At 70.3% G+C, this 50,119-nt stretch carries 46 protein-coding genes, 4 pseudogenes and 1 riboswitch; of the genes and pseudogenes, 17 read left to right on the forward strand and 33 right to left on the reverse strand.

Annotated elements, in window-relative coordinates:
• The first annotated feature begins 210 nt into the window (after nucleotides 1-210).
• Complete coding sequence (locus ACWC24_RS18785) at nucleotides 211-705, forward strand: GNAT family N-acetyltransferase (protein ID WP_450663938.1); 495 nt, start codon at nucleotides 211-213, stop codon at nucleotides 703-705.
• Nucleotides 706-779: 74 nt separating this feature from the next.
• Here the strand turns inward: ACWC24_RS18785 and ACWC24_RS18790 are convergent, their stop codons facing one another.
• A complete protein-coding gene (locus ACWC24_RS18790; protein ID WP_450663939.1) occupies nucleotides 780-1,316 on the reverse strand; it encodes a cupin domain-containing protein in 537 nt (178 codons plus the stop codon).
• Between the two features lie 81 nt (nucleotides 1,317-1,397).
• Between ACWC24_RS18790 and ACWC24_RS18795 the strand changes: the two genes are divergently transcribed.
• Nucleotides 1,398-2,249 carry a LysR family transcriptional regulator gene (locus ACWC24_RS18795; protein WP_450663940.1) on the forward strand — a complete coding sequence of 284 codons (852 nt, stop codon included), beginning with the start codon at nucleotides 1,398-1,400 and terminating at the stop codon, nucleotides 2,247-2,249.
• A gap of 363 nt (nucleotides 2,250-2,612) precedes the next feature.
• Here the strand turns inward: ACWC24_RS18795 and ACWC24_RS18800 are convergent.
• The 4 genes and pseudogenes from ACWC24_RS18800 to ACWC24_RS18815 all read right to left on the reverse strand — a co-directional run.
• Nucleotides 2,613-3,982, reverse strand: a pseudogene (locus ACWC24_RS18800) (FAD-dependent monooxygenase); the annotation flags it as partial.
• 55 nt (nucleotides 3,983-4,037) lie between these two features.
• Nucleotides 4,038-4,736, reverse strand: coding sequence for a TetR/AcrR family transcriptional regulator (locus ACWC24_RS18805; protein ID WP_450663941.1), 699 nt, complete (start codon nucleotides 4,734-4,736; stop codon nucleotides 4,038-4,040).
• Between the two features lie 154 nt (nucleotides 4,737-4,890).
• On the reverse strand, nucleotides 4,891-5,289 hold the full coding sequence (locus tag ACWC24_RS18810) for a (2Fe-2S) ferredoxin domain-containing protein (RefSeq protein WP_450663942.1): 399 nt from the start codon (nucleotides 5,287-5,289) through the stop codon (nucleotides 4,891-4,893).
• Nucleotides 5,286-6,157, reverse strand: a pseudogene (locus ACWC24_RS18815) (HAD-IC family P-type ATPase); the annotation flags it as partial. The gene ACWC24_RS18810 and the pseudogene ACWC24_RS18815, both read right to left, overlap by 4 nt.
• Before the next feature lie 249 nt (nucleotides 6,158-6,406).
• Here ACWC24_RS18815 and ACWC24_RS18820 point away from each other — a divergent pair.
• Nucleotides 6,407-9,064 carry a heavy metal translocating P-type ATPase gene (locus tag ACWC24_RS18820; protein ID WP_450663943.1) on the forward strand — a complete coding sequence of 886 codons (2,658 nt, stop codon included), beginning with the start codon at nucleotides 6,407-6,409 and terminating at the stop codon, nucleotides 9,062-9,064.
• 103 nt (nucleotides 9,065-9,167) lie between these two features.
• Here ACWC24_RS18820 and ACWC24_RS18825 read toward each other — a convergent pair whose 3' ends face one another.
• A complete protein-coding gene (locus ACWC24_RS18825; RefSeq protein ID WP_450663944.1) occupies nucleotides 9,168-9,767 on the reverse strand; it encodes a TetR/AcrR family transcriptional regulator in 600 nt (199 codons plus the stop codon).
• 219 nt (nucleotides 9,768-9,986) lie between these two features.
• Here ACWC24_RS18825 and ACWC24_RS18830 point away from each other — a divergent pair, with 219 nt between their 5' ends.
• Nucleotides 9,987-10,637 (forward strand): DUF2218 domain-containing protein, encoded by a 651-nt coding sequence (locus tag ACWC24_RS18830; protein ID WP_450663945.1) that lies wholly within the window; start codon nucleotides 9,987-9,989, stop codon nucleotides 10,635-10,637.
• Nucleotides 10,638-10,731: 94 nt separating this feature from the next.
• Here the strand turns inward: ACWC24_RS18830 and ACWC24_RS18835 are convergent, their stop codons facing one another.
• Nucleotides 10,732-11,241, reverse strand: a complete 510-nt coding sequence (locus ACWC24_RS18835) for a DUF4396 domain-containing protein (protein WP_450663946.1) — start codon at nucleotides 11,239-11,241, stop codon at nucleotides 10,732-10,734.
• Nucleotides 11,242-11,511: 270 nt separating this feature from the next.
• Nucleotides 11,512-11,943, reverse strand: coding sequence for an IS200/IS605 family transposase (tnpA, locus tag ACWC24_RS18840; protein ID WP_450663947.1), 432 nt, complete (start codon nucleotides 11,941-11,943; stop codon nucleotides 11,512-11,514).
• 25 nt (nucleotides 11,944-11,968) lie between these two features.
• On the opposite strand from tnpA, the gene ACWC24_RS18845 reads away from it, so the two are divergent.
• A complete protein-coding gene (locus tag ACWC24_RS18845) occupies nucleotides 11,969-13,198 on the forward strand; it encodes an RNA-guided endonuclease InsQ/TnpB family protein (RefSeq protein ID WP_450663948.1) in 1,230 nt (409 codons plus the stop codon).
• Between the two features lie 51 nt (nucleotides 13,199-13,249).
• Here ACWC24_RS18845 and ACWC24_RS18850 read toward each other — a convergent pair whose 3' ends face one another.
• The 3 genes from ACWC24_RS18850 to ACWC24_RS18860 form a co-directional block, all read right to left on the reverse strand.
• Nucleotides 13,250-14,500, reverse strand: a complete 1,251-nt coding sequence (locus tag ACWC24_RS18850; RefSeq protein WP_450663949.1) for a hypothetical protein — start codon at nucleotides 14,498-14,500, stop codon at nucleotides 13,250-13,252.
• Nucleotides 14,501-15,157: 657 nt separating this feature from the next.
• Complete coding sequence (locus ACWC24_RS18855) at nucleotides 15,158-16,024, reverse strand: bifunctional 5,10-methylenetetrahydrofolate dehydrogenase/5,10-methenyltetrahydrofolate cyclohydrolase (protein WP_450663950.1); 867 nt, start codon at nucleotides 16,022-16,024, stop codon at nucleotides 15,158-15,160.
• Between the two features lie 21 nt (nucleotides 16,025-16,045).
• Nucleotides 16,046-16,132: riboswitch (ZMP/ZTP riboswitch) on the reverse strand.
• Between the two features lie 595 nt (nucleotides 16,133-16,727).
• On the reverse strand, nucleotides 16,728-17,768 hold the full coding sequence (locus ACWC24_RS18860; protein ID WP_450663951.1) for an epoxide hydrolase family protein: 1,041 nt from the start codon (nucleotides 17,766-17,768) through the stop codon (nucleotides 16,728-16,730).
• 37 nt (nucleotides 17,769-17,805) lie between these two features.
• Here ACWC24_RS18860 and ACWC24_RS18865 point away from each other — a divergent pair, with 37 nt between their 5' ends.
• From ACWC24_RS18865 to ACWC24_RS18875, 3 genes and pseudogenes are all read left to right on the forward strand, one after another.
• Complete coding sequence (locus ACWC24_RS18865) at nucleotides 17,806-18,366, forward strand: TetR/AcrR family transcriptional regulator (RefSeq protein WP_450663952.1); 561 nt, start codon at nucleotides 17,806-17,808, stop codon at nucleotides 18,364-18,366.
• Between the two features lie 188 nt (nucleotides 18,367-18,554).
• Nucleotides 18,555-19,832: a transposase gene (locus ACWC24_RS18870; protein WP_450663953.1), complete on the forward strand. Its 1,278-nt coding sequence runs from the start codon at nucleotides 18,555-18,557 to the stop codon at nucleotides 19,830-19,832.
• A gap of 172 nt (nucleotides 19,833-20,004) precedes the next feature.
• A pseudogene (locus tag ACWC24_RS18875) lies at nucleotides 20,005-20,133 on the forward strand (IS21-like element helper ATPase IstB); the annotation flags it as partial.
• A gap of 63 nt (nucleotides 20,134-20,196) precedes the next feature.
• Here the strand turns inward: ACWC24_RS18875 and ACWC24_RS18880 are convergent.
• A complete protein-coding gene (locus ACWC24_RS18880; RefSeq protein ID WP_450663954.1) occupies nucleotides 20,197-20,529 on the reverse strand; it encodes a DUF5958 family protein in 333 nt (110 codons plus the stop codon).
• Between the two features lie 466 nt (nucleotides 20,530-20,995).
• Here ACWC24_RS18880 and ACWC24_RS18885 point away from each other — a divergent pair.
• Nucleotides 20,996-22,879 (forward strand): annotated as a pseudogene (locus ACWC24_RS18885) (FAD-dependent oxidoreductase).
• A gap of 178 nt (nucleotides 22,880-23,057) precedes the next feature.
• Here ACWC24_RS18885 and melA read toward each other — a convergent pair.
• The 5 genes from melA to ACWC24_RS18910 form a co-directional block, all read right to left on the reverse strand.
• A complete protein-coding gene (gene melA, locus ACWC24_RS18890) occupies nucleotides 23,058-24,368 on the reverse strand; it encodes an alpha-galactosidase (RefSeq protein ID WP_450663955.1) in 1,311 nt (436 codons plus the stop codon).
• Between the two features lie 249 nt (nucleotides 24,369-24,617).
• Complete coding sequence (locus ACWC24_RS18895) at nucleotides 24,618-25,508, reverse strand: carbohydrate ABC transporter permease (protein ID WP_450663956.1); 891 nt, start codon at nucleotides 25,506-25,508, stop codon at nucleotides 24,618-24,620.
• Nucleotides 25,505-26,443, reverse strand: a complete 939-nt coding sequence (locus tag ACWC24_RS18900) for a carbohydrate ABC transporter permease (RefSeq protein WP_450663957.1) — start codon at nucleotides 26,441-26,443, stop codon at nucleotides 25,505-25,507. Before ACWC24_RS18900 ends, ACWC24_RS18895 begins: the two co-directional genes overlap by 4 nt.
• A gap of 11 nt (nucleotides 26,444-26,454) precedes the next feature.
• Nucleotides 26,455-27,786, reverse strand: a complete 1,332-nt coding sequence (locus ACWC24_RS18905) for an ABC transporter substrate-binding protein (RefSeq protein ID WP_450663958.1) — start codon at nucleotides 27,784-27,786, stop codon at nucleotides 26,455-26,457.
• 742 nt (nucleotides 27,787-28,528) lie between these two features.
• Entirely contained in the window at nucleotides 28,529-29,344 is an 816-nt protein-coding gene (locus tag ACWC24_RS18910) for an endo alpha-1,4 polygalactosaminidase (RefSeq protein WP_450663959.1), read from the reverse strand.
• A 547-nt stretch (nucleotides 29,345-29,891) separates the two neighbouring features.
• On the opposite strand from ACWC24_RS18910, the gene ACWC24_RS18915 reads away from it, so the two are divergent.
• Nucleotides 29,892-31,127 carry a Gfo/Idh/MocA family protein gene (locus ACWC24_RS18915; RefSeq protein WP_450663960.1) on the forward strand — a complete coding sequence of 412 codons (1,236 nt, stop codon included), beginning with the start codon at nucleotides 29,892-29,894 and terminating at the stop codon, nucleotides 31,125-31,127.
• Between the two features lie 70 nt (nucleotides 31,128-31,197).
• On the opposite strand, the gene ACWC24_RS18920 is transcribed toward ACWC24_RS18915, so the two are convergent.
• From ACWC24_RS18920 to ACWC24_RS18945, 6 genes are all read right to left on the reverse strand, one after another.
• Complete coding sequence (locus ACWC24_RS18920; protein ID WP_450663961.1) at nucleotides 31,198-31,332, reverse strand: hypothetical protein; 135 nt, start codon at nucleotides 31,330-31,332, stop codon at nucleotides 31,198-31,200.
• A gap of 35 nt (nucleotides 31,333-31,367) precedes the next feature.
• The gene (locus tag ACWC24_RS18925; protein WP_450663962.1) at nucleotides 31,368-32,216 is read right to left on the reverse strand and encodes a class II fructose-bisphosphate aldolase; all 849 of its coding nucleotides are present in this window, start codon (nucleotides 32,214-32,216) and stop codon (nucleotides 31,368-31,370) included.
• 114 nt (nucleotides 32,217-32,330) lie between these two features.
• Nucleotides 32,331-33,254: a DMT family transporter gene (locus tag ACWC24_RS18930; RefSeq protein ID WP_450663963.1), complete on the reverse strand. Its 924-nt coding sequence runs from the start codon at nucleotides 33,252-33,254 to the stop codon at nucleotides 32,331-32,333.
• Nucleotides 33,247-34,251 carry an N-acetylglucosamine kinase gene (locus ACWC24_RS18935; RefSeq protein WP_450663964.1) on the reverse strand — a complete coding sequence of 335 codons (1,005 nt, stop codon included), beginning with the start codon at nucleotides 34,249-34,251 and terminating at the stop codon, nucleotides 33,247-33,249. The genes ACWC24_RS18930 and ACWC24_RS18935 overlap by 8 nt, the downstream gene beginning before the upstream one ends.
• Before the next feature lie 34 nt (nucleotides 34,252-34,285).
• Complete coding sequence (locus ACWC24_RS18940) at nucleotides 34,286-35,458, reverse strand: SIS domain-containing protein (RefSeq protein WP_450663965.1); 1,173 nt, start codon at nucleotides 35,456-35,458, stop codon at nucleotides 34,286-34,288.
• A complete protein-coding gene (locus tag ACWC24_RS18945) occupies nucleotides 35,455-36,753 on the reverse strand; it encodes a D-tagatose-bisphosphate aldolase, class II, non-catalytic subunit (protein ID WP_450663966.1) in 1,299 nt (432 codons plus the stop codon). The genes ACWC24_RS18940 and ACWC24_RS18945 overlap by 4 nt, the downstream gene beginning before the upstream one ends.
• A 149-nt stretch (nucleotides 36,754-36,902) precedes the next feature.
• On the opposite strand from ACWC24_RS18945, the gene ACWC24_RS18950 reads away from it, so the two are divergent.
• A complete protein-coding gene (locus tag ACWC24_RS18950) occupies nucleotides 36,903-37,697 on the forward strand; it encodes a GntR family transcriptional regulator (RefSeq protein ID WP_450663967.1) in 795 nt (264 codons plus the stop codon).
• Nucleotides 37,698-38,097: 400 nt separating this feature from the next.
• On the opposite strand, the gene tatC is transcribed toward ACWC24_RS18950, so the two are convergent.
• The 8 genes from tatC to ACWC24_RS18990 all read right to left on the reverse strand — a co-directional run bounded on the left by tatC (nucleotide 38,098) and on the right by ACWC24_RS18990 (nucleotide 44,061).
• The gene (tatC, locus tag ACWC24_RS18955) at nucleotides 38,098-39,003 is read right to left on the reverse strand and encodes a twin-arginine translocase subunit TatC (RefSeq protein WP_450663986.1); all 906 of its coding nucleotides are present in this window, start codon (nucleotides 39,001-39,003) and stop codon (nucleotides 38,098-38,100) included.
• Between the two features lie 174 nt (nucleotides 39,004-39,177).
• A complete protein-coding gene (gene tatA, locus ACWC24_RS18960; RefSeq protein ID WP_450663968.1) occupies nucleotides 39,178-39,441 on the reverse strand; it encodes a Sec-independent protein translocase subunit TatA in 264 nt (87 codons plus the stop codon).
• A gap of 327 nt (nucleotides 39,442-39,768) precedes the next feature.
• Entirely contained in the window at nucleotides 39,769-40,179 is a 411-nt protein-coding gene (locus ACWC24_RS18965; RefSeq protein WP_450663969.1) for a hypothetical protein, read from the reverse strand.
• Between the two features lie 272 nt (nucleotides 40,180-40,451).
• Nucleotides 40,452-40,847 (reverse strand): ATP-binding protein, encoded by a 396-nt coding sequence (locus tag ACWC24_RS18970; protein WP_450663970.1) that lies wholly within the window; start codon nucleotides 40,845-40,847, stop codon nucleotides 40,452-40,454.
• A 135-nt stretch (nucleotides 40,848-40,982) separates the two neighbouring features.
• Nucleotides 40,983-41,153, reverse strand: coding sequence for a hypothetical protein (locus tag ACWC24_RS18975; RefSeq protein ID WP_450663971.1), 171 nt, complete (start codon nucleotides 41,151-41,153; stop codon nucleotides 40,983-40,985).
• 473 nt (nucleotides 41,154-41,626) lie between these two features.
• On the reverse strand, nucleotides 41,627-42,406 hold the full coding sequence (locus ACWC24_RS18980) for an anti-sigma factor family protein (protein WP_450663972.1): 780 nt from the start codon (nucleotides 42,404-42,406) through the stop codon (nucleotides 41,627-41,629).
• 25 nt (nucleotides 42,407-42,431) lie between these two features.
• Complete coding sequence (locus ACWC24_RS18985) at nucleotides 42,432-43,034, reverse strand: sigma-70 family RNA polymerase sigma factor (protein WP_450663987.1); 603 nt, start codon at nucleotides 43,032-43,034, stop codon at nucleotides 42,432-42,434.
• 868 nt (nucleotides 43,035-43,902) lie between these two features.
• On the reverse strand, nucleotides 43,903-44,061 hold the full coding sequence (locus tag ACWC24_RS18990) for a hypothetical protein (protein WP_450663973.1): 159 nt from the start codon (nucleotides 44,059-44,061) through the stop codon (nucleotides 43,903-43,905).
• On the opposite strand from ACWC24_RS18990, the gene ACWC24_RS18995 reads away from it, so the two are divergent.
• From ACWC24_RS18995 to ACWC24_RS19020, 6 genes are all read left to right on the forward strand, one after another.
• A complete protein-coding gene (locus ACWC24_RS18995; protein WP_450663974.1) occupies nucleotides 44,051-44,296 on the forward strand; it encodes a plastocyanin/azurin family copper-binding protein in 246 nt (81 codons plus the stop codon). The genes ACWC24_RS18990 and ACWC24_RS18995 overlap by 11 nt on opposite strands.
• A gap of 68 nt (nucleotides 44,297-44,364) precedes the next feature.
• Entirely contained in the window at nucleotides 44,365-45,282 is a 918-nt protein-coding gene (locus ACWC24_RS19000; RefSeq protein WP_450663975.1) for a metallophosphoesterase family protein, read from the forward strand.
• Nucleotides 45,279-45,734 (forward strand): hypothetical protein, encoded by a 456-nt coding sequence (locus ACWC24_RS19005; protein ID WP_450663976.1) that lies wholly within the window; start codon nucleotides 45,279-45,281, stop codon nucleotides 45,732-45,734. The genes ACWC24_RS19000 and ACWC24_RS19005 overlap by 4 nt, the downstream gene beginning before the upstream one ends.
• A gap of 175 nt (nucleotides 45,735-45,909) precedes the next feature.
• A complete protein-coding gene (locus ACWC24_RS19010) occupies nucleotides 45,910-46,431 on the forward strand; it encodes a hypothetical protein (RefSeq protein ID WP_450663977.1) in 522 nt (173 codons plus the stop codon).
• A 4-nt stretch (nucleotides 46,432-46,435) separates the two neighbouring features.
• Nucleotides 46,436-47,299: a DMT family transporter gene (locus tag ACWC24_RS19015; RefSeq protein WP_450663978.1), complete on the forward strand. Its 864-nt coding sequence runs from the start codon at nucleotides 46,436-46,438 to the stop codon at nucleotides 47,297-47,299.
• A 113-nt stretch (nucleotides 47,300-47,412) separates the two neighbouring features.
• Nucleotides 47,413-47,682, forward strand: a complete 270-nt coding sequence (locus tag ACWC24_RS19020; protein ID WP_450663979.1) for a hypothetical protein — start codon at nucleotides 47,413-47,415, stop codon at nucleotides 47,680-47,682.
• Nucleotides 47,683-47,709: 27 nt separating this feature from the next.
• Here the strand turns inward: ACWC24_RS19020 and ACWC24_RS19025 are convergent, their stop codons facing one another.
• On the reverse strand, nucleotides 47,710-48,396 hold the full coding sequence (locus ACWC24_RS19025) for a siderophore-interacting protein (protein WP_450663980.1): 687 nt from the start codon (nucleotides 48,394-48,396) through the stop codon (nucleotides 47,710-47,712).
• 85 nt (nucleotides 48,397-48,481) lie between these two features.
• Complete coding sequence (locus ACWC24_RS19030) at nucleotides 48,482-49,879, reverse strand: MFS transporter (RefSeq protein ID WP_450663981.1); 1,398 nt, start codon at nucleotides 49,877-49,879, stop codon at nucleotides 48,482-48,484.
• Nucleotides 49,880-50,119 lie beyond the last annotated feature (240 nt).

Below are 50,119 nucleotides of genomic sequence, written 5' to 3' on the forward strand. Positions count from 1 at the left end.
ACGGGAGTTCGGCGGCGAGGCAGGCGTCGACCAAGTCGGGAGGCGCTATGGGATCTGCTCGACTCCGCGCTTCACGGCCCGGGTGATCCGCCCGAGGTCGGCGGCGGCGAGATACTCCAGCCGTAGATCGTCGTGTGCCCTGGTCCTGGCCCGTCCGCCACTGAGGGAAACCCAGGTGGCCGCAGCGCACGATCCGGGTAGGGTCGGGCGATGCCCGAGCTGAAGCGGCTGCGCGCCGACCACGCCTCGGCGGTCCTCGCCTTCGAGCTGGCGAACCGCACCTACTTCGCCGCCTCGATCTCCGACCGCGGCGACGAGTTCTTCGACCAGTTCCCCGACCGGTACGACGCCTCGCTGGCCGAGCAGGAGGCCGACATCTGCGCCTTCTACGTGCTCGTCGCCGATGACGGCTCGGTTCTGGGCCGGTTCAACCTGTACGACTTGGAGAACGGCACCGCCAGACTCGGCTATCGGGTCGCCGAGCGGGCCGCCGGCCGCGGTGTGGCGACCGCGACCGTCCGGGAGCTGTGCCGGATCGCGGCGGCGCGGCACGGGCTGCGCACGCTGCGGGCGGCCACCTCCGACGACAACGCCGCGTCCCGGAAAGTCCTGACCAAGGCGGGGTTCACCCCGGTTGGCCCGGCCGACCCGGCCGCTCTCGGCGGCAAGTCAGGCACTTGGTACCAGCTCGGCCTCCAGCCATAGGCCTTGACCTTGGTCCCGCTCGTGGGTCGGCCGCGGGAAGGCCGCGGCCACCGCTGATCACCGGTGTGGGAAGACTAACGATCATGCGCCGGCCGCAGGTCATGGCGTGGACCCTGCTCGCCGGCAGGAGGCGCGGGCTCGGTCGCGTAGCGGCTCATCGCGTCGATGTTGGCCTGGGGCGTCAGCGGTCGGCCGTCGGTGAGGACCTCCTGGAGGTCTCGGAAGTACTGGACGTACAGGTCGGGCGTGAAGGTGCTGAGCATGACGGCGGGCTGGTCGGTGGCGTTGGCGAAGGTGTGCGGCGTGCCGGGCGGAACCGTCACGAGTGTGCCCGTGGCGGCGTCGTAGTCCTTGTCCCCGACGGTGAACCGTACGGTGCCGGAGAGGATGTAGAAGCCCTCGTCATGTCGGGCGTGGCGATGCTGCGGCGGCCCCTGGGTGTGCGGGGCGAGGACGGACTCGGCGATCGCGAGACGGTGCCCGGTGTGGCTGCCGTCCTCCAGAACGCGCATGCGCGTGGTGCCCAGAACGATCGTCTCGCCGTCGCCGGGACCCACCACCGATGCGGCGGGGAGGGTCTGCGGCTCGCTGGACCTCGCTTCTTCGGTCATGCTCACAAGTGCACCGCCGGCGACCTGCCGGTGTCCAAGACCTGTCCTGCGGCGCCGATACCTCGTGGGTATCGTTGCAGCGTGGAGCTGCGGACCTTGCGCTACTTCGTGGCGGTCGCCGAGGAACTCCACTTCGGCCGGGCCGCCACCCGACTGCACATGAGTCAGCCGCCGCTGAGCCGGGCGATCAAGCGGTTGGAGGCCGACGTCGGGGCCCTGCTGTTCACCCGCTCGCCCACGGGGGTCACGCTCACCGCGGTGGGCTCGGTGCTGCTCGAGGAGGCGCGGGGCCTGCTCGACCACGCCGACCGCGTCCGGGCACGCGTCGGCGCGGCGGCCGGCGTCGCGACCCTCACCATCGGCATCCTGGGCGACGGCACCGACCCGGGAGTGTCCAGGCTCGCCGCCGCCTACCGCCGTAGCCGCCCCGGCATCGACATCCGTATCCGCGACGCCGATCTGACCGACCCGACCTGCGGGCTGCGCGCCGGGCTGGTCGACGTCGCGCTGACCCGGGCGCCGTTCGACGAGACCGCCCTGACGGTGCGTGAACTGCGGGCCGATCCGGTCGGCGTGGTCCTGCGTGCCGACGATCCGCTGGCCCGCCGCGACGGGCTGCGGCCGGCCGAGTTGGACGACCGCCGCTGGTTCCGGTTCCCGCAGGACACCGATCCCATCTGGCAGTCGTACTGGAACGGTGGCAGGCCGCGCGAGGGACCGGTGGTGCGCGCCGTCCAGGAATGCCTGCAGGCCGTGCTGTGGAACGGCACGGTCGGCCTGGCCCCGCTCGGACACGACCTGCCCGCGGAACTGGCCGTGGTGCCGCTGATCGGCATGCCGCCGAGCCGGGTGGTGGCGGTGTGGAACGAGGGGGACACCAACCCGTTGATCCGATCTTTCGTCGAGATCGCGACAACCGCCTACCGGCCCTGAGGGAAGCCGATCGAGGATCAGTCGAAGAGGGAGAGGCCGATGGATTCCGCGAGGGCGGCGTAGCCTGCGTCGTTGCCGTGGAGGTGGTCACCCATGTGCAGGTCGGCGCGGATGTGGGTGGGGTCGGCGGGGTCGCGCCAGACGGCGTCGAAGTCGAGTATGCCGTCGAAGGCGTTGCTTGTGCGGATCCACGCGTTGACCTGCTCGCGTGCCTGGTCGCCTTCGGGCGAGTACATTTCCGAGCTGCCGTAGGGGGCGATGGTCGCGGCGTGGACCTTCACGCCGTGTGCGCGGGCGCGTGCCGCCAGTTGGAGGTGCGCGGCGATGATGTCGTCCACCCCGACGGGCCGGCCGGGGAACGTGGATCCGGCCTGCCCACCCCTTGGCCGCGGCCCGCAGCGCCCTGTCGGTGCTGAAGTCGAGCACCACCGCCTGTCCTTGGCGCAGCAGTTCGCCGAGCCGGGTGCCGTCCTCGAAGCGGAAGTCCGGGGGCTGCAGCCGATGAAGGGCCGTTCGCTGCCCAGGTCGTAGCGGTGGAACAGCCCCGACGTCTGCCGGTACACGTGGGTCGTTCCGTCGGTGGTGCGCATTAGGTCGTGGACGAGCCGGCGCAGTGCGGGGGCGTTGGGGCCCGGCTTCATCGTGGCGACCTGGGCGCGGGACCGGTCGAGCACGGCGGCCCCGACGGGGTGGCGTTCGGTGGTGTAGGTGTCGAGCAGGCCCTCGGGTGCCCAGCCACGTACGGTGGCGGCGAGTTTCCAGCCGAGGTTGACGGCGTCGCCGATGCCGAGGTTGAGGCCCTGGCCGCCCAGGGGCGAGTGGATGTGTGCCGCGTCGCCGGCGAGGAGCACCCGACGCTTTCGGTACGTCGTCGTCTGCATCGCGCGGTCGGTGAAGCTGGAGGCGAGATGGACCTCGGTGAGCGTCACGTCGGTGTCGCTGATGCGGCGCAGGACCGTCTGGAGGTGTTCGCGGGTCAACGGCCGGGAGCGGTCGAAGGCGGCGCCGTCGAAGTCCATCATGCCCAGGTGGCCCGCGAAGGGCGTACGCAGATACATGCCGTTCGGGGTCAGGTTGAACCCGAGCGGCAGCCGATCGGGTTCGGCGAAGGCGACCTCGGCGACGTAGCCGGTGAACAGCGGCTCGGTGCCCACGAATTCGAAGCCGGCGAGTCGGCGTACGGCGCTGCGCCCGCCGTCGCAGCCCACCAGCCAGCGCCCCCGGTACTCCTGGCCGCCCGCCGTGACGAGGACCGATCCGGCATCCTGCGCGACGGCTGTGACCGGGGCATTGCGGATGATCTCGACTCCGAGCTCGGTGGCCCGCTCGCACAGGACCGATCCGGCCGCTTCCAGGCTCGTCATGAACCCCTCCATCGCCGGGCCGGGCAGCCGGGGCGGGAGGGCGGCTGTGTCGATGTCGGCCGCGGCGAGCGTCATGCCCGCGAAATGGCTCAGCTCACGAGGGGCGGGCGCCGCGACCGCTTCCGGGTCCGCGCCCACCCTCTGCGGGTCGACTCCGGAAGCCCGCGTCATCGCCTCCAAGAGGCCGCGGCGGTACAACGTCTCGGCCGATCCGGCGTTCAGACCCCGCAGCCCGAGCGGGAGCGCCTTCAGCAGCGAGTCGGGTTCCGGGTCCCGTTCGAGGACCACGACCGAGCAGCCGGACAGGGCCAGCTCGCCGGCCAGGAACAGACCGACCGGGCCGCCGCCCGCGATCACGACGTCATGCATGAGAGGTGTCCCTCCGGGAAGCGAACGACAAGGTCAGCCGGCCGGACCGGCCAGGTCAGCGCAGACGGGCGAGGCCGTCGAGGATGACGGCGATGCCGGTGAGGAACTGCTCGCGGTCGTCGTGCTCTCTCATCCGGCCGACGACGGCGTGCATGAACGGGTAGGCCTGCGGGTCGAGCTCCCGCCATGCCGCCGACGCCGCGTCGAAGAACTCCTCGCGATCCTCGGCGGGGTCGATGCCGGAGGTGTCCCCCTCGATGCGGGCGTGCTGGCTGACGGCTCCGAGGATGTAGTGCACGAGCGTCGAGGCCGCGTCGAACCACGAGGCCCGCGGCACGCCCAGGGCGTCCATCTGCCCGCCGATCCGCTCGAAGATCCCGACCGTCACCGGGCCGACCGGATTCCGGACGATCTGCAGGGTCAGCCGCGTGGCGAGCCACCGGTGTGCGGCGATCGCGTCGAACAGTGCCAGCGCGACCGCACGGATCTCGTCCCCGGGCGTGGCCGCGGCCCCGGCGGGGTGGGTCGCCAGCGCCGCGCCGATCACGGTTTCCGTCGCCGTGTCCAGCAGTTCGTCACGGGTGCCGACGTGGTAGTAGATCGCCCCGGAACCGGTGGACAGCCGCTCGGTCAGCGCCCGGACGGTCAGCGCGCTCTCGCCGCCCGCATCGAGCATCCCGACCGCGGTGTCGATGATCTGCTCCCGGGAGAGCACCTGGTTGCGCCGCTGTGGCCGGCCCGCTCGCGTCGTCATACCTCGAGGGTGCCATATTTGGTACGGCGATCCAAATTGGTGCGCCGTACCAAAATGCTGTGCGGTCCCGCTCCGGAGCACTTCGAGATGCGGCTCGCATTGCGCGGCGCGGCCCCGACACCGCGCCCGGCGCCGGTTCCCGTGATCGGTACCGTCAGTCCTCCAGGCCCTGCCGTATACGGCGCGAGGGGCTGAACTCGTACAGGTCGAGGATTTCCGGCGCGGGGGCCGACCCCGGTCCTCCGGCGCGTACCCGGGCCACGATGTCGTCCGTGGCGTCGCGGTCGTCGACCAGGCCGAGCCAGACGGGGCGCCCGCCTGCTGCCCGGCCGGCCGGGGACGGCTGGACGACGATGACGTTGGCCTGTTCGCAGGCGTCGAGGCAGTTCACCGTACGGATCCGGGCGACTGGGCCCAGTTCGTCCTTCAGCGCGGCGAGCTGGGCCTTGTGGTCGACGCCCGGCGCCTTGGCCGTGCCGCAGCAGCAGCCTCGGCACACGGTCACCGTGCACCGGGGTGCCACCGGGGCGGCCGGGGTCTTGCGGCGGCTCATCGGGCGACCCGCTGCCAGGCCGCCGCGCGCAGCAGCCGCAGGCCGTTGAGGCCGACGATGACGGTCGAGCCTTCGTGGCCCGCGACGCCCAGCGGCAGCGGCAGGTGGCCGACGAGGTCCCAGAGCACCAGGCCCGTGATGAAGGCGCCGGCGACGACCAGGTTCTGGACCACGAGCCGGCGGGCCCGGCGGGACAAGGAGATCACCGCGGGGACGGTGGCGAGTTCGTCGCGGACGACGACCGCGTCGGCGGTCTCCAGGGCGAGGTCCGAGCCCGCCCGGCCCATGGCGATGCCGGTGTGGGCGGCCGCGAGGGCCGGGGCGTCGTTGACGCCGTCCCCGACCACGAGGACCCTGCGGCCGGCTTCTTCCAGTTCCCGCACGGCGGCCACCTTGTGCTGGGGCAGCAATCCGGCGCGCACGTCGTCGATGCCGACGTCGGCGCGAGACGGGCCGCGGCGCGTGGATTGTCACCGGTCAGCAGCACGGGCGCCGCACCGGTGAGGAACGTCAGCGCGGTGACGGTGCCGGCGGCGTCGGGGCGCAGCCGGTCGGCGATGCCGAGCACGCCCACCGGCACGCCGTCCACGGTGACCAGGACGGCGGTCCCGCCGTCCGCTTCCAGTTCGGCGGCAAGCACGCCCGCACGGGCGGAGTGTGCGTCGGTCGTGCCGTCCAGCAGCCGGGCCGGGGCGCCGACGGCGACGGCCTGCTCGTCCACGGTGGCGCTCACGCCGACGCCGGGCGTGGAGTCGAAGTGCTCTGCCACCGGCAGCGTGAGCCCGCGTTCGCGTGCCGCGTCCACGACGGCGCGGGCCAGCGGGTGCTCGCTCGGGTGTTCCGCGGCTGCCGCGAGGACCAGGCCCTCTACCACGTCGAGCACCTGCGCCTCGGCCTGCGTGACACCCCCGCAGGGGCCGCGGCCGGGGTGTCCGCAACCCTCTGAGGACGGCCCCGGCGGCCGCCTCGGTCCATGGGTCGTGGAGCGCGGTTCGGAACCCTGCCACCGCCGTGCGCTGCGGGTCCCGGTCTGCGCCGCAGTGGATCGGTCGACACTCACCCGGGGCGGATCGGGCGCAGGCTGGAGAGGGGACCCGGCAAGGGAGGCGAGCTGCCCATGGGCACTCTCGACATCACCGTCGTCCTGGTCGCGGCCGTGCTGATCGGCGCGATGGGCCGGTACTTCTTCGGTCCGCGCCGTGCCGGTGCCGCCCGCCTGGAAGGCGGGGTGCAGCGAGTGGACGTGACGGTTCGGGGCGGCTACAGCCCCGACCTGATCAAGGTCCGGCAGGGCCTGCCCGTGGAACTGGTCTTCGACCGGCAGGAAGCCGGCGAATGCACCTCCCGCGTGGTCTTCCCCGACTTGCAGGTCGGTGCGGGTCTGCCCGCCCACACCCGTACCACCGTGCGGCTGAACCCGGACCGGCCGGGCTCCTTCGGTTTCGCCTGCGGGATGAACATGATCCACGGCACGCTGCTGGTCGAACCCGCGGACGGCCCGACAGCGCCCGCACCGGACGTGCATGCCGCCACTTCCGCACCCCCACCGGCTCCTCCCGCTGCCACGGGCGGCCCGTCGGCAGGTGAGGAGCGCACGGCGGTCCGGACGGAGGCGGCGGACGCCGCCGAGCGGCAGGCGGAGATCACAGACCTCACCCGAAGGGTGGCGGTGGGCGCCGTGCTCACCGCTCCGGTGCTGTTCGCGATGATGGCGTACGAACTGTTCGGCGCCACATGGGTGCCCGGCCGGCTGCTCGACCACGGGGTGCAACTGGCGCTGATCACGCCGGTGATGTTCTACACCGGGTGGCCGATCCACGTGACGGGCTGGCTGACCCTGCGCCACCGGGCCGCCGACATGAACTCTCTGATCACCCTCGGCACGTCGGCGGCCTACGCCTACAGCCTCCTGGTCACCCTCGCTCCGGGGCTGCTGCCCCAGGAAGTGCGGGAGGTCTATTTCGAGGCCGTCGGTGTCGTCCTGACCCTGATCCTGCTCGGGCGGCTGCTGGAGGCCAGGGCGAAGGCCGGCACGGGTGAGGCCATCCGCGCCCTGCTGGGCCTGCAGGCCCGCACCGCACGCGTCGTGCGGGACGGATCCGAGAGCGAGGTGCCCGTCGAGGACGTCGTGGTCGGAGACGAGCTGGTCATCCGGCCGGGCGAGAAGATCCCGGTGGACGCCGCGGTCCTGTCCGGCTCGTCCGCGGTCGACGAGTCCATGGTCACCGGCGAGCCGATGCCTGTCACCAAGCGCACCGGGGACACGGTCATCGGCGCCACCGTCAACGGCACCGGGTCCCTGCGGGTGCGCGCCGCCAAGGTCGGCGCCGACACCGTGCTCGCCCAGATCATCGGCCTGGTGCAGCAGGCCCAGGCCTCCAAGGCCCCCGTCCAGCGGCTCGCCGACGCGGTGTCCGCGTACTTCGTACCCGCAGTGATCGCGGTCGCGATCGGCACCTTCGCCGTCTGGTTCACCCTGGGCCCCTCACCCGCGCTGACCCTGGCACTCGTCTCCGCGGTCGCCGTGCTGATCATCGCCTGCCCGTGCGCCCTGGGCCTGGCCACCCCGCTGTCGGTGATGGTCGGCACCGGCAAGGGCGCCCAGGCCGGCATCCTGATCCGCTCGGCCGAAGCCCTGGAGACGGCGCACGAGCTGGACACCGTCGTGCTGGACAAGACCGGCACCGTGACCGCGGGCAGGCCCGTCCTGACCGACGTCCACCCGGTCGGCGGATTCGACGAGACGGCACTGCTGGAGCTGGTCGCCGGAGCCGAGGCCGACAGCGAACACCCGCTCGCGCAGGCCATCGTCACCGGCGTCCGCGACCGCGGTCTCAGCCCCTCCGTGACGACCGGCTTCGACTCGGTCACCGGCAAGGGCGTCCAGGCCACCGTTGCCGGGCACGCCGTCCTGGTCGGCACACCCCGGCTGCTCGCCGACGTCGGCATCGCCACCACCGCCCTGGCCCCCGTCGCCGCCGGCCTCTCGGCCCAGGGCAAGACTCCCGTCCTCGCCGCCGTGGACCGACAGCCCGCCGGTGTGCTCGCCGTGGCCGACACGGTCAAAGGGGACTCCGCGGCCGCCGTCGCAGCCCTGCGGCAGATGGATGTCGACGTCGTCATGCTCACCGGTGACAACGCCCGCACCGCCGCCGCGATCGCCGCCCAGGTCGGCATCGGACGGGTCCTGGCCGAGGTGCTGCCCGAGCACAAGGCCGACGAGATCCGCCGGTTGCAGAGCGAAGGCCGGACCGTCGGCATGGTCGGCGACGGCATCAACGACGCCCCCGCCCTGGCCGCCGCCGACGTCGGCCTGGCCATCGGCACCGGCACCGACGTCGCCATCGAAGCCGCCGACATCACCCTGATCTCCGGCTCGCTCGGCGGGGTCGTCACCGCGATCCGGCTCTCGAGGGCCACGATGCGCAACATCCGGCAGAACCTGTTCTTCGCCCTGATCTACAACGCCGTCGGCATCCCCCTCGCCGCCGGCGCCCTGTATCCGCTGTGGGGCATCCGGCTCAGCCCGATCATCGCCGCGGTCGCCATGGCGCTCAGCTCACTGTCGGTCGTCACCAACTCCTCCCGGCTGCGCCGCTGGCGCACCCAGCCGCTGCCCGACATCCGGCCCGCCCGCGTCCAGCCCCGTGTCGAGTCCGCCGCCGACCGAGCCCCGGCTGCCGGCGGCACGACCGCCCCGGCAGGCCCCGAGCGCCGCGCGGCTTCTCGGAGCGACGACGACGTGGTCACGGACGAGGGAGGCGATCATCGATGACGCTCGCCACAAGGCCGATCACCCGGCCCGCCTGTACGAGATCGAAGGCCGGACACGCGGCACAGTCCAGGTCCGGGAGTGCCGTCCAAAGGTCGGCCGGCCGTCAGTGATGGCTTGTGGTCCGGCCTTCTCCGTGCGACGACCGGAGCCCGGAGAGGGTCACGTCGACGAGACGGTGCACGGCTGCCTCCGATGACAGCCCACCGGCGGCGGACAGCGCGTGCAGGCAGTAGTCGGCCAGCTCGCCCGGGGAGACGTCGTCGCGGACCGCGCCCGCCTTGCCGGCTCCGGCGATGACCTCGCGCACCAGATCGTGCAGCTGCCGCTGGGCTTCGATGACGTGCTGGTCCCGGTGGACGAAAGCGGCGACCTCTCCCTCCTGGCGCCGCATGTACGTGATGTGGGCGTACCCGCGCAGCACCGCTTCGAGCCGGGCCACGGGCCCGCCCGCATGGTCCCGGGCCTCGGAGAGCCGGCCCAGGTGGTCCGCGACGTGACGCTTGTGCCAGGCGATCAGGATCGACTGGACGTCCGGGAAGTACTTGTACAGCGTCGCCCGCCCGATCCCGGCCTCCTTCGCGATCTGCGACATCGTCACCGACGCCAGACCGTGCTCACCCACGAGCGCGACGGTCGTCTCCATGACGGCGTCCTGCACGGCGCGGCGATGCGCGTCCATCGTCTCGTCCCACAGCTTCGGCATAGCTCGAGGATACACAGCGACGAGGCCGTGACACTCTGCCTTGACAGAGACAAAGTGTATCGATAAATCTGAAGGAGTCGATCTGGGGGAGGGCGATCCATGTCATCGCCCCCGTGACGGTCGACAGTTCCCTGCCTGCTCCGGCCGACAGGCTCCGAGGCCGGCGCGCCGGCCCGACCCGCCTGTGACACGGGGCCCGTGCCTGAGAAAGGAGCGGTCATGCCGACCGCGGAAGCCCGCCTCGTGACCGACCGCGCGAGCCGCTACCTCGTCCAGCTCTGCCGTCATCTGCGCCGGATGCCCCGCACGGGCCACCGTCCGCCCGGCGCTCACGGTGAGGGCGGGGCGCAGCCCGAGGTGCGGCACGTCGAGTTCACCGACACCCACGGCACCGTCCGCTTCGCCGAGGGCCTGTGGCGCCTGGACGCCGCCGCGGACTCGCTCACGCTGCGCGTCGCCGCCGACGACGAGGGGGTGCTGCGGCGCCTCCAGGACGCGATCGCCGCGCGGATCGAGAAGATCGGCCGGCGCGACGGACTGCAGGTGCGCTGGCGGCGAGACGTGCCCGATACCCGTTCGCAGGCGGAGAGCGACACTGACCGCGCGGGCGCGGGCCGCCGCAGGCGAGGAGCCGTCCTCGGCCTGGCGGCAGGCGGGGCAGTGGTCGTCGCGGTGCACCTGGGGATCGGCGGCGCGGTGCCGGCCGACGCGAAGTGGACGGACCGGGCTGTCGACGCCGTGCTGGTCCTCGTCCTGGTGAAGCTGGTGTTCCTGGGCGGCCACCTGCTGCTCGGGCGGTCCGCGCTGCGCCGCGGCATCGTGTTCCGGCACCGCGGGAAACATCGGGAGCAGGCCGGCGCCACGGGTTGAACGCTGTGCGTGACGGCGATGGACCGCGCTGCCTGCGCAGCCGTCGGCGCCCGACCCGGAACGCGAGGTCCGGGTCGGGCGGGAGACCGCCTCGTCAGTGGAAGGCGTGCACCACGGCATGCCCCTTTCCACGGCCGATCATCCACCGGTTGACCGGCGTGGTGAGCGCGAAGGCCAGAGCCAGGGAGAGTGCGAGCGCGGCCCAGAAGAGGAACTGGTCCAGGCCTGCGTCCATCGCGCCGGGCACGGTCACGACGACCGTGTTGTCGATGACTTCCATGACGGCGATGGACACGGTGTCCGCGGCCAGCGCGACCTTCAGCGCCTGGCGGACCGGCAGCCCGGCACGCAGCACACCACGCATCGTCAGCGCGTAACCGAAGACGAAGGCGAGAGCGATGGACAGGACGACCGTGGTCGCGTTGTGCAGGCTGGCGGCGGTACCGATGACCATGCCGAGGACTTCACCGATGGCACAGCCCGTCAGGCAGTGCAGCGTCGCCTGAGCGGCGGTGCGCCAGGACGTGCCGGAACCATGGTGGTCGTGGTCGTGGTCGTTGTGGTGGTCATGGTCATGGTGCTGATGGTGTGCGGTGTGGTCCATCGTCGGCCTCCCCTTTGCCGGATCGTGTCACCGTCCTCAACTGCATACCCCCCTGGGGTATTTCCGTGCGGGCGAGACAGATTCAGAGGAATGCCTTGGGCCTGGGGATCAGCTTGCGGGCTCGGGGCGGCTGGGTGGCAGCCGCCCCGGGCCCGGCAGGACCGAATGTGCTGCTACCGGGTTTATTCGCAGTGCAACGGGCTTCGGCCCGGTGGTGAAGCGAATCTGAGACCTGCTCTGACCTTGGCTGTGTGCATGGATCCGCACTGTTCACTTCAGCCCGGGTCGGAGCGGCCGGTTCTGCTGCTCGATGTACTGCTTCACAATGCTGAGAGGCGCGCCGCCGACTGAGCCGGCGAAGTACGAGCCGGACCAGAGGCGCTGTGCCCGCCAGTAGTGGCGGACGAGGTCGGGGAACTCCTGGCGGAGTCTGCGCGAGGACACGCCTTTGAGGGAGTTCACCAGTCTGGACACGGCGACCTTCGGCGGGAAGTTCACGAGCAGGTGGACATGGTTGGCCTCGCCGTTGAACTCGACCAGCTCCGTCTCGAAGTCCTTGCACACGGCCCGCATGATCTCCTCGCAGCGCGTCAGGTGCCGGGCGGCGAAGACAGAGTGCCGGTATTTCGTCACGAAAACCAAGTGGACATGCATGCGAAAGACGCAGTGGCGGCCAGTGCGAACGTTCTCATCGATACCCATAAACCAACTGTGTAGCATGATCCGTGTGCAGCTTCGGTACAGCTTCCGCCTGTACCCGAGTGCCAGTCAGCGCATGGCGTTGGCCAGGGCGTTCGGGTGCGCGCGGGTGGTCTACAACGACGCGCTCCGCGCTCGGGAGACCGCCCGCATCGAGGGGCTGCCGTTCCCGAAGACCGGGGACCTGTCGAAGCAGCTCATCACCGAGGCGAAGAACACCCCGCAACGGGCGTGGCTCGGCGAGGTCTCCGCCGTCGTCCTGCAGCAGTCCCTGCGCGACCTGGACACCGCCTACCGGAACTACTTTGACGGCCTGAAAGGCAAGCGCCTCCGCATGGGCGCACCCCAGTACAAATCGAAGCGGGACACCCGGCAGGCCGTCCGCTTCACCGCGAATGCCCGCTGGTCCATCACGCCGGGCGGGAAGCTGCGCCTGCCGAAGACCGGCGACCTGAAGGTCAAGTGGTCGAGGGCGCTGCCGTCGACACCGTCCACGGTGACGGTGGTCAAGGACAGTGCGGGCCGGTACTTCGCGAGCTTCGTCGTGGAGACGGACGCCTCCGAGGTGCTGCCGCACACGACGCCCGAGGTGGGCATCGACCTCGGGCTCGGACACTTCGCGGTCCTCTCCGACGGCCGGAAGATCGACAGCCCGCGCTTCCTGCGCCGGGCCGAGAAACGCCTGAAGAAGGCGCAGCGGGACCTGTCCCGCAAGCAGAAGGGCTCCAGCAACCGGGCCCAGTCCAGGGTGAAGGTTGCCCGCGCGCACGCGCGGGTCGCCGACGCGCGACGCGAGTTCCACCACCAGCTCTCGACGAGGGTCATCCGCGAGAACCAAGCGGTTGCCGTCGAGGACCTGGCGGTGAAGGGCCTCGCCCGCACGCGCCTGGCCAAGTCCGTCCACGACGCCGGATGGTCCGCGTTCGTGAGCATGCTGGAGTACAAGGCCGCCCGGTACGGGCGCACCTTCGTGAAGATCGGCCGGTTCGAGCCGACCTCACAGGTGTGCTCCGCATGCGGCGTCAAGGACGGACCCAAGCCGCTGAACGTCCGCGTATGGACGTGCTCGGCATGCGGGACCGTCCTCGACCGGGACGCCAACGCGGCGGTCAACGTCGCCAAGGCCGCCGGACTGGCGGTGACAGCCTGTGGAGCGCAGGTAAGACGGGCACCCGTGTCCGCACAGCGCGGCGAAGCAGGAACCCGCCCGAAGCCCTCGCCCGTCGGGTGGGAGCAGGCGGGAATCCTCGGTCTTTAGGCCGGGGAGGATGTCAAATGTCCGTCCGCCGTAGCTGTACGAGAACAGGGCCTACTTCTCGGGGAGGAAGGGCAGGGCCTTGCCGAGGGTGTCGAGGATCGAGGCCTTCGCGGAGGACTCACGGGGCAGGACAAGGCCGAGCACGGCCGTGATGACGAGGGTGACCCGCACCCCGTCCGCCACGGCGGGCGCCTGTGCGACCGCCGGGATCCACGGCAGCGCGACGGCCGCGGCGAGAAGGACGGCCGGAGACCACACCGCGGCCGCGACCCTGCGCAGCCGAGAGAGGACGGTCACCGCCGGAGCGGCGGCGGTCAGGGCCTCCCAGTCGTCGTCGATCAGAGCGAGCGCCCCGGACCAGAGGGACTGGGTGACACGGTCGAAGGAAGCTGGACCGCTGGCCCGGGCTATGGGGGTCCGGTGCCGCCGGATGACGGCGGCCAGTCGCAGCGCGTCGGCCCGCGCGGGCCCGCGCCCGCCGGGAAACGGCCGGGCGGACACGGCGGACTCCGCCTTGCGGGCGGCGTTCTGCAAGGCGCGCTCCACCACCGTCCGTGAGCGCCGTAGGAACCAGGTGCCGCGGTGGGCGTGCGTCACGGCGCAGGCGTCGACCAGGGCGAGGAGCAGGAGGTCATAGGGGCGCAGGACGGGGCGGAGCACCCAGTTGAGCAGGGCCGAGGCCACCGCCATGACGGACACCAAGAACAGGGCAATCACCAGCATGAGTAGCGCAATGTAGGCGAGTTCCGCAGCCGTTCTCACCAGAGCCTCGCGGGCGGTGGGCCACTGCCCACCGTGGACACCTCCCGAGACGGCGAAGAGGAGCAGCGAGGCGGTGACGATGCCGAGGGCGAGGGCGTGGACCAAGGCCAGCCGCCCGGCGCGCAGCGCGCCGGGCGGCCGTTCGTACAGCATTCCGGTGAGCACCAGCATGGCCGCCACCACGAGAACGAGGGCGCAGCCGGTCCAGAACAGCGCGGTGTGGGATATGGGGGCGTCGTGCGAGTCGATGACGTGGGTGAGCCAGGAGAAGGGAAAGGGCATCCAGACCGTCGCGGAGGGCGTCGCCCAGCGGATGAACCAGGGGAGCACGGCGGTCAGAAGGAGCGGCCCCAGCAGGGTGATCGGCTCCCATGTGGCGGTGACCGCATGATGGATGGCCCGGCGGGCTGCGGCCCGGGCCGCCTCCTTGCCTACGCGGGCCGTCTCCTCCCCGTTCAGCGCGGTGGCGCAGGAGTCCGCGACGCGTTCGCGGTACTGCGCGGCCTGCGCGCGGACGAGCTCGACGGACGGGCGACTCACAGCTGCTCCTCCCTGGGCGTATGGGCAGGAGAACCTCAGCGCCATGCCCGCCCGGGCCTTGGCCCGTCAGCCCCCTTCTCCGGGACAGACCACGCTAACGCGCTTTCTTGTATCGAGTGGGCTTTCGAGCAGCCTGGCCGATACCTGGATGCCTCCGTGTGCTGCTCGCCCGGGATCGACGATGCCCGTGACGGCCTGAAGTGGGCGATGCGGCGCCTTCCTCTGGGAGCCAAGCGGGACCTGGGCCGACTGATCACGCGCATCGAATGAGGAATTCGAGCGCCGCGCTTCGCCTGAACCCAACTACATCGAGTTGGCGACGTTCGGCTGGTGGTGGACCAGAATGCGTGAACGCTGACGTGGCTGGAGCTCGTGTACCTTCCCTCCCATCGAACACACCGCCACTCTCCGCGACGACTCGCCAAGATCTGTGCCGGAACCGGGAGCTGACACCACTTGTTGCTCAGAGCGGGGAACGCCCGGTTTCGCCGGAGCGCGATGTCTCTTTTCAGCCGTCGCCGACAGTCTCTGAGTTCTCCCCCGTACAAAACCACCCGGCGGTTCACCCGCAAAGGCCCCCGCGCCGGCTGGACCACAAAGGGTCGGGCCAGCAGGTTGGTGGTTTGTCGTCCACGCCGAACTCGACGGCGTCCTCACTCAGTGGCCGGCCGGCCCGAGCTGGATGGATGCCGCGTCGACCGTCTGAGCCAGCAGAACGGCGATGGTCATGGGCCCGACCCCACCGGGAACCGGCGTGATCAAGCGAGCACGAGTGCGGGCGGAGTCGAAGTCGACGTCGCCGACGTTGCCGGGGTTGTATCCGGCGTCGATCACGACGGCCCCCGGCTTGACGTCCTCGCCGCGAATGAGCCGAGGTCGTCCCACGGCTGCCACCACAACGTCCGCTTCCCGCACGGCCGCGGCCAGATCGGCCGTTCGGGAGTGGCAGTAGGTGACCGTGGCGTCCCGGGCGAGCAAGAGCATTCCGACGGGCTTGCCGAGAATCGCGCTTCGGCCCACGACAACGGCATGCTGACCTGCAAGATCGACGTGATACTCGTCCAGGAGCCGCATGATCCCGCCCGGGGTGCACGATGCGAAACCAGGCAGTCCGAAGCTCATCGCCCCGAAGGAGCTCATCGTGACCCCGTCGACGTCCTTCTCCGGCGCGATGGCCTCGAATGCCGCCCGCTCATCGATGTGAGGGCCTACGGGGTGCTGAAGCAAGATGCCGTGTACTGCGGCGTCCCTCGAGAGCGACTGAAGGGTCTCCACCAGCTCAGCGGTTGTAGTGGTGGCCGGCAGGCTGACAAGCCGGGACTCGATGCCTGCCTTCGCGCAACGGGCCCGCTTCATCCGGACGTACGTCACCGAAGCCGGGTCCTCACCCACCAGCACCGTGGCCAGGCACGGCGTCACACCGGCACGACGCGCAAGCTCTGCCGCCTTGCCTGACGTCTCCTCGACGATGCGTCGGGCGAGGCCGACACCGTCCATAAGCAGGGCTGTCTGTGTCTGGGACATGGTCGCCTCCAGGCGTCGCTGACCACTCGCCCAGGCGCACGGCATCGACCGATTCGTCAGACCGCTCCCCGGTGGTGCTCCACCTCAGCGCCAGTCACGGCCCACGCACCACTCTAGTGGATGGCGCTTGCGCTGATCACGAACGGGAAGTTCAAAAGCCCTGCTCAGTGATTGCGCAGCCGACTGCGTAGCTGCGGAAGGGTGTTGCGCCGTCGGGCTGCGCAACGGTCGAGGATCCTGCGCAGTCGAGATTGTGCTGGGGCCGCTGCGTAGTCCTGCCGGGCTTCCTGGTCTTTTCTTGCGCAGGTCCGTCTGGCGCACTGCGCGGGTGCCTGTCGCGGCCCGGCCTGCTTGCGTCTGCGCATCGGTGTCCGGGCCCTGGGGCCGGGCGGCAGGTGATCGCACAACGGCCGCCGCTGCGGCAAGCAGCGCCGGACGCTCGCCGGCTCCCGGCTGACGCATGGTCGGGATCACGGTCCGGGTTCTGTCGGTCGTTGCAACACCTCAGTTCAAGGGCTGCGCAAGGCCCCGACCACGAGCCCGACCACGATTGCGCACACCCCGACCACAAACCCGACCACGCACACCAGGCATTGCGCAGACTGGCTGGAGTGCCGTGACCACGAACGTTCACAATGGCGGCTGCCACGCCATGGGCCGTTTTGGGCGCACGGCGTTCGGTGGAGCATCCGCAAGCTCCGTTTCAGCCGCCCAGCTTGACCGCACGGTGTATGTCGGCGGCGTAGGCCTCGGGCTGTTCCCAGGCTGCGAAGTGGCCGCCGGCACGGTGTTCCACATAATCGCAAACGTTCAGGAACGCCTCGGCGTAGCTTCGCGGCTCCGGCTTGATGTCGCGCGGGAACACGGAGAGCACGGTCGGAGTGTCGATCCGGTCAGGGAGGGCGGCCGGTTCGGCATAAGTGGTGAAAGATGTTCCGATCGTGCCGGTGACCCAGTAGGCGGTGACCCAGGTGAGAAGTTCGTCCGGAGTGAAGGCCGACTCGTCGGACCAGGACTCCAGTTTCTCGATGATCCAGGCCGCGAGGCCGGCGGGTGAGTCGCCGAGGGCGACGGCGAGTGTGTTCGGCCGCGTCGACTGTTCCGCGATGTACCCGCCCTCGGTCCGGAACCACTGTGCCGAGCGGCGGAGGTAGGCCGCCGCGTCAGGCGCGAGCTTCGCCGGGTCCGCCGTGAGCGCACGCTGTGGGGCGATGTTCGTGAGGTGCAGGGCAGCCACCCGGTCCGGGTGTTCGGCCGCGAGGATTTCCGCGACGGTACCGCCCACATCGCCGCCGGACACGGTGTACCGCGAGTAACCGAGTTCATTCAGGGCGTCCGCGACGATCCCGGCGATCCGGTTGACCGACATGCCGGGAGTGGCGAGCGGGGTCGCGAACGGGAAGCCCGGCAGTGCGGGAACCACCACGTGCGTGTCCGCGAGCAGAGGCAGGACACGCTCGAACCGCAGTACCGAGTCCGGCCAGCCATGCAGCAGCACGACGACCGGAGCGCCGGGGTTCGCGGACCGCTGGTGGATCACACGCAGGTCGGTGTCGCCTGCCTGCACCGTCGCCCAGGGGAACTCGCCGATGCGGCGCTCGTGCACTCCCCAGTCGTATTCGTTCGCCCAGCGTTCGAGCAGTTCGTCGAGGCGGGTGCCGCCGATGCCGCGCGTCCCGTCGTCACTCCACGGGGTCGCAACACGCCGCGTTCGTCGGAGTCGTGTCCGCGTCTCGTCGTCCATGTGTATCAGCGTACACATGATGTGTATGCTTGTACACATGACCTTGCGCAATGCGGCTGCCACCAGACAGCGGATCCTGGAACACGCACAACGCCAGTTCGCCCAGCACGGGTACGCGGCGATCACGGTCAAAGGCGTAGCCGACGCGGCCGGGGTGTCGCCCAATCTCATCACGCGCTATTTCGGCGGCAAGGACGGCCTTTTCCTGGCGGCAACCCGGGTGGAGATTCCGGTCTCCACCTCCTTCGACGGCGACCGTTCCACGCTGGGTTCGCGCCTCGCGGCGAGCATCGTCCAGCGCTGGTTCGGCGCACCCGGAGAGGATCCACTGCTCGTGCTGCAACGCGCGTCCGGCGAACGCCCGGAGGCAGCGGAGGCGCTGGCCGCCTTCCTCGACACGCACTCACTGGAGCCGCTGCACCGCTACCTGCGCGACAGCGGCCTGGACGACGCGGACGCCCGCAGCCGAGCCGCAGCGATCGATGCCTTCGTGCTCGGCGTCTCGACCCGCCGCCGGGTCCTGCGTTCCGAACTCGGCGACCCCGCTGATCTCCAGGCCTGGCTGAGCGCCACCATCCAACGTCTTGCGGACGGTTGATGCACGACAGCAAGAAGTACTGAGACTCCGCTTCCGGTCAGCACTTGCCGTGCAGGTTGCTCCTTGGAAGTGGTGTACCGGTTCCCACTTGATCCGGGTGTTTGTCCCGGCGTCGGAGTGAGGGGCCGGATATGAGAACGGCCACCGGCTGATCTTCGAGGTGCCGAAGCTCGAAGGAGATCAGCGCGATGACCGCATCGGACAGTCCGCCCCTGCGCGCCCTCGCCGAGGACAACCTCGCCTCGGCGAGTCCCGATCTGCTGCGCGCGATGGTCAAGACGTTCGCCGACGCGCTCATGTCCGCGGAGGCCGACGCCCTCTGCAACGCCGAATACGGACAGGTCGGCGACGAACGCGTCAACGGCTACCGCCCACGCGAGTGGGACACCCGCGCGGGAACCGTCCAGCTCGCCGTCCGCCTTGCTTGGTCGAGCGGCCCGAGTCGGTGCGGGGTGCTGGGCGGAGAGCGGCTGGAAGCCGTGACCACGGGAGACGGTCGGCGATCGTGCTGCAGTCGTAACAAGCCCCGGGTTCCGCGCCGGCGGTTCCGCGACATAACCTCCTCACCACTCCGGTCCTGCACCCCGGTGCGGGGCCGCTCTTGTATCAATCCCCCTGCGACGGATAATCCCGTGGCCGCTTCGGTGGCTGCGGCGGCTTGCGGCTCCTGGGCGCCGATCGAGCACGTTGCTCCGCGACCGGCCGGACGCTTCCGTGCCGGACGCACCCCACCCCATCGGAGGGCAGCGGCCATGACCACGCTCGACACCACCACGACCGCCGAGCACGCCCCTTGGACAACCGGCACACACCTGAGCGAGGCAGTCAGCGCCAGCCTCTTCCCCCGGGAAGACATGCCGGTGCGGATCACGGACGTCGCGAGCGCAGGACATTGCGTGCCCGTGCTGGCAGTCGCAGGCGGCACCGCCTCGGGCAAGTCGACCCTTGCGGAAGCGTTCGTGCTCCACCGGCCCGGGGATGTGGCTCTCATCCACCTCGACGACTTCTACGTGCCCGCGCACGATCCACAGCGCGGGATGCGCACGCTGAGCGCCACGGGTGCCGAAACGCTGGACTGGAACCATCCCGGTTCCATCGACGAGGACGCAGCGGCTGCCGCGGTTGACGCAGCGGCTACCAGCGGCCGGTACCGCCTGGTTGTGGTCGAGGGTCTGTTCGCCCTCGCTCTTCCCAAAATCGCTGGTCAGGCCACCTGGGGGATCTACGTCGATGCACCCGATGACGTGCGCCTGGCCCGGAAGCTGTTGCGCAAGATCGAGATTCAGTGCCAGGACCCGGCGATCTCTCTGCGCAACTACCTGAACAGTGGCCGCGAACGTCACGCGGACTTCGTCGCCCCTTCCCGGGCCCGGGCGGATCTCGTACTCGACGGGATGATGCCGACGGCGGACCTGCTGACCGCGGTCGACAACCTGGTCGGCCCGCATGTTGCGGCCGCCCGCTGAACCACGGGACAGATGTGGGGCTCGGCAGCTTTTCCACGGTGCTGAGCCCGGGGCGTGCTGCATGGTCGGGTTCAGGCGCCGGCCCAGAGTCGTGGAAGCTGTTGGTACTGCCGGGTGCGGCCTGGCGACTCGGTTCGCTCATGAGGCGCCTGATCATGTCGTTGCTGTTCAGACCGACCCCCGGCTCTGCGCGGCCATCGTCGACCGGCTGACCTTCAAGGGCGCCGTCATCCAGACCGCTACCGAGTCCTACCTCCTCGCTCACCCCAAAGCCCAAGCCGAACGCGCCCAGGTGAGCTGACCGGGCGCCGCACGGGAGGGGCTTGCCCGATACCCAGCCTTGTCAGAGCCGGAATGCCCGATGCTACAGCTGCTCGGTTGCCGCCGGCAGGTGGTGCCATGCATGTCCGCAGGTGCCTTTGCAGTGCGTCTCGCGGCGGCGGGTGTCGGCCGTGGCGAATACGGAAACGAGGACGCGGAACGCTTTGACGTGTTCGGCGGAGGGCAGGTCCGCGAACCCGTAGCGGGGCGGGTCCATGCAGATCATCACCGAAGGGTTGGCCGAGGGCTTCACACCGGACCGCGCCACCCCCGCACGGCCGTCCGCAGCTGTAATGTGCGCCTGCATCGCGTAGCCGGCGACTTCCTGCAGAACCTTCTGCCGGCGTGTCGGGTCGAGGCCGGAGAACCAGTCCACGCCGGCGTCCAACGTGCGGAGCCCCTGGGCGATCTCGTTGACGACCCGCTCGGTCTCGCGCCGGAGGGTGCGGCCGTCGTCGCGATCCTCGGCGCCACCGACGCCGAAACGCTGACGCTGGAACGCGAATGGGTCGACGGCATCGACATCGGCAAGGCCGTCGCATACCTGTAGACAGTGGTGAGCCCCGCCTGCAGCTCATCCAACTCCCGCTCGACCAGCCGATTCCGCTCACTCTGCTCGAAGAAGCCGAAGCTCTCGGAGAAGAGCTGTGCCAGCGGGGGCATGACCTGGCCGCGAACCCATCACGGACGAACCGTAAGGCAGCTGGCGATCCAGCACCGGCAGAAAAGCCTGCACCTCGGCTTCACCGGCCCGCCCGAGAAAGTCGCCGTCGAACTGGCCGACCTCTTCCGGCGAGAGCGGCAGACGAATTCGTCCTGCCGCACCGCCACCTGCCCGAAGGATTGGAACTGCTCACGAGCGCCCCGGCGAGGAAATCAAGGCCTGCGTGGCCCTTACCCCTGGAGCGGCGCTCTCCGAGGAGGAACTGATCGCCTGGTGCAAGGAAGAGATGGCCGGCTGCAAGTGCCCCCGTCCGGTTGAGTTTCTCGATGCCCTGCCCATCAACGCCATACGCCATCGGCGAGATCCGCAAGCGCGAGCTCCGGGACACACACGGGGACCCCCTCAGCCGACCGGTGACGCGGACCGGGGACATGGGTACGCTGGATGCCCGCGTGATCGAGGGGGACCGATGAGCACCGCGCTCGACAGCGTCGACTACGTCATCGTCGGAGCCGGGTCGGCCGGAGCCGCTCTCGCCGGCCGGTTGACCGAGAAGAGTACGGCCTCGGTGGCCCTGCTGGAGGCGGGCGGCCCGGACAGGAAGGCGGCCATTCACATCCCTGCCGCTTTCTCCCAGCTCTTCAAGACCGAACTCGACTGGGACTACACGACGGTTCCGCAGACCCCACTCTCCAGGCGTCCTGTCTACTGGCCCCGGGGCCGGATGCTCGGCGGATCTTCGTCGATCAACGCCATGATGTGGGTGCGCGGGTTCGCCGCCGACTACGACGAGTGGGGCGACCTCTGCGGACCGGATTGGTCGTGGTAGGGCCTGCTGCCCTACTTCCGCCGCGTGGAAGGGATCTCAGGCGCCACCGACCCGGACCATGGACGCTCCGGCCCCATGACCATCGAGTCGCAGCGCAACCCGAACCCGCACACGGCTGCCTTCCTCGACGCCGCCAAGGAGCTCGGCCATACCGTCGAGCCCGCCAACACAGCTACGCCCACCGGCTTCTCGCAGACGATGGTGAGCCAGCGACGCGGAGCCAGGTTCAGCACCGCGGACGGCTACCTCAAGCCCGCCCGTAGCCGCTCCAACCTGCACGTCATCACAGACGCGCACGTCACCCGCGTCCTCTTCGAGGGCCGCCGCGCCGTCGGAGTCGAATACGTCACAGGGGGCGTCGCACGCAAGGTGCTGGCACACCGTGAGGTCGTACTCAGCGGGGGCGCGGTCAACACCCCGCAACTTCTCATGCTCTCCGGAATCGGCGATGCCACGCACCTGCGCGAACGGGGAATCGACGTCCTCGTGGACTCTCCTGAGGTCGGTGCCAACCTCACCGACCACCTCATCTCCGGACTCGTCGTCGACGTGCCGGACAGGACACTGTTCTCCGCCGAGCGGCCCCGCGAGCTCCTGAACTACCTTGTCCGCCGCCGGGGCATGCTCACCTCGAACGTCGGCGAAGCGTACGGCTTCGTCCGCAGTCGCCCCGAGCTCGAACTCCCCGACCTCGAAATCGTCTTCGCCCCGGTGCCGTTCATCGGTGAAGGTCTCGTCAAGCCCTCCGGACACGGTGTCACGGTGGGCGCGGTCCTTCTCCGGCCCCAGAGCACCGGATCGATCAGACTCGCCTCACCGGATCCGCTCGACAAGCCGGTTATCGACCCGTGCTACCTCACGGACGCGGGCGGGACCGACCGTGAGGCCTTGATGGCCGGGCTCGACGTCTGCGAGCAGATCATCGAGCGGCTCACCGCCAGAGGGCTGTCCTCGGGCCGCTTCCTCATGCCCCCGGGAGGCGAGCGCCTGTCCCGTCACCGGCGTGACGCCCTTGCGCTGGCCGATCACGCCCACACTCTCTACCACCCGGTCGGAACAGCCCGGATGGGCAGCGACGATTCCTCGGTCGTGGACCCGCAACTTCGCGTACGAGGGACAGAGGGCTTGCGGGTTGCGGACGCATCGATCATGCCGACGATCGTTCGCGGCCACACCAACGCCCCCGCCATCGTCATCGGAGAAAGGGCCGCGGATCTGCTCGGAGCAAGCTGAAGCGGCAGCGGCCACACCTCACCCGATGGAGGCCTGTCATCGTACGGCGGGTCCGTGACGTCGCACGAGCTGCGGTGCCACTGGATCTGCCATGGGCCGTCCGGGGCTCTCCGGAACGAGCGGGGTGCGGGGGCGTTCGGTGGCCGTCGCGGTGGCGCGCGGGTGCGTCCGCGGTCGGTCATGAACCCAGACGGGTGCGCAGTCCCGGTTGGAGGAGATCGCCGTGGGCGGTGACCATGTCGTCGCACAGGCGCCAGATGTCCTCGACCGGCAGGGCCGCGGCCGTGGCGGGGTCGGTCATCGCCGCGTGCCTGATGTGCCGCGGGTCGTCCTCGACGGCCGCCCGCACCGCCAGGTCGTTCGCGCTCAGATAGGTGCGGTTGAGCGCCGCGAGCTGAGGCGGTAGGGAGCCGACGCGGGTGGGCTGGACGCCCAGCGCGTCCACCAGACACGGCACCTCGACGGTGCCGTGCGCAGGCAGATTGTCGATCAGGCCCCGGTTGGGGACGTTGCCGTAGACCGTACGCGGGGTGCCGGTCACCATGCTGTGGATGATCTGCGGTGCGTACTCCATCGTCCCCTCGACGGCGACCGGCGTCCCGGCGGCCAGCGCGTCGCGGGTCCTCTCGTAGGTGGCGACGTTCTCGTCGACGATCTTGAGGTACTCGCCGATCGGCAGCCGCAGCCGTTCGACCTCGCTGTCGTGGTGCAGATACCAGGGAACGTACTCGGAGGAGTGCTCGCTGGTCTCCGTGGGGTAGTAGCCGAGCCGACGGTACATGTCGACCCGGACCCTGCGGCGCAACTGGTCGTCGGAGGCGATCAGTTCGTCCAGCTTCGGGTAGAGGCTCCGGCCCTGGTGCTCGAAGCGCAGCACCCACGCCTGATGGTTGACGCCCGCAGCGTGGTAACTGATCTCCTCGTAGGGCACCTTGACGAGGTCGGCGAGGTCGCGCATCGTCCAGTACACCGAGTGGCACAGACCCGCCACCCGGGTCAGGCCGGTGGCCTGCGTCAGGTACTGGACGTTCATGGCCATGGGGTTGGTGTAGTTCAGCAGCCAGGCCTGCGGGCAGACCTCGGTGATGTCCCGCCCCAGATCCTTCAGGAAGGGGAACGTGCGCAGGGCGCGGAAGATGCCTCCGATGCCGAGGGTGTCGCCGATGGTCTGGCGTACGCCGTAGCGGGCCGGTACCTCGAAGTCGGTCCGGGTGGCCTCGACCATGCCGATCTGCACGATGTTGATGACGAAGTCGGCGTCGGCCAGGGCTTTGCGGCGGTCGGTGTCCGCGGTGACGTCCGGCGTGGCGCCGAGGGCGTCGGCGATGCGGACGGCGGCCGCGTGCGCGGTGGCCAGACGCTCGGTGTCGATGTCGTGCAGCGCGATGCGCGCGGACTTCAGTTCGGGGAACGCGAGGAGGTCGGCGAGCAGTCCCTGGGTGAAGACGACGCTGCCTGCGCCGATGAGGACGATCTTGGTGGTGGTCATACCGGGCTTTCCTCGGTCTCGGAAGGGCGGGGGAGGACTTCATCCCGCGTGGGCTGTGCGGTCGTACCGTCGTAGGCACGGGTGGAGGCGGCTTCGCGGACCGCGCCGAAGCGAACCGCTCCCGTGAGGGGCGTTGCGTCGAGCGGACCGACGGTGATGTCGGGGCCGGTGTCACCGGTGTCGGGCAGATCGAAGGTGTGCGGCACTGAGGTGTTCCCGCCTGGGTGGTGTGTCGGGTGACGAGTGGGGTCAGCCTTTGAGACCGGTGGAGGTGATCGACTGGATGAACGCCTTCTGCGCGCCGAGGAAGGCGAGCAGGACCGGCAGCACGGTGATGACGTTCCCGGCCATCACGGCTGCCCACTGCGTGTGGTGCTGTCCCTGGAAGGTCGTGAGGCCGAGCTGGAGCGTGTACCGGGTGTCGTGGTTGATGGCGATCAGCGGCCAGGTCAGGTCGTTCCAGGTGCTGAGGAACGTCAGGACGGCCACCGTGCTGAGGGCCGGCCGGGACAGCGGCAGCACGATCCGCCACAGCACGTGCAGCCGTGAGCAGCCGTCGATCCAGGCGGCCTCCTCCAGTTCGCGGGGCAGCGAGAGGAAGAACTGCCGCAGGAGGAACACCGAGAACGGCGTGACGAGGGACGGCACGATCAGCGCGCCGAGCGTGTCGATGAGGCCGAGCTGCTTCATCACCAGGAACGTGGGGATCATCGTCAGCTGGAACGGGATCGCCATCGTCGCCAGCATCAGGCCGAGCAGCAGCCGGGAGCCGGCGAACCGCATCCGGGCGAACGCGTAACCGCCCAGGGTGCCGAGCACGAGGTTCGCGGTGACCGTGACGAGGCTGACGAGGAACGAGTTGGCGAACCAGCGGGGGAACATCGCGTTGCCGAGCACGTAGCGGTAGCCGCCCAGGTCGAGGCGGGAGGGCCACAGCGCCGGCGGGAAGCGGTTGATCTCCGCGTTGCTCATCACCGAGCTGAGCACCAGCCAGATGAGCGGTACCGCGAACAGCAGGGCCATCGGCGCGAGCAGCAGGTGCCAGGGGCTGAACGGCAGGCGCCGGAGTCGCCGGCGGGTGTCGGGCCGGGCGGTCGGGGCGCCCTGCGCGGCCTCTGCCGGGGCGGAGACGGCGGTCATGCGGTGGCTCCCTGGAGTCGGCGGCGGGCGATCTGGAACACCAGGCCGATCAGGCCCAGGGCCGCGGCCAGTACGTAGGCGGAGGCGGCGCCGTACCCCGCGGTGGCGTTCTTGAACGCCTGCTCCCAGATGAAGTAGACGATCACCGTGGTGGATCCGAGGGGTCCGCCCTTGGTGGTGACGTACACGAGGTCGAACGTCTGGAGGGCCTCGATGGTCTGCCACAGCAGCAGGAACACCGAGACGGGTCTGAGCGTGGGCAGGGTGACGTGCCGCAGGATCCGGAAGCGGCCGGCGCCGTCCAGCCGCGCCGCCTCGATCAGCGAGGCCGGCACGTCCTGCAGCGCCGCGAGGTAGATGACCATGCAGAAGCCGGTACCGCTCCACAGACTGATCGCGACCAGCACGGGCAGCGCCTGGGACGGATCGTTGAGGAAGCCCTGCGACGGGATCCCGAGGTAGTGCAGTACCGCGTTGGCCGCGCCGAACTGCGGGTCCAGGATGAACGAGAACAGCACGCCCTGCGCGGCGGAGGAGACCACGAACGGGACGAAGAACAGGGTGCGGTAGAGCCCGACGAAACGGATGCGCCGGTTCAGGGCGAGGGCGAGCAGCAGCCCCACGACCATACTCGCCGGAACGTACAGCCCGGTGTAGAGCAGGGTGTTGTGCACGGCCTGGCTGAAGTGGGGGTCCTGGGCGAGGGCGCGGTAGTTGTCCAGGCCCACCCAGCGGCTCGGGGTGACGAGGTCGTCGGCCTGGAAGGACAGCAGCAGCGACCAGACGATGGGCACCACGCCGAGACCGAGGATGATCAGGACCGCGGGTGATACGAACGTCCAGGCCATCGTGGACTCGGCGGCCCGTCTGCGGCGCAGGGCGCGCCGGTTGTCCGGGGGCCGGGGCAGAGTGATCGGGGTGGGCACTCGGGACACGGCGGATCTCCTCAGCGGGGTATGAGCAGTGCGGCGTTGGCGTCGGCGGCGCAGGAGCGCAGTGCCTGGGCGGGACTGCTCCGGCCCAGCAGCACGGCGACGACGGCCTGTCCGAGGGCCTGCGAGATCTGCGGGTAGGCGGCGTGCACGGGGCGCACGCGGGCCGAGTCCAGTGCCTTGGTGAACACGTCCAGGCCCTCGGCGGCGTTCTCCTGGTGCTGCCAGGCGGGCAGGTCGCGGGTGCGGCGGCTGAGCGGGAGGCTGCCCGCGTCGATGTCCCAGCGCACGTCCTGAGCGGGCTGCATCAGCCAGCTGACGAAGGTCTTGGCGGCCTTCGTGCGGGCGGCGCCGTTGTCGAACACCGTCCAGGTGTCGGGTCCGCTGATGGTCACCGGCCGGCCGGAGAAGGTGGGCAGCGGGACGACGTGATAGTCGATCTTCGCCTGCCGGATGTCGGGGAGCTGCCAGGGTCCGGTGACGGCCATGCCCATCCGGTCGGACAGGAAGACCTGGTACATCTGCTCGCTGCCCGGCTTCGGGTCGACGTAGACGCTCTTGTCCCGGGCGAGGGCGGCCACCACCTCCAGGGCGCGGGTCCCGGCGTCGCCGCCGAACCCGATGTGCTTGCCGTCGTGGGCGACGACGTCCCCGCCCAGATCCCAGATCATGGGCCACATGCGCCAGACGGTGTCCTCGTCGCCGACGCCCGGCCAACCGGTGCCGAATCGGCCGCGGCCGACGTCGGTGAGCGCCCTGGCGGTGGCGACGAAGTCGTCCCAGTGCCAGTCCGCTTCGGGCAGCGGCAGTCCGGCCTGCCGGAAGAGCTTCCGGTTGCAGACCACCGCGAGCGAGTCCAGCAGCGCGGGCGCGGCGCGTACCTGGCCGTTGACGGTCACGGCCTGGCGGGCCGGCAGCCAGTAGTTCGTCCAGGGCGTGCCGGCGTGCCCGACCATGTCGGTGAGGTCGGCGACCTGAGGGCTGTGGGCGACGCTCGCCAGGTCGGAGCCGAAGATGTAGGCGATGTCCGGGTAGGAGCCGGCGGCGAGGGCCGCGGTCACCTTCTGGAGCATCGCGTCGGCGAGCACCCCGCCGCCCAGCTCCACCCGGATGCGGGGGTGGCTGCGCATGAACGAGTCGGCCAGGGATTCCATGGCCTTCTTGCCGGTGTCGGTCTGCCCGTGCCACATCTCGATCGTCACGGTGCCGTCGGCACTCACGCCGTCGTCGCCGCCCGCCGCGCAGCCGGAGGTCCACAGGCCCGCGGCCGCCGTGGTGGCCAGAGCGGCGCCGGTGCGCAGCACGGTGCGCCGTCGGGGCTGTGCGCTGCGGGTGACCGCATGCATGGGTACCTCCCGTATGGGGCTGTGGGACACGCGCCTGTGCGCAGGAGGCGCGTCCGGTGTACGGCGTTTTGGCCGTGGCGACGGAGCGTGGTCCCGGCGGGTCTGGGTGTGGCCGGTCTCGGGTGACCGGAGCGCCGCGGGGCCGGTGCTCAGCGTCGGGCGCGGAGCGAGCGGGACGGTCGGCGAACGGCTGCCGTCGGCGGTGCGGGTGTGCTCCGCAGCGAGGGCGGCCGGGTGCGGGCGCCGGGTGACCGCAGGGGGCGACCCGCACGTGAGGCGCGACCGGCCGTGGTCGTCGTGCCTCGCCGTCCACGGGGAGTCGCATGGAGACGGATCATGTCCAAGCCCCAGAACATGGTGGGTACGTCCCCGCCTCGGACACCGACCTGGTCCTGGCGACTCAGTCCGGACTTCTGGCGCGTGGTCAGCTACCGGCTGGGCGTACCTCTGCCGCCGAGTGCTTCGACTACGGCGTTGATCAGGAGTTAAACGACGGTGCCGGGTAGCTGTCAAGAGGGAAGCGGTGACTGGATCTGCGTGAAACGCCGGTGAAACCTGCATGACTGAGCATCAAGTCTCCGTATGCCACCAGCCGTCGACCGGCTGACGCGCGGTTTCATGGCCGACGGCGCGGTCTGTCCGCGCGGGTGTAGGCGATGCCGGCCTACGGCGGCTCGGTGCGCCGTCACAGGCCGACACGCGTGTCAGGCGCGCCCAAGGACGCGATCAGTGCGGGATGCGCCTAGCAGGTCTTGCGGACGTATCCACTGCTGCCGGCCGGCGAGACGTCCACGTCGCGCTGGACGATGCTCAGCGTGCCGCCCCACCCCCTGCACGCCTTCGACTTGCCGGAGTTGGTGTACTCGATCACGATCACGTTGTTGCCGAAGGCGCTGGTGTAGTCGCCGCACTCGTCGTACTGGCCGCACTCCTCGGCCACCGCGAAGTCGAGGCCGTTGGCGGTGCGGTTGCCGGCCAGCTCGGGGGTGTTCTTCTGGGCGATGGCCAGACCGTCCGTGTGGGCGCGGGCGGAGAGCAGCTTGATGAACGCCTGTGCGTTGTTCGCCGTCAGGCGGCCTCCGGAGCGGCTGTAGCTGTCGTAGTTGTCGGGCTCGACGGCCTGGAAGCCCTTGTCCCGGCAGCCGTCGATCTGCGATCCGATCTGGCCGGCGATCCGCTGGCGCTTGGCGTCCGTGCCGACGTCGAGGAGTGCCTCGCCCCAGTCCTTGTCGTAGACGACCTTGCCCGCGGAGTCGCGCAGCAGCAGGTCCGACGCCCACTCGCCCTCGGCGCCCGGTTGCGCCTGGAAGGCGTTGACGTAGCAGATGTTGTACAGGCCGGCGGCCGGGGAGGCGGTGTGGTCACGGGTGACGACCTTGACACCGGTGGGCGGCGTGTAGGCGCCGCCGATCTGGTAGTCGAAGCCCGTGTGCGTGGGCGGCAGGGACACGGTCGCCGCCTGCGTCGAGGGTGCCCCGACGAACAGAGCGCCGGTCAGCGCGGCCGCGCCGATGACCGTGCCGATGAGTTTGAGAGTGGTGGTGTCGAGGTGGCTCATGTCGTGAGCTCCAGAGGAAGCGGGCACGTCCCCGCCTCGGACGAGTGGGGTGTCCTGGCGACTTGGGCCGGGCTTGCGGCGCGGGGCCTGCATACCGGCTGGGCGTGCCTCTGAACGCGGAGCACGTGGCTCCGGTGTAGTCCGAGAGTAAAGCGAGCGCCTGTGAGGATGTCAACGGTGGCGAAGTCCCGCTTTGGCGAGGCGAGTTGGAGGTCCGCATGGCAGGTCGCGACGGCCGGCGGCCGGTCACCGCGGCGCGCGGACCGCGGTGTATTTCGCGGTCGAGGTCCCCGGGCATCGCCTTCGTGCCCCCCTCGGCGGCACGTCGGCGACGACGTCCGAGCGTAGAAAGAAATGCTTGAAACTGCTTGATGTAAGCGTTGATTGAGCACCTTCGAGCATCTAAGGTCGTCGGCGTGACGGCCCAACCGGGGACGCTCCGCCGGTCCGGGACCGTCCACCGCCGCGCACCACGGCCGACCCTCCGACAGGCCCAGGACGTCCGGGCGTCGGCCATGTCTCCCTGTCCGCGACGAAGGGATGCCTCATGGCCGACCGGCCTGCCGCGCCGGAACTGCGCGTCGGTGTCGTAGGCACCGGCCAGCGAGCCGGGCTGGCGGTCCTGGCCGAGCAGCCCGGCTCGGCCCGCGTGGTCTCGTGCGCGGATCCGTCCGAGCGCGCCCGCGCGGACGCCCGGAAGCTCTTCGGGCCCGACGTCCAGGTCCACGAGCGCTACGAGGACATGCTCACGGACGACCTCGACGCCGTCTTCGTCCTCACCCCGGACGACCTGCACACCGTGCCGGCCCTGTACTTCCTCGAAGCCGGCGTCGCCGTGTTCGTCGAGAAGCCGCTGGCCGTCGGACTCGACGACTGCGACCGGGTCCTGGCCGCCGCGTCCCGCACCGGCACCCGGCTGTACGTCGGGCACAACCTCCGCCATCTGCCGGTCCTGCGCACCATGCGCAGGCTCGTCGACGAAGGGGCGATCGGCACCGTGCGGGCCGTGTGGTGCCGGCACTTCGTCGGCCACGGCGGCGACTACTACTTCAAGGACTGGCACGCCGAACGGGCCCGGACCACCGGCCTGTTGCTGCAGAAGGGCGCACACGACCTGGACGCGATCCACTGGCTCGCGGGCGGCTACGCCCGAACGGTGACCGCGCTGGGCGATCTGTCCGTCTACGGAGCCAGCCCGCACCGCCGTACCCGGCCCCAGGGCCCGCAACGGGTGCAGGACTGGTTCGACGAGGGCGTCTGGCCGCCGTCGGCGCTGCGCGATCTCAACCCCGTCATCGACGTGGAGGACATCAGCATGGTGCTGGCCCGCCTCGACAACGGAGTGCTCACCAGCTACCAGCAGTGTCACTTCACACCCGACTACTGGCGCAACTACACCGTCATCGGCGACGAGGGCCGCATGGAGAACCTCGGGGACGGCATCGAGGGCGACGCCCCGTCGATCAAGGTGTGGAACCGGCGCCGTTCCGGCTACCGGCCCAAGGCCGATCTGACCGTTCCCCCCACCGAGGCGGCGGACGGCGCGCACGGCGGTGCGGATCAGTCACTCGTCGACGAGTTCCTGCGCTTCGTCGCGTACGGCGGCTCGACCGAGACGTCGCCCGTCGCCGCCCGGGAGGCCGTCGCGACCGGCATCGCGGCCACCACGTCCCTGCGCTCGGGGGGCACCCCGGTCGACGTCCCCGCTCTCGCCCCGCACCTCGCCGACTACTTCGCGCGCCACCAGCCCGGTTCGCGCGGCCCTGCCTCCCGGATCGACTGAGCCGGGACAGCCGGGTTCACCTCGGGCACGGGTGGGCCCGCAGGGGCCGGCCCACCCTTCCACGCCCAGGTCATGCCGACGGTGACGCCGTCGTGCGGTTCGGCGCGCTGCCGGCGTCGCTCAGGCTGACCGGTACCCGCGGTACGGAGTACGGCGTGGCGGTGCCCAGGGTGAGCGCGGCGGTGAAGTCACCGGCCTGGGTCACCTCGGGAACCGAGGCGTCCAGGCAGCCGGTGACGGTCAGTGCGCCAGCATGGTGAGCACGCTGTGGACGGTGGTGGCCACGGCGTCGCGGGCCGGACCCAGGTACTTGCGCGGGTCGGTCAGTGCGGGCAGTGAGTGCAGTGTGTCGCGTACGGCCCGGGTCAGGGACATGTTGAGCGCCGTCCCGATGTTGATCTTCACGATGCCGGCTCGGACCGCGGAACGGAGTTCGCCGTCCGGGACTCCGGAGGAGCCGTGCAGTACCAGAGGGACCGCAACCGCTTCTCGGAGCCGTTCGATGAGCGCCTGGTCCAGCGTCGCCGACCGTTCGGTCATGGCGTGACTGCTGCCCACCGCGACCGCGAGGGCGTCCACGCCGGTGCGCGCCACGTAGTCGGCGGCTTCCGCCGGGTCGGTGCGTACACCCGCGGTGTGCGCGCTCGCGGGGGCGTCCGGCTTTCCTCCCACATGGCCCAGTTCGGCTTCCAGCCAGAGCCCCGCGTCGTGGGCCCAGCGCGCCGCCGAAGCGGTGGCAAAGACGTTCTCGGCGTAGGGCAGGGCCCCGGCGTCGAACATCACGGAGGAAAAACCGCAGTCGGCCGCCTGGTGCAGCAGTTCCACGTCGGTCACGTGGTCGAGGTGGAGTGCGATCTCGACCGCGCTGGACCGGGCCATCGAGGCCGCCGCCAGAGCGAGCGGAAGGAGCTGGCCCCTGTGATATCGCACGGCGTTCTCGCTGATCTGCAGGATCACGGGCCGTTCGGCCGCCTCGGCGCCGGTGATGATTCCCTCGGCGTGCTCCAGGGTGATGACGTTGAAGGCGGTGACGCTACGGCGTTCGGTCGCGGCGTGGGCGACCAGCTCGCCGGTGGGGGCCAGAGGCATGTGTGTGCTCCTCGCGCGGGGACTGTCTGAACCTGCGATGTCCGTGTGCGGTGGTTCGGATCAGGCCGACCTGCGCGGGCCTGGCGTGATCCGAACCACCGGAGAGCGGGGTGCCTACGGGCCCGCCAGCGGCGCCGACGGAAGGCGGGGCTCGGGGGTCTCTTCGCGCTTCTCGTCGGCGTACACCATCAGAGTGGATCCGCCGAGGGCGAGGACGATGCCGATCGTTCCCCATATCGTGGGCAGCGTCTGGTAGATGACCAGCGACAGCACGATGGTGAGGACGGGTGCCAGGGCGTTGGTGATCGGTGCGACGACGCTGGCCTTGCCGCGGCTGAGCGCCATGACGAGGAACAGCGCCCCCGCGGCGTTGAGGACCTGGGTAGCGGCGGTGAGTGCCGGAGCCTGCCACGGGGCGTCGGGCAGCCCGCCCATCATGAGGACGGCGACGGGGACGAGCAGCAGACCGCTGATGGTCATCCACCCGAACGTGGTGGCGTCGTTGACGCCGGCGAGGGCGGCCTTGCGCATGAAGAACGCCTGGGCGCCCCAGGCCACGCAGATGAGGACGGACAGCAGCAGCCAGGACCCGGTGCCGGCCGAGCCGTGGTCGCCCGCGGGGATGCTGATGAGCACGATGGCGATCAGCGCGGCGACCACGCCGATGACGGCCAGTCGTCCGATCCGCTCCCTGAGCATGGCCACGGCCATCAGGACGGTGATCACCGGGGAGAGCGAGACCACCGGGAAGATCAGGTAGGCGGGGCCGTTGGACAGCGCCTGGAACAGCAGGAGTTGACCGCCCGCCCCGGTGAGTCCCGCCGCGAGCCCGTAGACCGCGGCGATCGGCCTGCGGTCGAACCGCTCCCGGCGCAGCGCGACGGCCGCCGGCAGCAGCATGGTGAAGGCCCAGATGACGTAGATCATCTCGTTCGGGTAGCCGTACCGTTCGGTGGGCTGGCTCGAGAACGCTCCCCAGACGCCCCAGAACAGGACGAGCAGACCCGCGTACAGGATCCAGTTTCTCTGGTCACGCATGGCGGTTCTCCGTGGTGGTGATCCCCGAGGTGGAGCGCAGGGCGGCGAGCGCTGCGTCGTCGAGTGGGGTTCCGGCGAGTTTCGCCGCGTAGACGGCCGCGCCGACCATCGGTTCGAACAGGGGGTGGCGCAGTTCGTAGCGGGCCGTGCCGCCGCGGAGTTCGGTGGTGAACGCGTCGAGTACGGCGGCCGAGCCGAAGACTCCGCCCGAGTAGGACACCGGGACGGGTTCGGTCGCGGCGAAGCCCAGCCGACGGCGCGCACTGTCCACCAGCAGGGCCAGTTCCTGTCCGGCCTGGGTGAGGACGGCGGCGGCCTGTGTGTCGCCCAGTCCGGCCGCCTCCACCACGAGGGGGCTCAGCGAGGCGATCTCGCTGCGGTGCCCCTGCCACCGGTTGAGTACGACGTCGATCACTTCGAGGTCCGTGGTCAAGTCGAGATGGCGGCGCAGGAGTTCCGCGAGCGGACCCTCGGGCAGTCGGCCGTCGCTCATCCGGGAGAACACGTTCAGCGCGCGGGCGGCGATCCAGTACGCCGACCCCTCGTCGCTGAACAGTTCGCTCCAGCCTCCGGTGCGCACACCGCGGCCGTTGCGCTCGCCGTAGGTCATCGATCCGGTGCCGCTGATGACGTTGATGCCGTCCACCGCGCCGAGCGATCCGGCCCAGCCGCAGATCATGTCGTTGTCGCACGCGTAGCGCCGGTGGCCCAGCACCTCGCCGGGGACGGCGTCCAGCGCGGCGACGTCGCCGGGCACCTCCCCGTACCCGGGCAGGCCCAGGAACGCGTAGGCGATGTCCGCGGGCGTGATGCCCGACTCCTGCGTCACGGCCCGGACTCCCTCGCGTAGGACCTGCGCGACGTGCTCGACACCCCCGGTGGCGTTGTCCGCGAAGTAGTAGGCTCCCTCCGCGACCGCCCGGGCCCTGATGGCGCCCGCACCGTCGACGAGGCAGAAGGCCGTCTTGGTGCCTCCGCCGTCCACACCCAGAAACATCGTTGTTCCTCCGCTCGGCTTTATCTGGACGCTGTCAGGCGACGTCGTCGCGTCGCTGGGGGAGCGGATGCACGGTCACGCCCTGCACCACGCGGTTCACCTCCCCGGAGGGGAAGGGGTTGTCGGGCCGGATGCCCTGGCGCAGGGACGCGCGCAGCGCGACCAACTGCGCACACAGCACCGCGGGAAGGGCGAGGACGGTGTCGTCGACATCCGTGAGCCCGGGAAGCAGCCAGGTGCCGTCGTCGGGCAGTCCGTCCCGTGACGCGGAGACGGCGACGACGCTGCCCTGCGCCAGCCCCGCGCGCAGTTCGGCGAGGATGTCGAGGTCGTAGCGGCGCGTGTAGGGGTCGTTCGACACGTAGACGACGACGGCCGTACGGTCGTTCAGGACCGACTTGGGGCCGTGGCGGAAGCCGAGCGAGGACTCCGAGGACGCCACGAGCGCGCCTCCGGTCAGCTCCAGCAGCTTCAGGGCGGACTCCTGGGCCAGCCCCTTGAGCGCGCTGCTGCTGCCCAGGTACACCAGCCGTTCGGGTTCACGGGCCAGCAGCGCCTCGATCTGCGGGCCGAGGGCGCCCGCGGTGATGTGCTCGGCCGCCGTGGCGGGGGCCTCGACGGCGTCCGTGGTGAGCGCGCCCAGGGCGAGCAGGGACGCCAGGAGCATGCAGGTGAAGCTCGACGTCATGGCGAAGCCCTGGTCGTTCGACGCGGCGGGCATCTGCAGGACGTGGGAGGAGGCGCTCTCGCCGTGGAGGCGTGCCAACTGCCCGGCGCCGTTGCAGGTGATGACGAGGTGGTGCACGTGTGCCAGGACCTGGTCCGCCAGCCGGGTCGCCGCCACACTCTCGGGGCTGTCCCCGGACCGGGCGAACGAGACGAGCAGCGTGGGGACGTCCTCGGGGAAGGACGCGTGGGGGTCGGCGACGATGTCGGTGGTGGAGACGGCATCGGTGCGTCGGCCGGTGGCGCGCGCGACCGCGGCCCGGACGACTTCTCCGGCGAAGGCCGAGGTACCGGCTCCCGTGAGGACGATCCGCAGGTCCTCGTCGGCGAGCAGGGGTGCGAGGAAGGCGTCCAGGGACTCGCGTCCACCGGCGACGATCGCCCCGACCTCACGCCACACGTCGGGCTGCTGGACGATCTCGGCGGTGGTGTGGTCGGCCCCGCAGTCCTGAGGCACCAGGTCCTGGGTGGTGGTCTTCACGCGTACTCCTTGTCATGGGTTCGACATGCACGGTCGTAGTCGCGCAGGGCGTCACGGACGTGATCGACCACGAGGTCGCGCGGCGTCGCGGCCAGGGCCCCGGTCCGCACGCGCCGGTACTGGTCGGGCAGGTGGGCGCTCAGCAGAGGGAGCGGGATGTCGAGGCCCGAGAGGTTGGTGAACAGCCGGTCCTGCGCCGCGGCGATCTCGGGGTCGGGCCAGTAGCAGCGCATGCGGTAGCTGTAGCTGTAGCTGTAGCGCCTGGCCAGCCGCTGATCGGCGGCGTCGCCCCCGTAGTACCCCTCCCACCAGGAGGGCTCGTCACGCATCCGCCGGTCGACCACCTCGCTCAGCCGGGACCGGGATCCGGCCGGTACGAGTTCGTCCTCGATGTCGGCCGGCGCGAACAGGGCCTCGCGCAGGGCGAACGTCAGGCCGGGGCCGACCTTGAGCACCGCCCAGTGGTCCTCCACCAGGCCGGCCAGTGCGTCCACCGTCTGGTAGTCGGTCGAGTGGGCTTCGAAGACCATGCCGGGTTCGTCGGCGAGGACCGTGCGCAGCTCGGCCGTCCGCTCCCGCCGGTAGTCGAACACCTGGAGGTGGTCGAACTCCACGCCGGGCTGTACGACCAGGGCCATGACACGAGGCCAGACCCCGGCCACACCGTGCTCCTCGAACGCGCGCCGGTTGTGCTCCAGCGTCACGCGAGCCGCCTGCGGGCTGGTGGCGGCCATGCCTTCCAGCGTCTCGTGCGCCCCTCCCGGCACCGGCACCTCGGTTCCGATGACATAGCGAAGGGTGTCGGCGGAGTCGCCCGCGGTGGTCTCGGCCACGCGCACCAGGCGTGCGGTGCGCTCGGCGACCAGGCTGTCGGTCGGCGGAGCTGCGTCGTCGGCGCAGACGAAGCCGCAGTCCAGGTGGATCTTCGTGAAGCCCGCCCGGACGTAGGCCGCGACGAGCTCGTCCGCTTCGGCCATCGCCGACTGAGTGGGCAGTGACCGCCACCGGTTGGGGCCCAGGTGGTCTCCGCCCAGAACGACCCGGTCCAGCGGCAGCCCGTGCTCGACGGCGATGCCGTGCACGAGTTCCCGGAAGTCTTCGGGCCGCATGCCGGTGTAGCCGCCGTACTGGTCCACCTGGTTGGAGGTCGCCTCGGCGAGGACGGTGCCTCCCGAGGCGAGGGCCTGGCGGACCGCCGCCTCGATGACCAGCGGATGGGCCGAGCAGACGGAGGTGATGCCGTGCGGTTCGCCTGCCTTCTGGCGGCGGACCACTTCGTCCAAGGGGTTCCACATGATCGCTCCAGGGCTCTCCGAAGGGCTCGGCCGCATCTGTCGGCGCGCCTTCGGAAACGTGACTGGAACGGTACTGGTCTCATCTCTGGCACGTCAATGGTCTGTCATTGGTATGCAACTGGTCTGCTCCAAACTGGTATACATCTGGTATGTCTTCTTCGGATCGTGGTATTCCTCAAGGGCTGTTGAGTGGGGACGCCCTGCCGCTGTACACCCAGGTCGCCGGACGCCTCCTGGACGACATCGCCGAGAAGGGTGCCCGGCCGGGAGACCGACTGCCGTCGGAGCGGGCGCTGGCCACCCGGTACGGCGTCTCGCGCGTCACCCTTCGCTCCGCCCTGAACGAACTCGCGGAGCGCGAGATCATCGAGTCCGCGCCGGCCCGCGGATGGTTCCTCGCCGAGGGCTACGAACGAGTCGCCCCCACAGCGCCTCCGTCGGCACCCGGTCAGGCGGCGGCCCAGTCGGTGCAGGGCTTCGCCGACTACGCCGAGCAGCAGGGACTACGGCTGCGCGACTCGGTCCTGGAGGCCAGGGTCCGGCCTGCCACGGTTCAGGAGTCCGAACTGCTGAGGGTCGGCCCGGGGGCCTCACTCTTCGAGATGCGCCGACTGCGCTACCTGGACGACATCGTCGTGGTGCTGGAGCACAACCGGCTGCCTCTCGCCCTGTGCCCGAAGCTGGCGGAGACGGACTTCACCAAGGACACGCTCTTCGCCACACTCCGCCGCGCCGACCCGCCCCAACTGCCAAAGGTCGCCGACTACTCCGTGGAAGCCCGTCACCCGACGGCGGAGGAGCGGCGACTGCTCGAGATCACGGACGCGACTCCTGTGCTCGTCGCCACCCAGCTCGCCTTCAACCAGAACGGACAGCCCCTCGAACTCACCGCGGCCGCGTACCGTGGCGACCGCTACCACTTCCGGGCCTCCATCACCGGGTGAGTGCGGACAGAGGCCGACCGCGGGGAACGGATGCCCCGGCGACGCGACTTGACGGGGGAGGGGCTTCCGGACAGGACGCGGGGCGCCCGGAGCCGGGGCCGGAACGGCTCAGGCCAGGCAGTGTCGACAGGCATGTGACAAGCTGTCAGAGCCTGTGCAGATCCAGGTCAGTTGGCCGCTAGCTGTCCGCCGCGGGCTCGCAGCCGGCGCAGCCCGCACCCTCCCCGACGGCGTCGTTCCCCGTCCTCCCGCCTTTAAGCGTTCACTCTTGGGGCTCACCAGTACGGGACCCCTGTATGCGCGATCCCGCGACGCTCCCGGAGCAGGACGAGGGCGAGTCCCGCAAGGCGTAGGAGGGATGTGCGCCGGGTTGTCCGGATGGAGGCGGAAGCGGTCTGACTCACTGCACCGCCTTACCCGCCGCGCGGTCGTCGTCAGTATCCGGTGGCGCGGGCAGGGCCTGGCTGGCGGCCACCGATTCCACTTCGCCGATGTCCTGCGGTGTGAGGTCGAGGTCGCAGATCTCGTCGTCGCCGGGCCCCTCTGCCTCTCTTCGGGCCTTGCGCCGGTCGTTGAGAAGCGAAAAGGCAACGGCGGAGAGATAGAGCATCCAGATCGGCGCGGCCAGCGCCAGCATGGTCAGGGGGTCCGTGCTCGGCGTTGCCACAGCCGAAAAGGCCGTGATCCCCACGATCATGCCGCGCCATCTGCCGAGCATCCGCCGGCCGGACAGCACCCCGGTGAGGTTCAGCATCACCAGAAGCAGTGGCATCTCGAAGGAGAGACCGAAGACGACCACCATCCGGGTGACGAGGTTGAGCAGATCATCCAAGGGCAGCAGATTCTCCACCCCGTGCGGGGTGAAGCCGATCAACACCTTCGCGGTCGTGGGCAGCACCTTGTAGGCGAAGAAGGCGCCGCCGAAGAACAGCGGGACGCCCGCGCCGACGAACGCGTAGGCATATCTTCGCTCGTGCTTGTGCAGGCCGGGGGCAACGAACGCCCACAACTGGTACAGCCATACCGGCGAGGCCAGCACGGCACCGGCCATCAGGGACACCTTCAACGCCAAGGTGAAGGGCGCGAGCAGACCGTTGATCGTGATCCGCGCGCAGGCGGTTCCCCCGGTCTGCCTGGCCAGATGTGCGAAGTCTGTCGGGCAGCCGACCGAGTGCAGCACCGGCCTGGTGAAGAAGTTGATGATTCCCTTGTAGGAGAAGGCCGCGGCGATGGTGACGACCAGGATGGCAAGGACGGCCTTGGCCAGCCGGTTGCGGAGCTCACGAAGGTGCTCCGCAAGCGGCATCCGTGCCTCGGGATGCTTGTTGTTGTTGCGGACTGGCTGGGGCACGCCGCGTCCTCATCTCGTGCGGCAGACCGGAGACTGCCGGCCTGCGTCAGTACTTGATCGTCCGCCCGGGAGGCTTCGGGCAGCGTCTCGTACGGGGAAGAGCCAGGGGGCGCAGGACCGGGCTCGGTCTCAGTGGCTGGTCGTGCTGTCCGTGGGCGCGCTGCGGGCGGTGTCTCCGGGAGCGCCCGGGACCGTTCGCGGTCCCGGTGCAGGCTCGGGTCGTGGCTCGTTCGAGGTGCTGTCGCCCTTCATGGCCTCGGCCTCGCTCTTGAGGATCCGCATGGACTTGCCCAGCGCCCGGGCCGTGTCGGGTAGTTTCTTCGATCCGAAGATCAAGACCACCACCGCGGCCAGGATCAGCAGGTGCCAGGGCTCCAGGGCATTGCGGAACATCGTCACACCACCCCTTCGAACGCGTCGGGCTGCCCGGCCGGCGGAGCGTGCGGGGGCGTTAGGAACGGATGGACGCTCAGCCGCTGTCCCTGGGAGCAACCATGCTCGGGTGCGTGGAACTGCCGATGGGGCTTTGCGTTCTGCCACGGTGCGCTCATCAGCTTTCCCTGGCGTGAACGTACTTGCCGCCGCTCTGCGTGAAGTTCACGCAGGACTGTCGGGTATGTGAGGCGACACGAGTGGAGCGGGTCGGCCACCGCGGGAGCGTGCCGGGTGCCGATGTCCTTGCTGGTCATGCGTCCTGCTCCTTGTCGGGTTGGGGTCGGTTCAGCTTCCGGGGCGCCCGGCGGCCGTCCAGGCGGCGTACTCCTGACGGACGTAGAGGCGGTGGTCGGGGGCGCGTGTGATCGCGTCCGGAGGGTGCGGGCCCGCCACCAGGTCGGGGTGGCGGCGGTCGTACTGGACGAGTTGCTCGGCGGTTTCTGCGGCGGCTGCGACCGGGCCAGGTCTGTCCAGGGCCATCCGGTCCATGAGGGCGGCGCGGCGCAGCAGCCAGGCGCGTTCGGCGGTCCGCGCATCGACCGGGGGGCCGGTGACGGGCCTGGCCGCACGACCGTCACGCTCGGCCCCGAGAGCGAGCACTCGGTGCATCTCGCGGCGTAGGTCCGGCGCATTCGCGTACACCTCCTGCGGGGACGGGGAGGTGATGTCCGCGCCGCTGCCCGGGGTGACGTGCACGCCGGACACCTCTGCCGGTACGCAGGGGCCGGTGCCGCAGCGTCGACATGGCACCGTGTCGTGGCGGAGGGCCGGTGGGTGTGCCGCGGACCGCATGGGTACCTGGACCAGGCCTGGGCAGCCGTCGACGGGGCAGGGCTCGTGGGTCGCGAAGGCCCGCTCGGCGGGGTCGTCGGGTGCCCCGGCGCTGCACGTGCCCCTGGTGACCCGACGCCGCGCTCCGGTGCCGGCCCCGGCAGAGGGACTCGACTCGTGCAGAACGCCCGGCCCGGTCATCGCGAGCACCTGAGGCAGGCGCGGACCTCGCGGCCGCCGCGTGTCTGGTGGATTTCGGTCGACTGGGCGAGGTACTGGACGATGCCGGTGCCTCGGCCGTGTTCGTCGGGGGCCCTGTCGGGGCGATGGCGCTCCACGGCCATGCCGGAGTCGGTGACCACGATGTGCAGAGTGCCGTCGTCCAGGGCGAGCAGCACGGTCATGCGCTCGCGGCCGTACTGGGCGGCGTTGGCGGCGAGTTCGTCGACGATGAGAACAGCGGAGTCCCGATCGCCTGTGGGCACGCTCCAGGTCTCCAGCAGATCGCCCGCGAAGTGACGAGCGGCGGAGACGTGCGTCTTCTGCGCGGGCAGGGTGAGCAGCGCCTCGTGGCGGCGGGGCTGGTCGAGCAATGGACTCGGGCTGGGGGAATCGGTTGCAAACATGGTCTTCTGGCATTTCTGTGGATGTGCGGAGACCGGAACGGGGAGACCCGCCAACGACTTCGGGACTCTGTCGGTAGGCCGGAGCCTGTATGGCGCGCTCATTCAGTTCCACGGGCGACGCACACCGAACGGTTCGAGCGATTCGACCCTTTTGCTGGATTTCTTGCGTTTCACGTCGATGTCGGCGGCCCCGGCTGGGCTCACTCGCCTCAACCGGAGCTCGATGCCGTCCTCGGCCGGACCGGGCACCGGCCAGGTCGCGGCACTCGGCATGCAGACATCCTGGGTCTCATTCGGTGTTGACCGAGGTGCATCAAGTCGCTTGAGGACTGGACCTGTTCACGGGAGCCGGAGGTCGGGTCGACCAGTTCCCGGAAACGGTCGGCGCGCCATGAGCCGGACCCGGGGCCCCGGCGTGGTGGCCGGCTCGCCAGTGCCCGCAAGCCGCGTGACGGTCGCGGGCCTGAGTCCCGCGACCGAGCCGCAGAAAAGACTGCCCTGGTGCCGGCGCAGTCCTCCACTGACAGACAGTGCCGGCGAAGCACCCGCAGTAGCTGACCGGCCCCGGGGGCGCGTGGGACAGCCGTGGTTACGTCAGGGGCAGTGCGTGGGCGCCAAGGGTGCGCCGCGGGCGGCGCTGTCGCGGACGACTCGCCTTTCCCACAGGCCGCGCCGGGACGCGAGGAGTCGGTCTCGGTGCGTCAGGAGCCCACCGCGACGAAGGAAGCGCGTGGACTTCCCTCGCTTCACGCGTGGATCGTGACGAGCTTCTGGCCGCTGCCTGAGAGGATCTCGAAGTGCTCGATGGCGTCAGCGGACATGGCAACCGCCCCTGGAATCTTGGTGCCTGGAGGGTATTCGCCTGCACGCCAGGTAGCGCCGTCCGCTCTGGCTCCGCCGGGTCCGACCGCCTGGAGTCGGCAGGTGATTCCGGCGGGTGCCCCCTTGGCGGTGACCTGCAGGACACTGCCCCAGGCAGAGGGCGAGACCTTCACCGAGGCGGAGACGCCGGTGGTGGGATCGCTTCCCGAGAAAGTGCGCCAGGCAGTCGGCGCGGTCGGCCCGGGCGGCGTCGCCTGACTGCTCACGGACCCGACAGCCGCCAGCCATGTGCCGCCGACCGCTGCCGCGAAGAACGTCAGCGAGGCGGCAGCGCCGGCCAGCTGCAGACGCCAGGTTCTGCGGCGCCGGTCCGCGGCCTGATGGAGCAGCCCCTCCAGCACACCCGACTGCGGCACCGCAGGCACGGCGGCCCGTGCGGGCGAGGAGCCCTGGGCGCTCTCGGCCGCCCGCGCCACCAGCCGGTCGGCCAGGTTCTCGTCGGCGGCCGGCACCGCCTGGCCTGATGCTTCGGCTTCGGTCACCGTTGCCAGCAGCGCGGGCAGTCCCGCCAGCTGGGTGTGTTCGGCCTGGCATTCGGAGCATTCCGCGAGGTGGGCGCGGACCTGTTCCATTTCCGCCGGGGGCAGCGTGCCCAGGACGTATCCCCCCAGCGCCAGCCGGAGGGCGTCGCGCTCCGTGCTCATGGTCGCCACCTCCTGCGGGCCACGGTCATGGCTCGATGCCCCGTTCCCGCAGCGCCAGCCGCAGGGCGTGCAGGGCGTAGTACGTCCGCGACTTCACGGTGCCCAGCGGGATGCCCAGCACGCGTGCGGCCTCCGCCATGGTCCGGCCCCGGTAGTAGGTCTCCAGCAGGACGGCGCGGTGGTCCGGGGACAGCGTCCGGACGGCGTCGGCAACCGCCCAGCTCTGCAGTGCCTGTTCGATCTCGTCCCCGCCCTGTGCCTGCTCGGCGACTCGCTCCAGCGCCTCGCCGCCGACCTCGGCCGGCCTGGCCTGCCGGGCCCGGTGGGCGTCGATCACCAGGCGCCGGGCGACCGTACACAGCCATGCCCGGGCCGGGCCGCGTGCGGGGTCGAACGCGGCGGGATGCTGCCACGCTCGCAGCAGCGTCTCCTGCACCACATCCTCCGCCCATTGCCAATCTCCCGAGGTCAGTCGCAGCACGTAGTGGAAAAGGGCCCCTGCGTGCTCCGCGTACAGCGTGCGGAGCAGTTCCTCATCCGCGGTCGAAAGGGTCCCTTTACCAGAGACACGGTGCGCGGAGCGATCCGGATCGGTCCTTGGACCACGTTTTCGGAGACTCCAGGGCATATGACGATCATTGCACATAAACTGCTTCGTTCCGTGACGCACGGCACGGCTCATGTGGCGCTCCGTAAGCGCCGTGGGCGATGTGTCCCCGCGAGCCTTACGGCATCACCGGGCCCAGGTGTGCGCGGCACCCGGGGAGGGCGGCTGACCTGCGGCGACACCAAGAAGTCTCACAAAAATGCATTCCCACTGAACCGTGGGACCCTCGCTGCCCGTGGAGTCGGACAAAAGCCCACTATCACGCAAATTCCTCATCGATGCCCCGTGCGACAAAGGATGGAATCAGAGGTGACCGAACCACGCCACGTACCAGCTCCTGGCTCCGACCACGCTCACCCCGCACCGTGGATCGAAGCCGGCGCCCCCGCGCAGCCCAGTGCGTACCACGTCGACGGCTCTACGCGGCTCTCGACGTACGGGCGGCGCCGACCGGCCCCGAGTCGCTGTCGGCTCCCCGCAGGGGGAACTGCCGCATGCTGCCTGCGTCTTCGCGGTGCGCAAGGGCAGTGCACCGCCGAGGCGCGTCGAGGCGAGCGGTCGATGTGGGGCAGCACCCATGCTCGTTCGCCGGGTCCGTGAGGGGCACACGCTCGTGAACACGGTATCCACCGCACTTTCCCGCGGACGCGTGCGCCCAGCCGGCGCAGCCGCCGTCTCCGCCTGATCAAAGAGAAATCAAAGAGAAATCAAAGACGAACGGACACACCATGAACCTGAGCTTTCGCACACCGGGCCGGCGATCACGCGCTGCCGCCGGGCTGGCTGTCGCCGTCATCGCCACTGTCGGCGCGGTGGGGCTCCTCAGCTCATGCGGCCAGTCGCCGCATTCCTCGTCCACCGGAGCCGGCGCCATCACACCCGGTCCGGGTCAGCACCAGGCGGCAGGAACGCCAGGTTCCACGGAGCCGGGGAACGCGGCGGGCACCGCTCCCGGTGCCTCGCCGATGCCCAGCATGACCATGCCCATGAGTCCCGCGAGCACGGGCGCACCGGCCGCGCCAGTGACCGGGAACGCCGTGGCGATCAAGAACTTCGCATTCTCCCCGGCCGCGCTGAAGGTCAAAGTGGGCACGAGGGTGACGTGGACCAACCAGGACACCGACGCCCACACCGTCACCAGCGCCGGGTCGGGCGGACCACTGCATTCGGCCGCTCTGTCCACCCACGCCACCTACAGCTACACGTTTACCAAGCCCGGCACCTACGCCTACCTCTGCACCATCCATCCGTTCATGACCGCCACCGTGGAGGTGACCCGATGACCGACCACTACGACAGTCACGACGGAGCGCCGGCCGACGACACCGGTCGGTCCGATACCGAACACGGCATGACCCGACGTCAACTCATGCGGCACGCGGGGTGGTTCGGCGGAGCGGTGGTACTGACCCTGGCCAGCGGGGAAGTGATCAGCCGCATCGCGGACTCCCGGGACGCCCACGCCGCGGCTGCCCCGGCGGAAAGCGGCGCGCTGCGGTTCGTGCAGGTCTCCGACAGCCACATCGGGTTCCAGGGGCCGGCGAACACGGACGTGGTCGGCTCATTCACCGAAGCGATCAACCAGGTCAACTCACTCGGATTCAGGCCGGACTTCGTCATGCACAGCGGCGATCTGACGCACCTGTCCACGGCCGGCCAGTTCGACCAGGTCAAGCAGATGATGGCCGCAATGCAGACGGACCGCGTCTTCACCGTACCGGGCGAGCATGACTCCATCGGCGATGCGGGCCGCGCCTACCGGCGCACCTTCGGCACGGGCACGCTCGGCGACGGCTGGTACAGCTTCGACACCCACGGCGTGCACTTCATCGCTCTGGTCAACACCATGAGCCTGGAAAAGCTCGGCCACCTCGGCAACGACCAGATCGACTTCGTCCGCAAGGACATCGCCGGACTGCCGTCGGACACCCCCATCGTGGTCTTCAGCCACATCCCGCTGTTCGCCATGTACCCGCAGTGGGGCTGGAGCACCGACGACGCCCTCAAGGTCATCGCCCTCCTGCGCCGCTTCTCCTCCGTCACCTGTCTCAACGGGCACGTCCACCAACTGTTCACCAAGACAGAGGGCAACATCACCTTCCACTCCGCCACCACCACCGCATACCCCCTGCCCAAACCGGGCCGCGCCCCCGCCCCCACCCCGCAGGTCGTCCCCGCCCGACAGCTCAAGGACGCACTCGGCATCCGCAGCGTCGGCTACCGCCAAGGCGACCGCGAACTGGCCATCAAGGATCAGAGGTTGGCATGAGCAACCAAAGACTCCTCGTCCCCACCCTGCGATCGGCGACTGCCGCAACCCTCGGCGCCAGCGGATTCATCCACGCCCAGCTCTACATCGACGGGTACCGCTTCGTCCACATCATCGGCCCCCTGTTCCTGCTCCAGGCCAGCGCGGCCTTCGCCCTCGCTGCCCTGCTGCTGATGGGGACACCACCCCTGCTGCTGAGGGCCGCCGCGGCAGGCGTCGCGCTCGGCGCCCTCGGCGGCTTCACCGCTTCGCGCACCGTAGGCATGTTCGGCTTCACCGAGCACGGTCTGCAGCCCGCGCCGCAAGCCGTCCTCAGCCTCGTCGCCGAATCCGGCACGCTGCTGCTCCTCGCCATGTGGCAGGTGACCGAGACCAGACAACACCGCGCTGCCCGAACGCCCTTGAGGACACCCGCCTGGAACCGGGCGACCACGCGCACACCACCCAACTGAACGACCACAAAGCCACCCGGGATGCCTGCGCCGCGTGCGAGAAGCAGGCCTTCGAGCGGCCCGCCCGCGAAGAGATCTCACGCAAGACGCGTATCCGCCGAACCGTCAACCGTCCGTGGACATGCACTACCAGGGATCCCGCCTTCACCCACCACCCTGCAAGGAGCGAGCTGAGATGACCGATACGCTCCACTCACAGCAAGCACCCGCGACGCCCGCACCGACCACGCACACCGACGTCTGCGCCACCGAACAGGCGGCGCGTGCGCGGCGCGAAATATACGTACTTCGGTTGCGCAAGGCGCTGAGGGAACACAGCGGATTCACCACCCGCTTCCACTCGGGTACGCCGGTCATCGCCCGCGACGGCTACGTCGTCGCAACCGGTGCCGACCGCGTTCAGCTCCCGGCAGACACCACATACGGCATGTCGAGCCACCCTCTCGACATGCTGCTCACCCGGCCACCCGGAATACGGGCGATCCGCGCTCAGGAGCACGAGGGCCACATCGACCCGGTACTCGTGGAGATGTCGGACTCCCCGGGGGCTGCACAGAACACCTGTCGGATAACCGGCCGCAGCTCGAGCCGCGATGAGCGCACGCCCCCCGAGGGCACCGCCAAGCCACCTCGACCGTCGGACGCAGCGCGGAAATGCGCCGCTTGCGAGTGCGCACCACCGGGCCGAACGGGGTGACGCGATGACCGTGTTCCTGCCGGGGATCGGTGCTGCCTGCTGCCTCGGCGTCGGCTTCGTCCTCCAGCAGCGGCAAGCCCAACGGGCGCCCCTTTCCGGCCTTCCCTTCTTCCGGCTGCTGCTCGACCTGATGCGCTGTCCGGAATGGCTGGCCGGCATCGCCGCGATGATCGTGGGCATGGTGCTGAGCATCATCGCCCTCGCGAACGGAGAGGTGTCGCTGGTCGAACCGCTGACCGCGACCAGCCTGCTCTTCGCGATGGCGCTGTCACGCTGGCTCACCGGCCGGCCGCTCGGCTGGAACGGCTGGGGTGGGGCGCTGCTGCTGGCGCTGGGCGTGACGGGGTTCATCGTCGCCGGACGGCCGTCAGGGGGCGGGCACCTGGCCGGGCCGCTGCGCCGCTGGATCCTACTCGGCGTCGTGGTCGCACTGGCGGGGCTGCTCGTCGCGTTCGCCCGGCGCCTGCGGCCAACGCTCGTGGCGACCGTGCTGGCCTGCGCCGCCGGACTCCTGTACGGGTTGCAGGACTCCCTGACCCGTATCTCGAGCCGGCTCGCCGGCGGGCACGGCATCGCAGTGCTGTTCGCGCACTGGCAGCCCTACGTGGTCGTGTGTCTCGGCCTGATCGGTCTGGGGCTCGTCCAGAGCGCGTTCGAGACCGCGCCGCTGCGCTCCTCGCTTCCTGCACTCACCGCTGCGCAGCCGCTGGCCGGGATCGCCTGCGGGATCGGCATCGTCGGCGACCGCCTCCGGACCACACCTGGCGCGCTCGCCGTGGAGGCCGTCGGCCTCGTGGCGATCGTGATCGGCATTGTGCTGATCGGTCGGCATCCCTGTGTGGCTCCAAAGGCCGCGCACAGGCGCTGAGTTGCGTGTTCACCGGTGGTCGGCAGGGGATGCGGTGTGGATGTCCTGGATTCCGCAACGGCTCGGGCTGAAGCGGACACACCGACCGCAGGAAGCAGCGTGCAGTCCGGGACATGGCGGCTCTGGGCCTGCCGGAGTGCTGGGCCGATGTGATGGCCAGGAAGGAGAGATTCATCGCGCGCCTCGATGCCGGGCGGCCCGCCCGCCACGACGACGCGGAGGGCGACCCCCGCCAGGTGATCGACCACCGCTTCCGGGCCGCCGACGGCATGCTCTGCGCGATCCGCTCCTGCGGCCCCGAGAACCTCGCCGCCGATCTGGTCCGGGCCCCGCTCACCACGGCCGTGGCGTCCTTCTGCCCGTCGGGCGCGCGGTGCGGCTGAGCCGGGCCGCCTGCCGCCTCACGCGGTTCACTCCAGGCCGCGCTTGCCCGGCGCCCAGAACGGCTTGGTGAGCACGGAGCGCCGGTCCCAGCCGGCCTCCCGCAGCACCTGCCGCACCCGCTGCACGGTCCGCGCCTCTCCCGCGACATACGCCACCCCGCCCGGTTCGGGCGCCAACTCCCTTACGGCGTCGGGGAGTGCGATGGTGCCCCGGACCAGCCAGCCGATTTTCTCGCCGTGCGCGAGCGGCAGCCGGTCGGCGGCCGACCCGGTCTCCACGCGGCCGGAGACCCGGGCCGTCGCGGGCAGCGCGGCGAGCATCGCGCCGAACGCGACGGCGGCGGTCTCGTCCCCGGCGAACACATGGTGGGTGGCGTCGGGGCGCACCGTGAACGACCCCTCCGGCTTCCCCAGCCGGACCTCGTCGCCCACCGCCGCGGCCCGCGCCCACAGTGCCCCCGGCCCGGCGCCGGGATGGTCGAGCACGCACAACTCCAGGGCGCCTTCGGGGTCGTAGCGCCAGATCGAGTACGTACGGCGGGTCAGCCCGCTGGTGACGTGCACCCGCACCTGCTGCCCGGGGCGCACGTCGAGTCCCGCGAGGGCGTGGCCCTCCAGGCGCAGTCGGCGCATCCGGGCCGCGACGGGTTCGGCCTCGGTGACCGTGGCGCGCAGCGTCAGCAGGTCGAGTACCGGATCCAGAAGTGCGGGCATGACCGCTCCTTGCCGTTCAGTGGTGGGGGTGTCTGGGGTGCGGGGGGTGGTGAAGTCGGCAGGGAGGCGCGGGAGTTGTGCCACGCTACCGGGTCGAACGCGATAGTACGCGTTCTTCGCCGGACGCGACAGTACGCGTCTTTCCGGTGCCGTACCCGGCGATCACGAGGGCCGTGGCCGCCAGCACCAGCAGCGCGACCGTGCGCAGTGCCGGGGCCATGCCGTGGGTGAGGCCGGGGTGGGCGGAGAGGACCGTGCCGGTGACCGCGACGCCGAGGGCCGCGCCGATCTCGCGGGCCGAGGTGCCGAGCCCGGAGCCGAGTCCGGCCTGGTGGGCGGGGAGCGAGGAGACGAAGCCGAGGGTCAGCGCGGGCATGGACAGACCGGTGCCCGCCGAGATCACCAGCAGCCAGCCCGCGTACGCCCAGTACGGCGTCCCGGCGCCCGCGGTGGAGGCGCCCAGCAGGCCGAGGCCGATCAGGGCGAGCCCGCCGCCGATCACCGGCCGGGGTCGGTCCGCCCAGCGCGTGGCGAGCTTCGGCACCAGTGCCATGCCGAGTGTCAGCGGCATGATCGCGACACCGGTCACGGCGGCCCCGAACCCCTTGACCTCTTGCAGGTACTGCGAGTTGACGTAGAAGAGGGAGAACAGGCCGAAGAAGCCGGTGGCCGTGCCGAGAGCGGCCGAGCGCAGCCGGGGCGAGGCGAAGACGCGAGGGTCGAACAGCGGGGCGCGCGAGCGCAGGGCGTGCACGGTGAACCCGGCCACCAGCGCGGCGCCCGTCGAGAAGGCGCCGAGGATCCGCGCGGAGGTCCAGCCGTAGGCGGGGCCCTCGATGATGCCGAACAGCACCGCGACCAGGCCCGCCGTCAGCAGCAGTGTGCCCAGCGGATCCAGGTGGTTGGCGTGGGCGCGCCCGGTGCGCGGGGTGGTGACGGCCACGGCGAGCGCCAGCAGCGCGGCGAGCGGCACCATGACCGCGAACAGGGCCCGCCAGGACAGGAACTGGCCCACCAGTCCGCCGCCCAGGTTGCCGGCCGCGCCGCCCAGGCCGATCGCCAGGGTCCAGGAGGCCATCGCGTGCGGCCGGTGTTCCGGGGCGGCGAGCCGCATCAGGATCGACATCGTCGCCGGGGTGATCAGCGCGGCGCCCGCGCCGGACACTCCCCGGCCCGCGATCAGCAGTGCGGGGGAGTGGGCGAGCGCGCTGGTCCCGGCGCCCGCGGCGAACAGCGCGAGACCGGTGAGCAGGGCGCCCTTGCGGCCGTAGCGGTCGCCCAGCGCGCCCGCCGGGACGAGCAGTCCGGCGAAGGTGATGACATAGGCGTCGACGGTCCACAGGATCTCGGTGTGCGAGGGGTGCAGCGAGGACGAACTCAGCTGTGGGATAAGCAGGTTGATGGCGGCGACCATGCTCTGTGCGACCAGGACGCAGGCGCACAGCGTCAGCAGGGTGGACCGTTTCAGGGCGTGCGGGGTCATGGCTCCTCCGTAAGTTGTTAGGCGGCCCGGGAGGGCCGGGTGTGGCTTATGGCTTCTTGCCTTCAGTGGCTTCCGAGGAGTGGCCGCCCGGCCCTCCGGGGCGCCCTGGCTGCTGATTGAGATGTGCGCGCTTCGTGCGGTCGCTGATTACGGAGATGACAGCGGGGTGTTCCTCGGGCCGACGGCAAGCCGTGCGGAACGAGGAGGGGCGAGTGAGCGAGCGACAGGCCCGGGTATGGG

The organism is Streptomyces sp. NPDC001443, assembly GCF_053597355.1.

What these genes read in the sequence shown, in the direction of transcription:
- ACWC24_RS18785 (WP_450663938.1), top strand. Translation starts at nt 211, where the DNA reads ATGCCCGAGCTGAAGCGGCTGCGCGCCGACCACGCCTCGGCGGTCCTC.
- ACWC24_RS18790 (WP_450663939.1), bottom strand. Translation starts at nt 1,316, where the DNA reads ATGACCGAAGAAGCGAGGTCCAGCGAGCCGCAGACCCTCCCCGCCGCA.
- ACWC24_RS18805 (WP_450663941.1), bottom strand. Translation starts at nt 4,736, where the DNA reads ATGACGACGCGAGCGGGCCGGCCACAGCGGCGCAACCAGGTGCTCTCC.
- ACWC24_RS18810 (WP_450663942.1), bottom strand. Translation starts at nt 5,289, where the DNA reads ATGAGCCGCCGCAAGACCCCGGCCGCCCCGGTGGCACCCCGGTGCACG.
- ACWC24_RS18820 (WP_450663943.1), top strand. Translation starts at nt 6,407, where the DNA reads ATGGGCACTCTCGACATCACCGTCGTCCTGGTCGCGGCCGTGCTGATC.
- ACWC24_RS18825 (WP_450663944.1), bottom strand. Translation starts at nt 9,767, where the DNA reads ATGCCGAAGCTGTGGGACGAGACGATGGACGCGCATCGCCGCGCCGTG.
- ACWC24_RS18830 (WP_450663945.1), top strand. Translation starts at nt 9,987, where the DNA reads ATGCCGACCGCGGAAGCCCGCCTCGTGACCGACCGCGCGAGCCGCTAC.
- ACWC24_RS18835 (WP_450663946.1), bottom strand. Translation starts at nt 11,241, where the DNA reads ATGGACCACACCGCACACCATCAGCACCATGACCATGACCACCACAAC.
- tnpA (WP_450663947.1), bottom strand. Translation starts at nt 11,943, where the DNA reads ATGGGTATCGATGAGAACGTTCGCACTGGCCGCCACTGCGTCTTTCGC.
- ACWC24_RS18855 (WP_450663950.1), bottom strand. Translation starts at nt 16,024, where the DNA reads ATGTCCCAGACACAGACAGCCCTGCTTATGGACGGTGTCGGCCTCGCC.
- ACWC24_RS18860 (WP_450663951.1), bottom strand. Translation starts at nt 17,768, where the DNA reads ATGGACGACGAGACGCGGACACGACTCCGACGAACGCGGCGTGTTGCG.
- ACWC24_RS18865 (WP_450663952.1), top strand. Translation starts at nt 17,806, where the DNA reads ATGACCTTGCGCAATGCGGCTGCCACCAGACAGCGGATCCTGGAACAC.
- ACWC24_RS18870 (WP_450663953.1), top strand. Translation starts at nt 18,555, where the DNA reads ATGACCGCATCGGACAGTCCGCCCCTGCGCGCCCTCGCCGAGGACAAC.
- melA (WP_450663955.1), bottom strand. Translation starts at nt 24,368, where the DNA reads ATGACCACCACCAAGATCGTCCTCATCGGCGCAGGCAGCGTCGTCTTC.
- ACWC24_RS18895 (WP_450663956.1), bottom strand. Translation starts at nt 25,508, where the DNA reads ATGACCGCCGTCTCCGCCCCGGCAGAGGCCGCGCAGGGCGCCCCGACC.
- ACWC24_RS18905 (WP_450663958.1), bottom strand. Translation starts at nt 27,786, where the DNA reads ATGCATGCGGTCACCCGCAGCGCACAGCCCCGACGGCGCACCGTGCTG.
- ACWC24_RS18910 (WP_450663959.1), bottom strand. Translation starts at nt 29,344, where the DNA reads ATGAGCCACCTCGACACCACCACTCTCAAACTCATCGGCACGGTCATC.
- ACWC24_RS18915 (WP_450663960.1), top strand. Translation starts at nt 29,892, where the DNA reads ATGGCCGACCGGCCTGCCGCGCCGGAACTGCGCGTCGGTGTCGTAGGC.
- ACWC24_RS18925 (WP_450663962.1), bottom strand. Translation starts at nt 32,216, where the DNA reads ATGCCTCTGGCCCCCACCGGCGAGCTGGTCGCCCACGCCGCGACCGAA.
- ACWC24_RS18930 (WP_450663963.1), bottom strand. Translation starts at nt 33,254, where the DNA reads ATGCGTGACCAGAGAAACTGGATCCTGTACGCGGGTCTGCTCGTCCTG.
- ACWC24_RS18935 (WP_450663964.1), bottom strand. Translation starts at nt 34,251, where the DNA reads ATGTTTCTGGGTGTGGACGGCGGAGGCACCAAGACGGCCTTCTGCCTC.
- ACWC24_RS18945 (WP_450663966.1), bottom strand. Translation starts at nt 36,753, where the DNA reads ATGTGGAACCCCTTGGACGAAGTGGTCCGCCGCCAGAAGGCAGGCGAA.
- ACWC24_RS18950 (WP_450663967.1), top strand. Translation starts at nt 36,903, where the DNA reads ATGTCTTCTTCGGATCGTGGTATTCCTCAAGGGCTGTTGAGTGGGGAC.
- tatC (WP_450663986.1), bottom strand. Translation starts at nt 39,003, where the DNA reads ATGCCGCTTGCGGAGCACCTTCGTGAGCTCCGCAACCGGCTGGCCAAG.
- tatA (WP_450663968.1), bottom strand. Translation starts at nt 39,441, where the DNA reads ATGTTCCGCAATGCCCTGGAGCCCTGGCACCTGCTGATCCTGGCCGCG.
- ACWC24_RS18975 (WP_450663971.1), bottom strand. Translation starts at nt 41,153, where the DNA reads ATGCCGAGTGCCGCGACCTGGCCGGTGCCCGGTCCGGCCGAGGACGGC.
- ACWC24_RS18980 (WP_450663972.1), bottom strand. Translation starts at nt 42,406, where the DNA reads ATGAGCACGGAGCGCGACGCCCTCCGGCTGGCGCTGGGGGGATACGTC.
- ACWC24_RS18985 (WP_450663987.1), bottom strand. Translation starts at nt 43,034, where the DNA reads ATGCCCTGGAGTCTCCGAAAACGTGGTCCAAGGACCGATCCGGATCGC.
- ACWC24_RS19000 (WP_450663975.1), top strand. Translation starts at nt 44,365, where the DNA reads ATGACCCGACGTCAACTCATGCGGCACGCGGGGTGGTTCGGCGGAGCG.
- ACWC24_RS19005 (WP_450663976.1), top strand. Translation starts at nt 45,279, where the DNA reads ATGAGCAACCAAAGACTCCTCGTCCCCACCCTGCGATCGGCGACTGCC.
- ACWC24_RS19010 (WP_450663977.1), top strand. Translation starts at nt 45,910, where the DNA reads ATGACCGATACGCTCCACTCACAGCAAGCACCCGCGACGCCCGCACCG.
- ACWC24_RS19015 (WP_450663978.1), top strand. Translation starts at nt 46,436, where the DNA reads ATGACCGTGTTCCTGCCGGGGATCGGTGCTGCCTGCTGCCTCGGCGTC.
- ACWC24_RS19020 (WP_450663979.1), top strand. Translation starts at nt 47,413, where the DNA reads ATGGCGGCTCTGGGCCTGCCGGAGTGCTGGGCCGATGTGATGGCCAGG.
- ACWC24_RS19025 (WP_450663980.1), bottom strand. Translation starts at nt 48,396, where the DNA reads ATGCCCGCACTTCTGGATCCGGTACTCGACCTGCTGACGCTGCGCGCC.
- ACWC24_RS19030 (WP_450663981.1), bottom strand. Translation starts at nt 49,879, where the DNA reads ATGACCCCGCACGCCCTGAAACGGTCCACCCTGCTGACGCTGTGCGCC.